The following is a 57,671-nucleotide window of genomic DNA, read 5'->3' as shown; positions in this document are numbered from 1 at the left end:
ACTTGAAAATTATGAAAAAGCAATCTATTACTTAAATGAAAGTATAGCAATTGATAGTTCAATAGTTGAAACAATAAACGAAATGGGTATAAACTATGCTTCTTTAGAAGACTTTGAAAATGCTATAAAGTATTTTAGAAAAGCCTTTGAAGCAACTAGAGATATAGAGATCTGCACTAATTTAATAATGTGTTATTTAAATTCAGGAGATTTAAAACAAGCAAGATTACATTTAGAAATTGCAGAAAAAATAAACAAAGATGACGAGATTGTAAAAGAAATTAAAGAATACATAAAAAGATTTAATTAAAGGTTACAAGTAGATTACTTTCCTTTTTATAGCTAATCTTTTATGGTAATATTTAAATATCAAGTGAAACTTGATTCAGGTGGGGTATTATCCCCATTTGAATCTTAGTTGAACTTATCTAGGATCGTGCCACTGTTATCTCCCACCTAATAGGGGCTGGGAGTGTTACAGTGGCTAGATATCAGATCAAAGTTAAGGATGGAGAGTATGTTTATAAATATATTAGGTTTTAAAATCTACAAAAATACAAAAATGGAATTAATTGAGTTGTTAAACAGCTATCCTAAAGTCAACATAATATCAGGGAATCCAGAGGTTTTATTTAACGGATTAAATAATAAAACATTGGGAGATAATTTTAGAAAAGATAGTTCAATTATAATACCTGATGGTGTTGGAACGGTTTTAGCTTCAAAAATACAAGGTACGCCTGTTAAAGAAAAAATTCCAGGAATAGAAGTTATGGGTGAAATCATAAAAAAATCTGAAAGAGAAGGAAAAGGAATTTATCTTTTAGGTGCTAAGGAAGAGGTGCTGCTTAAATGTAGCGAAAATCTTTTGATGAAATATCCAGAGCTAAACATCGTTGGAATGAAAAATGGTTATTTCAAAAAAGAAGATTCTGACTTAATTGCTGAAGATATCAAATCAAAAAATCCCTACGCTATTTTTATAGCAATGGGGTCTCCTAGACAAGAAGAATTTATATCTAAATACATGGATGAGCTTCCTTGTAAAATCTTTATGGGAGTTGGAGGTAGCTTTGATGTTTTTGCAGGCAATGTAAATAGAGCACCTAAGTGGATGATAAGTTTAGGACTTGAGTGGCTTTACAGAGTTAGTAAGGAACCTTGGAGAATAAAAAGATTAGGGGCTATACCTAAGTTTTTGTGGTTAGTCTTAATTAATAGATTTAAGGGGAAATCATGAGTAAAAGTAATTTAATAAAGTCAACTGCAGTTGTAATGATTGTATCTCTTCTAAGCAGGTGTCTTGGGTTAATAAGAGATTTATTAATAGGTAATAATTTTGGTGCAAGCATGTATACAGATGCCTATAATGTAGCTGTTACTATTCCCGAAACTATATTTATGGTTATTGGGTTAGCAATATCAACCTCATTTTTACCTATATTAAGCGAGGAACTTGCTAAAAAAGGCAAAAAAGATATGTATGCTTATGCTAATAAGTTTATAACTATGCTTTCTATTGTATCAATTATTATATTTATTTTCTCATTAATTTTTACAAGAGAGATAGTATCCTTTATTGCAAATGGATTTGATAATGAAGCACTTGAATTAGCTATTAAGTTAACTAGAATAACTATAATCAATCTGTTGTTTTTATCATTTAACGCTTGTTTTACATCGCTTTTACAAGTAAATGAGGATTTTATAATTCCTTCAATATTAGGATTGTTTTTTAATGCTCCAATGATAGCATATTTATTAGTTTTCAAAAATTATACTATTGAAGGGTTAACTATAGCAAATGTAATAGGAAACTTTTTTAGAGTTTTAGTGCAAATACCATCACTTATAAAACATGGTTATATATACAAGATTAGTATTGATATGAAAGATGAGCGTATAAGGAAGGCTTTGTTACTGATTGCGCCAGTAATAATTGGAGCTGGAGCTAATTCGTTAAATATGGTTGTAGATAAGAAAGTTGCTGCAACATTAAGCGAAGGGAGTATATCAGCATTAGATTATGCACAAAAGTTAATAGTACTTATAAATACTATAATAACTTCATCTATAATAACTGTAACATATCCATTAATGGCCAATAAAAAAAATTCTGGGGACAATAAAGGCTTTATAGAGTATATACTTAAAACAATAACATATAGTGCTATTTTTTTAATTCCAATAACAGTAGGTGCCTTAGTATTAAATGAAGAAATAATTAAGATAGTATATATGAGAGGAGCTTTTGGAATTGAGGCGGTTAGCTTAACTAAAATGGCATTGATAGGATATGCTATAGGTATTTTCTTTACTGCACTTAGGGATATATTAAACTCAACTCTTTTTTCTATGGGAAAAACAAAAGAAACTACAATAAATGGAATTATAGGTGTTGTTATAAATATAATTTTAAGTGTAACCTTATCAAAAATCTTTGGTGTTATAGGTATAGCTATTGCAACATCTAGTGCAATGATGGTTACAAGCTGTATGTTAATATTAACCCTGAAAAAAATAATCAAAGATTTCAAAGTTAAAAGTACTATGATTAAGTTAGCTAAAGTTTTTTTTGCATCTATAATAATGGGGGTTACATTAACTATATTAAACTTAAACAACAGTGGTGATATGGGCAAACTGACCATGATTATAATGACAGTAGCAGGTGCTTTTATATATTATATTATGTGCATGCTATTAAAAATAGATGAAATTAAAGAATTGAATTCTATTATTAGAAAGAAGATTGGGAGGAAATAATGAAAATACTTTTTATTGCTTGTTATTCTCCGTTAATAAATAATTCAGCAGCCATAGAAACATTACAGTATTTAAACAAGCTAGACAACATTAAAGGAAATGAAATTCATCTATTAACGGTAGATTTCCCTAAGGACTCTATATATTATGACAGTAAACTTTTTTCAATGATGAATAGTTCAATAAAATTACATGCTATAAATGGTGGAAAATTATTTAATAAAATTATGCCAAAGAAAAAAACTATGAATTTTGATAGGAAATTAGAAGGAAGTTCTAAAAAAACATCATTAGCTAGAATGATAAAAAATTCTTTGGCAATACCTGATATGTATTTATATTGGGCTTTTAAAGCTTCTAAATATGGGAAAAAACTAGTGAGTAAAGAAAAATTTGATGTCATATTTTCTATGCATGAGCCACCATCATCCCATATATGTGCATACCTTATAAAAAGAAAGTTTAAAGACTTAAAATGGATTACTTATTGGAGTGACCCGTGGACCAAAGATTCTACTCGAGAAAAAAATATGGGCATAAGAAAACTAATTGAAAAAAAATTAGAGAATCTTGTGGTAAAGAATAGTGATAAATTAATATTCGTTACTGATGAAAATAGAAATGACTATGTGAATACATATAACATACCAATTGATAATACGTTTATTTTAAATAGGGGTTATGATAAGCAGATATATGACAAGATTAAAGGCAGAGAAAAGCCTGCGCTTATTAAAGAAGATAAAGTTAATATTATATATGCAGGAGAGATATTTTCAAAATTGAGAGATGTTAATCCATTTATTGAGGCAATTAAAAAAATTAAGCTTGAAGATAAGTACATTTATAATAAATTAAATATACTGTTTTTTGGAAATATAGATAATGATGAAATAAGATATAAGCTTTCAAATGAAGAAGCTATTACAATTTCTCCGAGAATTGCTTTTGATGAGGCATTAAACTATATGATTAATGGAGAAATATTACTATTATTTGGAAATAAAAAATCAAAACAGATACCAGGAAAGATATATGATTATTTTGGAACTGATTCTTGGATATTAAACATATATGGAGATCCAAATGACCCTATAAAGAAATTAGTTCAGAATCATTATAAATGTTATAGTTGTGATAATAATTCAGAAGATATTAAAGCTAGTATACTAAAATTAATTGACAAGGTTGAAAAGGGGATATATCCAAAAGCAGATGAAAATTATGAGTGGGATAAAGTAGCTTTGAGATTAAATGACATATTGAGAGGATAGTGATTTTATGCATGTAATGCTTATTCCGTCTTGGTATTCTTCAGAAAGAAAAAAAGTTCATGGAAGCTTTTTTTTAGAGCAATTTAAAGAACTACACAAATCGGGAGTTAAAGTGACCGTAGCATATAATGAAATATGGCCTATTACTTATCTAGGAAAAATAAAAGATAAAAGAGGTATATCTGTAAATTCAGAATCAGATTTAGAAACCTATAGATATAAAGATTTTAATTACTTACCTAAAAATCCATTGATGTTTAAAAGTTTCAATAGAAGAATGGATAAATTATATAAAAAAATAGTAAAAGATAGAGGCAAGATAGATATTATACATGCCCATTCGTGTTTTTGGGGGGGAATAGCTGGGCATTACTTAAGCCAAAAATATGATATTCCATTAGTTGTAACTGAGCACACGTCATTAGAAAATAGTCAGTATGTGCGAGAGTCATATAAGAAATATATATTTGAAGTTTATAATAATTGTACAAGGTTGATAGCTGTTGGAAATGGATTAAAAAAGGAACTTGAAAGCTATACAAATAATCAAATCAGAGTTATACACAATCTTGTTGACTTATCTTTATTTGACATTAGAAAAGATGAACATTATGATAGGTTTACTTTTTTTACATGTGCATATTTGGAATCTGGAAAAGGAATAGAAACACTTATAGAAGCCTTTGCAAAAAGCTTTAAGGGGAACAAAAATGTTCAATTAATAATAGGCGGAGATGGAAGTTTAAAAAAATACCTTGAAGATCTTTCAGCACAAGTAGGTATAGATAAACAAACTATTTTTTTAGGTGCCTTAACAAGAAAAGAAGTTGCAAGAGAGATGAATAGATGCAATTGTTTTGTTTTGCCATCAGAATATGAAACATTTGGAGTTGTTTATATTGAAGCCATAGCTAGTGGAAAACCAATTATAGGAACTAAAAATGGTGGAGCAGAAGACATAATAACTGATACAAATGGGGTTATTATTGATAAAAAAAATATAGATAAATTAGCTGAAGCACTAGTCTATATGAAAAATAATGAGTTGAAATTTGACCCATATAAGATTAGAGAAGAAGCTATTTATAAATATTCAGGAGATGTGATTATAAATAAATTAAAAGGAGTTTATAAAGAATTACTATGATTGATTTATTAAAAAGGGGATTTAATTATATTACGGATGGATTTTATTTTAAGTTAGCTTACTTAATTGTAAGTATTTGCACTATAACTATTTTTTCCAATATACCTAAATTAAATTTAATAACTAAACTATTAATAGTATGGGGTGTTATTTTAGTTATAAATAATTTTGTCAGATTATTAAGTGAAAAAATTACTCTTCATAATATATTTCTTTGTATATTTATAGTAAGTTCTGTTTTGTTAGTTTTTTTAAGATATAGAAATGGGGAAAATATTAAGATTATAATTATAAATCTAATTCTATTTTTTGGGATGTTCTATGTAGATGATTTAAAAAGTAAGAAAGAACTTATAAAAGAAGTTAAAATTATTTCTTTAGTATATTTTATTTTTTCATCATTATTGTCAATAGGATCTCTAATTATAATTTTTAAAAAAATAAATATAGTGATTAATGGGCAAAACTATGGATTTGATATTCAAAACGGGAATAATACTGGATTATATGTTCATGAAAACTCTTTAGGACTAGCGGCAGCAATCGCTATAATTGTCGGAATTTATTTGCTGGTTGAGTTTAAAAACAATATAATAAGAGCAATAATAGGGATAGTATTATTATTAAATGGAGCAGCTCTTTTTTATTCCAAAGGCAGAAGTGGTTTTATACTAATACTTGCTTTAATAATTATGATAATTTTTGTATACTGGAAAAACATTTCAATGAGAACTGTATTTATAATTTCAATAATAATTTTAATTACAATCTCGATTATTAATATTAAAGTTTCATGGGACGTATTTTTAAGTGGAAGGGCACAGTTATGGATAACGGCTTTTGAATCTATAAAACAAAATTCAATTTTTGGGATAGGCAATTCTAGTATGGTATCTAATTTAATTGAATTATTACCAGAAATGCAGAAATATGGAGTAGTAATTTTATCTGGGATAGAAGCAGGTGGACTTCATAATATATTTATACAGATTGCTGTAGTATATGGACTACCTTCACTAATAATATTTGTATTAATTTTAACTTCAGTATTTGTTTATATTGTATATAAACTCGATATGTTGAAAGGATATTACAAAACTAAAATTACTATATTAGTTTCTCTATGCTTTGGAATTGTAGGCGTGAATTTTTTTGAAAGTAATTTGATCTTTATAATTAGTTTTATCTCACTTATTTTTTGGACGTATATGGGTTATGCAGTGAGATTAGTTGAGAAAAAATAGTATTTAGAGAGGTGAAGATATGTTTAAAAATTTAGATTTAGAAGCATTTATCGAAGATTTATCGTCAGAAAAACCAACACCAGGAGGTGGAAGTGTTGCTGCTTTAGTTGGAGCTTTAGCCTCAGGATTAAATAACATGGTTTATAGTTTAACTGTTAACAAAAAAGCTTTTAACAATTTAACTGATGAAGAGAAAAGTTTGGTATTGGTTTCTATAGAAAGAACTAAAAACTTAAAAAATGAGTTTTTTAAGGCAATGGAAGAAGATAAAAGCGCTTTTGAAGGTTTAATGAATTCATATAAACTTCCCAAAGGTACTGAGGAAGAAGTAGGATTTAGAAATAAAGAAATAGAAATAAACACAATAAAGGCTTTAGAAGCTCCTCTAAATTTAGCGAGAAAAGCTTTAGAGTTATATAAGGAAATAGAGATTGGGGTTAAGTATGGGAATAAGGGAGCTATTTCTGATGCTGGAGTTTCAGCAATTCTTACTCATTCTACAATTGAAAGTGCAATTATGAATGTTAAGATTAATTTAGCTTATTTAACTAATGAAGAATTTAAAGCTTCGGTCAATAATGAAATAGATAATATACTTAAAGAGTCAATTGAGAAAAAAGAAATGTTTGTAGGTAAGGTTTATAGTATTATTGAAGGTTAAAAACTGAATTAATTATAAAAATTAGGTCTTTAGATTTTTTAATATCTAAAGACCTAATTTATTTAATATTTATAATTCGGCTAAAGATTTAAAGGTATATCCTTGATTTTTAGCTTCTTTAATAATAGTTTTAAGAACTTCAGTATTTGTTTTAGAGACTGAATGAAGTAGCATTATTTCACCAGGATGAAAACCTTCAGTTATCTTTTTTATTGCAAAATCTTCACTAGGTTGTTTTTCTTGAATCCAATCTCTATAAGCAAAACTCCAAAAGATTGTTTTGTAACCTAGTTTTTCAGTTCTAGCTAATGAAAGTTCAGAATATTTTCCCATAGGTGGTCTAAAGTATTTAGGCATCTCTTTTCCTGTTATCTCAGAAAAAAGTTCTTCCACATCTTTAAATTCCTTTTCAAACTTTTTTTCATCTCTTATTGATGCCATTGAAGGATGATGAGAACTATGATTGCCAACGATATGACCTTCTTCAACCATTCTTTTAACTATATCAGGGTAATCTTTTAAATAAGGACGAACAACAAAAAAAGCTGCAGGTACTTGTTCTTCCTTTAATATATCTAGAATTTTAAGGGTATTTCCATTTTCGTATCCTTGGTCAAAAGTAATATATATAACTTTTTCTTGTGTATTACCTAAATAATAGGTAGAATATTTAGAATTAAACTTAGCGGTTTCTTTGGGCGAAGAGGGCGTTTGACCTTTAACATCTGAGTGAAAGTACCAATCATATTCTTTGCTATCAAAATCTTCTGCATTTGTATTAAATGCAAAAATGTTTAAACTAATAAAAATTAAACTTAAAACCTTACTTATATTTTTCATTTTATCACCTCAAAAATAGTTTTTGTATTTCTAAAATATTTAGTAGAGTACTTTATTCCAATATTGGTTTTCTTTTATTGAAATAAAAAACTTAATAAAGTATAATTTTAAAGGATAGACAAATGAAAGAAGGGAATGTACATAAATGAAACTTGGAATTGTTGGATTACCTAATGTTGGAAAGAGCACTCTTTTCAATGCTATTACTAAAGCTGGAGCAGAATCAGCTAATTATCCATTCTGTACAATAGAACCGAATGTTGGTGTTGTTGCTGTTCCTGATAAAAGATTAGATGTATTAGAGAAGATATATAATTCAAAAAAGAAGGTTTATACTTCAGTAGAATTTTATGATATAGCTGGTTTAGTTAAAGGAGCTTCAAAAGGAGAAGGATTAGGAAACAAATTCTTATCTCATATAAGAGAAGTTGCAGCTATCTGTCATGTAGTTAGATGTTTTGATGATGAAAATGTTGTTCATGTTGAAGGATCAGTTGACCCAATAAGAGATATAGAAACAATTAATCTAGAATTAATATTTTCTGATTTAGAAGTTTTAGAGAGAAGAATGGAAAAAAGCGTGAAGTTAGCTAGATCTGGAGATAAAACAGCTAAAGCAGAATATTCTTTAATGGAAAGAATTAAAGCTCACTTAGAAGATAATAAACCAGTGAGAACTTTAGAAGTTACAGAAGAAGAGGATGAAATTGTAAAATCTTTATTTTTAATAACTTCAAAACCTGTGTTATATGTATGTAATATATCTGAAGATGATATGATGAGTGGAAATCTTGAAAATGACTTGGTTAAAAAAGTTCAAGAACATGCTAAAAGTGAAAACTCTGAAACTGTTATTGTAGCTGCTAGATTAGAAGAAGAACTATCAGGTTTAGAGGAAGAAGAAAAGGCAGAAATGTTAGAAGAGTATGGACTTACTGAATCTGGCTTAGATAAACTAATTAGAACTAGCTACAAACTTTTAGGACTAATGAGTTACTTAACTGCTGGAGTTCAAGAAGTAAGAGCTTGGACGATAGTAAATGGGACTAAAGCACCTCAAGCAGCTGGAAAAATTCACTCAGATATAGAAAGAGGTTTTATAAGAGCTGAAATAGTGTCTTTTGATGCTTTAGCAGAATTAGGATCAGAAGCTGCTGCAAAAGAAAAAGGATTATATAGATTAGAGGGAAAAGAATATGTAATGAAAGATGGAGATGTAGTTAATTTTAGATTTAACGTATAATATATCTCTGGAGTTAAAAGGTTGTTATGCCTATATTTGGGTGTAGCAATCTTTTTTTGTTTGGAAATCTAGTAAGAAATCAATACATATTTGCATAATTATTAAAGAACTATACTAATTTGTATAATAATAACTTTGACTAATTTAAAAAAATATTAAAAAAACCTTCTAAAATATTGAAGGTTTTTCTAATTTACTATAGAATATATATATCAAGTGGTTAAAAGTGGTGAAAAGTGGTGTAGAATAAATAGAAAGTAGTTTTTGAGGTGTGAAATGTTTATAGGAGAGTATAATCATGGACTAGATGCCAAAAATAGAATGATTATTCCCTCAAAGTTAAGAGAAGAATTAGGCAATAAATTCATCTTAACTAAAGGGCTTGATGGTTGCCTATATGCATACCCTTTAAACGAATGGAAAATACTTGAAGAAAAATTAAAGTCATTGCCACTTACAAATAAGGATGCTAGAGCCTTTGTTAGATTTTTCTTTTCTGGAGCCACTGAGATAGAGTTAGACAAGCAAGGAAGAGGGTTAATACCACAAAATCTTTTAGAATATGCGAAGATAGAAAAGGAAATAGTAAGTATTGGAGTACTTACTAGAGTAGAAATCTGGAGCAAAGACAAGTGGAATGAATATAACGATGAGAATATAGATTATGACAGTTTGGCAGAAAAAATGAGCGATTTAGGCATTTAAGGAGTGGTATTAATGGAATTTAAACATGTCTCAGTATTGCTTGAGGAATGTATAGAAGCGTTAAATATTAAAAAGCAAGGTTATTATGTAGATTGTACAATGGGTGGCGCAGGTCATTCATCGCATATAGTAAGTAACTTAAATAATGATGGAAGACTAATAGGAATTGACCAAGACACAGATGCATTAAATGCAGCAAAGGAAAAGTTAAAAGACTACAATAATGTTATATATGTGCATAACAATTTTCATAATATTTATGATATCTTAGAAGAACTTAACATTGAAAAAGTTGATGGAATACTTATGGACTTAGGCGTTTCATCTTATCAGCTAGATGCTGGTGAAAGAGGATTTAGCTATATGCAAGATGCGCCTCTTGATATGAGAATGAATAGAGATAAGGAGTTTAGTGCCTACGATGTAATCAATGATTACTCAGAAGAGGACTTATATAGAATTATAAAAGACTATGGAGAGGAGCGGTTTAGTAAAAGAATTGCTTCATTTATAGTAAAAAGGCGAAATGAAAAACCTATAGAGACAACATTAGAACTAGTAGATATTATTAAAGCTGCTATACCAGCAAAAGCTAGGAGAGATGGTCCTCACCCAGCTAAAAGAACTTTTCAGGCTATAAGGATAGAAGTTAATGGTGAACTTGAAATATTGGATAAAGCTATAGATGATAGTGTGAAAAAACTAAATAGCAATGGAAGATTAGCAATTATAACATTTCATTCCTTAGAAGATAGAATTGTTAAAAATAAGTTTAGAGACTTAGAGAATCCTTGTAAATGTCCAAAAGAGTTTCCAATATGTGCGTGTGGGAAAAAGCCAACGGTAAAAGTTTTATCTAGAAAGGCTATAGCACCAACAGATGAGGAAATAGAAGTTAATCCTAGAAGTAGAAGTGCAAAATTGAGAGTTTTAGAGAAGATTTAGGTATAAAAGAATGGGGATGTGAATAAATTGAAATTAGAGGAATATGATTATATAAAAGGTAATACAGCATTAAGTCCAAAAAGAAAACAGACTGAATTTGATTGGGAAAAATATGAGCAGCTAAAGAAAGCCAAAAAACAAAGAAACATAAGAATAAATGAGAAAAGGAAGAAAATCAGAAGCGGAGTTGGGCAAGTAATTACTCTAGTTTTTGTACTTGGATTTGCGACTATAATGAGAGATTCCCACGTTTATAAAATACAAAACTCCATAGCTGATCTAGATAACAAAATAAATTCAGTAGTAGCAGAAAATGAGGCGTTAAATGTTGAGATATTAAAGGCTTCATCTTTATCTAGCATTAAAAACAATGCTGAAAACGGGTTAGGAATGACAACGCCCAAAAAAGAAAATGTTATAAAGATAGACTTATCTGAAAATAATTTTTCTCTAAATGAAAATAACTTAAATAAAGATATGAAAAACGGCCTATTTGAAAACATAAAGGATGCACTTTGGTAGGTGCATCTTAGTTTTTGTATCAGTAATAATATGGGGGTTTAGTTGTGAAAAAAAACTATAGAGATAACGCTACAAGTAAAAAAAGAATGAGACTTGTACTAACAGGATTGTGTATATTCTTCTTTGTTTTGTCCTTAAGGTTATCTTATATAATGATAGGAAAAAGACAAGAGTATTCAGCAAGAGCAATTGAACAATGGACAAGTGAAGTTAAAATTGATGCAAGAAGAGGAAAAATACTAGATAGAAATGGAACAGAACTTGCAGTATCAGCTAATGTGTATAGAGTGGACTTTGATTTAAACGCAATAAGAAAATATTTGGAAAAAGTGAAAAAAGTCAATGACGATATTGCTAAAGATATAGCGGTGGCAGTAGGTATGGAGACTACGGATGTTGTAAAGAAGCTTGAGACAAAACTACCTTCTGGGAATCTAGCAGGATCTGCTACATTAATTAGAAGAATTGAAAAAGCAGAAGCAGATAAGGTAAAAGCATTAGATATAAGTGGAGTAATAGTATCACCAGATACTAAAAGATATTATAGAAATGATAATTTCTTAGCACAAGTACTTGGGGTAACAAATTCTGATGGTCAGGGACTTGGGGGAGTTGAGCTACAATATAATAAACAACTTTCAGGGGTACCTGGAATGAGAATAGCAGAACTTGATAGTAGAAGTGAAGAATTACCATATACTGTTTCAAAATTTACGCCACCTGTAGATGGAAAAGATGTAACATTAACGGTAGATGAAAGTATACAATTTTTTGCAGAAAAAGCTGCTGAACAAGCTCTTAGTGATAATAAGGCTAAAGCTGTAAGTGTGATTGTAATGAATCCTAAAAATGGTGAAGTATTAGCAATGGCAAATAAACCAGACTTTAATCCTAACAAGCCCTATGATGGTGCAGAAAGTTTTGAAGGAAATAATTCAAGTGAAAAATTACAAAAGATGTGGAGAAACAGGAGTGTATCGGACTCTTTTGAACCTGGATCTATATTTAAAGTATTTACTGCACAATCAGCTTTAGAGGACGGCGTAGGAGATGTAGGAGAATCTTATGTATGTAATGGATCTACTGTTGTTGGAGGAAGAACTATAAAATGCTGGAGAACTTCAGGTCATGGAACTGAAACCTTTGCTGACATTATAAAAAATTCATGCAACGTTGGATTTATTGAATTAGGAAAAAGAATAGGAAAAGAAAGTTTAACTAAACATATTGCAGACTTTGGATTCGGAAAGGTAAGTGGAGTAGACTTACCAGGAGAAGCTAAAGGAATAGTAAAGTCTGTAAATGACATTTCAGAAGTTGACCTTGCTACAATAGCATTTGGTCAAACCAATACTGTTAACCCTATACAATACATGGCAGCATTTAATGCAGTGGCTAATGGTGGAACTTGGATACAACCTCACGTTATGAAACAAGTATCACATAAAGATGAAAATGGAACCGAAATAATAGATGAAAAATTTGAACCAACTACTAGAACAGTAGCTACTACAGAAAAAACAAAAGTTTTAAGATCCTATCTTGAAAGAGTTGTAACAGAAGGATCTGCAAAAAAAGCATTTGTAGAAGGATATCATATAGGAGGAAAAACTGGAACAGCTCAAAAAGTTAATCCAGTCACAAAAACATATCAAGGTTATATATCAACATTTGTTGGAATGGCGCCTATTGATGATCCTGAGATAACTGTTATGGTTTCTATTGATGAACCTGGTGGAACTGATTATTATGCAGGTATGATAGCAGCTCCAGTTGCACACACATTATTTAGTGATATATTCAACTATTTAGAAAGTAATGCAGATAATATAGGTGCTGCTAGCTTAGCTAAGGAAGTAGTAATTCCTGAGATCAGAGGACTTAAGGTTCAGGATGCTAAGAAGATGTTAAAAGACTTAAAACTAGATTGTGAGATAGATGGAAGTGGAGAGTATGTAACAAAAGTATCTCCAATACCAGGATATTCAGTTAAAGAAGGAAGTAAATTAAATATTTATGTAGGTTCAAGTCAAGAGTATAATAAGGATATAATAATGCCTAATGTAAAAGGATATAGCAAGGAGCAGTCAACTAAATTATTCACTTCATTAGGATTAAAGTATGAATTTGAAGGTTTTGGATTGATTAGTGAACAAAGTATTGAACCTGGGGATGTTATTTCAAAAGGAACTACTGTAAAATTAAAATTATCTAATGATACTCAAGATGGAGGATTTTAGCATGTGGTTTACCACATGCTCATCTTTTGTTTAAAATAAGGTTATTATGGAAAGAATACTAGCATAGTATTTTAAGGAGTGTATTTATGTTACTGGAAGATTTATTAAAAGGATTAGACTATAAATTAATCAATGGTGATTTAAAAACTAATGTAAAAGAAATTAGATATGATAATAGACAAGTTACATCAGGAGACTTATTTGTCTGTATAAAGGGATTTAAGGTTGATGGGCATGAGTTTGCAAAATCAGCTATTGATAATGGAGCAACAGTTATAATCACAGAGAAGAAATTAGATATTAGTCATGGAATTACTGAAATATTAGTTGAAGATAGCAGAAAGGCTTTAGCTGTAATTAGCTCTAACTATTATGATAATCCTTCATCTAAAATGAAGATAATAGGTGTTACAGGAACTAATGGGAAAACAACAACTGCATTTATGCTTAAATCTATACTTGATAAAGCAGGACATAAAACAGGACTTGTAGGAACTATAGCTAACTATATAGGAAACAAGGTTATAAAAACAGAGAGAACAACTCCTGAGTCATTTGAATTACAAAAGTTATTTAAAGAAATGGTGGATGAAGAAGTTGAATATTGTATTATGGAGGTATCTTCACATTCTTTAGAACTTAACAGAGTTTTTGGAGTAGAATTTTATATAGGTATATTTACTAATTTAACAAGGGATCATTTAGATTTTCATTTAACTTTTGATAATTATTATAAAGCTAAATATAAGCTATTCCAGAATTCTAAATTCAAAGTAGTAAATATGGATGATGAATATGGACAAAGAGTTAAAAGAGATCTTATTTCTGAAGGTTCAGAAGGAAATATAATAACATATTCTATAAATAATTCTGGAGATTTTGATGCAAGTAATATATCTGTAAATGGAATTTTATCCAACTTTAATGTAATATATAAAGAGGACTCTAAAGATATGGTACTGCAGATACCAGGTGATTATAATATTTATAATGCTTTAGGAGCTATAGCATCAGCAAGGATATTAGATATAACTTGGGAAAATATCATAAATGCATTAAAGGAAACTGTAGTAGCTGGAAGATGTGAAAGAGTAGTTGGGGAGTATCCTAATGATTATGAAATAATAATAGACTATGCGCACACACCAGATGGTTTAGAGAATATATTAAAAACCGCAAGGAAATTTACAAACAATAAATTGATTTGTATTTTTGGATGTGGTGGAGATAGAGATAAGCAAAAACGTGGAGAAATGGGACAAATAGCTGTTGAACTTGCTGACTACAGTATAATAACATCTGATAATCCAAGAACAGAAGATCCTTTACTAATAATTAATGATATAGTTAAAGAACTTAAAAAGAACAATTATGAAGTTGAAGAGAATAGACATGCAGCTATTGAAAAAGGAATGAAGATGGCTAAAGATGGTGATGTGCTTATATTAGCAGGAAAAGGACATGAAACCTATCAAGTTTTAAAAGAGAAAACTATAGATTTTGATGAAAGAAAGATAATAAAAGAAATATTAGCTAAAATTTAAGGAGTAAACTATGGAAAAATTAACTTTGGAAGAGATAGTTAAGGCTGTTGATGGAACACTTATAGTTAAAGGAAATATTACTGAATTTGATAAAATCTCAACTGATAGTAGGGAAATTTCTCCTAATAGTATATTTATTGCACTAAATGGCGAGAATTTTAATGGCAATAAATATGCTCCTAATGCTATAACAGGTGGAGCTAAGCTTTGTATAGTAGATGAAGAGATTGAAATTCCAGAGAATAGTGATTGTTCACTCATAAAGGTAAAGAGTGGAAAAGAAGCTCTGTTAAACTTAGCAGAGTATTATAGAAGTAAATTACCTATAAAGATAATTGGGGTAACAGGTTCTACAGGAAAAACTTCTACAAAAGATTTAATTGGCGCAGCATTATCTAAAAGATTTAAGGTTTTTAAGACAAAAGGAAATTTTAATAATGAAATTGGTGTTCCTCTTATGATATTTTCTCTAGATGAATCTTATGAAGTAGCGGTTTTAGAAATGGGTATGAATAATTTTGGAGAAATACATAACCTAGCTAAGGTTGCAAGACCAGATATTGCCGTAATAACAAACATAGGAATATCTCATATAGAGAATTTAGGATCTCAAGAAGGTATACTTAAAGCTAAGATGGAAATAACAGATTATTTTACTAATGAAAATACTTTGATAATAAATGGAGAAGATTCATTTTTAACTTCTATTAAAGATAAAGGCTATAAGATTGTATCTTGTGGATTAAACGAAAAAGCTAATTTAAAAGCTACAGAAGTAAATCTAATGGAAGAATCTATAGAGTTTATACTTAATAAAGATGATGAAAAACATAAATTTAATATTGATGCACCTGGAGAACATAGTGTGTTAAATTCCTTATTAGCAATAGGATGCGGTGTTGAGCTTGGTGTAAGTTATGATGATATAAGTGAGGGATTAAAAAACTTAGCAAGAACACCCATGAGACTTGAGATTATTAGAAATAAAGAGGGTTATGTAGTTATTAACGATTGTTATAACGCATCTCCTCAATCAATGAAATCTGCTTTGGAGGTTCAAAACAATATAAAATGTGATAAAAGGATAGCTGTATTAGGAACCATGTTAGAGCTTGGAGATGAATCCTATTTAGCTCATAAAGAAATTGGCGAATATGCTAAAGCTATAAAGGTTGATGAACTATTAGTAACTGGAGATTTCTCTAAAGCTTATAAAGAAGGTTTTGGAGATGATACTAAAGTGTTTAATACGAAACTAGAGTTAATCGAGTATTTAAAAGATAATGTTAGTATAGGTGATAGTATTTTAGTTAAAGCTTCAAGAAGTATGAAATTCGAAGAAATAGTGGATGCCGTTAAATAATATTTACAAAGGAGGTGTCCCGGGGGTAGGGGGACATGAATAAGATTATGGATTTTATAAGTACAGACATTTTAATATCATTAATTTTATCTTTTTTAGTTGCAACGATAATAGGTTCACCTATTATAAAAGGGTTGTATAATTTGAAATTTGGACAAAATATAAGACAGGATGGACCTCAAAGTCATTTAAAGAAAGCTGGAACACCAACTATAGGTGGAATTATCTTTATTACATCAACAACAATTGTAACATTTATAATGATTAGAGATATAAAAGATGAGGCCTTTGTTGCGTTATTTGCTTTCATTGCTTTTGGGTTTATAGGATTTTTGGATGATATAATTAAAATAGTTAAAAGAAATAATTTAGGATTAAGGGCGTATCAAAAAATGATCCTGCTTTTAATTGTTTCAGGTGTATTATCTTATTATAGTTACGTAGAACTTGGTACTAAGATAAATGTACCTTTTATAAATACTCAATGGGACTTAGGAGTTTTATATATACCTTTTGTTATTTTCTATTTTGCAGCTACTACTAATGCAGTTAATCTAACAGATGGATTGGATGGATTAGCTACGTCAGTTACTATTTTAGTTATGACATTTTTATCAATAGTAAGTTTCAATTTAGGAAATTATACTTTAACTATATTTTCTATAGTTTTAGCAGGGTCACTACTTGGCTTCTTAAGATTTAATGCTTTTCCAGCTAGAGTATTTATGGGAGATACGGGTTCTTTAGCATTAGGGGGAGCGGTTGCGACGGTAGCTCTTTTATTAAAGATTCCATTTATAGTTGTAATAATTGGAGCTATATATGTAATAGAAACCTTGTCAGTTATAATTCAAGTTTCATCTTTTAAGTTAACTGGAAAAAGAGTATTTAAAATGGCTCCAATTCATCATCACTTTGAACATATGGGGTGGAGCGAAACTAAGATAGTGACGATTTTTTCAATTATAACAGTTGTAGTATGCTTTATAGGATTTCTCTCTCTCTAATAATTTATGGAGGTTAATGAATGAAAAAATTTAACTCTAAACTTAAAATGGGTCAAATAGATTATCCGTTATTTTATGTTGTATTTTTTATATTAGCTATCGGAGTAGTAATGGTGTATTCTGCTTCAACATACTATGGAATGTATGTAATACCTGCGCACGATTCAATGTACTTTTTAAAAAGACAGATATTATTTGCTGCCTTAGGGATAATAGCAATGCTTTTTATGATGGCTTTTGATTATCATAAATTAAAAAAGTTAACTCTATTAATATTAATTGTTACGGTTATTTTACTTATAGCAGTATTCTTTTTTGAAGCTAAAAAGGGAGCGCAGAGATGGATTAGCATTGGGCCATTTAGTTTACAGCCCTCAGAAATTGCAAAATATGCAGTAGTGCTATTTTTAGCTTTAAGCTTAGAACAAAAAGGGGAGAAAGTAAAGGGATTAATGTATGGGATGATGCCTTATTTGGGATTTTCAGGTTTTTTTGCAGGAATGGTATTATTACAGAAAAATCTATCTATAGCATCTGTAATAATGATAGTTACATTAATAGTTTTATTTGTATCGGGAGCCAGATTAAAGGATTTTGCGGTTATATTACCAGTTTTATTTGCTGGAGCTGTATTTTTTATTTTCTCAGAAGAGTATAGAAAAGCTAGACTATTAAATTTCATAAATCCATGGAATGATCCAGCTGGAAATGGTTATCAACTTATCCAATCATTTTTAGCATTAGGTTCTGGGGGAATAACTGGGCTTGGATTAGGTCAATCAAGACAAAAGACTTTATATATGCCTGAACCACATAATGACTTTATTTTTTCTATTATTGGAGAAGAATTAGGACTTATAGGTTGTCTTTTTATAATAGCTTTATTTGGAATACTTATATGGAGAGGTATAACAATAGCTATAAAGGCTAAGGATACCTATGGAACGTTATTAGCAGTTGGGATAACATCTGTAATAGCAGTTCAAGCAATAATAAACATCGCAGTTGTAACAGGTTCTATGCCAGTTACAGGAGTGCCACTTCCTTTTATAAGTTATGGAGGTAGTGCCTTAGTTATAAATATGACGGCCATGGGGATACTTTTAAATATATCAAGGCAAACAGAAAAATCAGAGGTCTTTTAACTTTGCGTAAGCAAAGTTTTTTTTTGGAAATAATTTAAAATTAATAAAATTGTAATGAAAAAAATGGGTTAAAGTGTTATTATAAATATAAGATTTTTTGTAAGGAGAGCTTAAGTGGAGGCATTAAAATATATAGAGGAGAAAAAAAGAAAAAAAAAGATAAAAAAAACTATAGCTTTATTAATGGTATTAATAGGGCTTTTAATACTGTTCTTAATCAAGGCACCAATATTTAACATAAATAATGTTAAAATAGTCAGTAATGATAATGAAGTTGCTTTAAAAGACGATATAGAAAATAAGCTTCAAGGGATAAAGGGACGGAATATTTTTTACGTAAAAAGAAGTTACATAGAATCTATATTAAAAGATGATCCATATATAAAAGATGTAAAAGTAACTAAAGCCCTTCCTAATAATTTAACTGTTGAAGTAAAAGAAAATAAAAAGATATTTACAGTTGAACAAAATGGTAATTATTATGCTCTTGATGAAAGTGGAAAGGTTCTTGATAAAAAGCTTGGTGAAGATGATTTAGTTAAATTAGAAGGTATAACCATACAAGATAAAGAAGTTGGTGAAAAAATAACAGAAGATGAAAAGATATTAGAAGTAATTAAAGACTTTGGAGTTCTTATTAATTCTAATACTTCTAGTATTAAGTTTAGTAAGTTAGATATTAGTAACCTATCAAATATAAGCTTGTATAGTAATGAGGTTCTTATAAAAATAGGTGGAAACTTTGATTTAAGTAGAAAATTAAATTATGCAATTAATATTTTAAAGAATGTTGATATAAAAAAAGGGTACATTGATGTTAGTGTGGAAGGTAATCCCGTTATAAAAGAGGAATAGGAGGTATAGCATGAAAAGACTTTATTCTCAGATAGCAGTTGCAATAGTATGTGCACTTTTAGGGTTTTTCTTATCCTACCAATTTAAATTAATAAGCTCTAGAGAAGAAAATAAACAACAAAGTACTTATGCAACTACAGATATATTAAAGGAAGTTGAAAGCTTAAAGGCAGAAAGAGATGATGTAAAAAAGCAAAATGAAGATCTTCAGGCCCAACTAAAGAAGCTAGAAGATGATGCTGCAAAATCTGGAGCTGTTGACATGGACATTAAAAAAGAGTTGGATACTACAAGAATGATTACAGGTACAGTAGATGTAAAAGGGCAAGGGATTATTTTGCGTATAACACCTAAAAGTGATATATTTTCATCTAATAAAGAAAGTGCTGCTTCATTAGATGAGCTTGAGTTAATACATCTTATTAATAGTTTGTGGTTTGCAAGGGCAGAGGCTATATCTATTAATGATTATAGACTAACACCTCAAACAGGTATAAAAAATTCTGGTAGCGTAGTAAATATAGGAAGTGAAGGAAGAGTAGATCCAAGTAAAGAAATTATAATTAAAGCTATAGGTGATAAAAATTCACTTGATGCAGCATTAAAGTTTGCTAATACTTTGAACTTTCAAAATTTAGGAAGTTATAAAAAAGAAATAGAACCATCAGATGAGATTGTAATAAAGAAAAGTGTAAAAGGATTAAATTCTAATTATATAAAACCTGTTAAGTAAAGGAAGTGATTAAATGATAGCATTTATAGGACTTTTAATTGGAGTTATTATAGGATTGACAACGAATATAAATATTCCTGATAAATTTTCGCCATATATGTCTGTAGCAATTTTGGCATGTTTGGATTCGGTTTTTGGCGCGGTTAGGGCTTCTTTATCTAAAAATTTTCAAGCAGATGTATTTATTTCAGGTTTTTTTGGTAATGCAGCTTTAGCAGCAGCATTAGCTTATTTAGGGGATAAACTTGGAATACCTATATATATAGCAGCTGTTATTGTTTTTGGAGGCAGAATTTTTGATAATTTTGCTATTGTTAGAAGATTATTATTAGAAAAAGCGAAATCTCGTTAATGGAGGTTTAAATATGAAATATAACGAAGCAAGTATTTTTGTTTTTATAGCCTCCATAATAATAGGTGTTTTAATTGCGTTAAATATAAATTTATCATCTACTTCTTCTAATATTCAACTTACAGCAAATGAATATAGTAAAGCTGTAGATGAGCGTACTAAATTAAGACAAGAGATAAATGCTTTAGATACTAACAATGATGAGATTATAAATAAACTTAACGATTATACATATTCCGAACAAAAAAATGAAAAAATAATTGAAGACTTAAAATCTCAACTTAGTTTATATAAAATGATAGATGGCTTTGAAGATACTAAAGGATCAGGAATTAAAATAACTATAAGAGATGGTGATTATGAAAGCTTAGGCATAACTGATCCAAAGATGCAGTGGTTATATTTACTTCATGATAATGATATGATAAATGTAGTTAATGATTTAAGAGCCATTGGTGCAGAAGCAATATCAATAAATGGATATCGTATATATCCATTTTCAGGATTAATATGTGATGGTCCGTTTCTTAGAATATATGGAGACATACAGATTCCTCAACCTTTTGAAGTAGAAGTAATAGGAGAGCCAAAAGTCCTTCAAGATTTTATTACTAGTGATAATTCATATATAACCGGATTAAAAGCAAGAGGTGTAGATGTTAAAGTTAAGGAAGTAAAAGAGATTATAATGAGGGCTAAAATAAATACAATAAAACCAGAATTTATGGAACAATACACAAATTAATAAATAAACTGCCCCAGCAAAAAGAAATATTTGTTGGGGCAGTTTATTTTAATGAGATTATTAAATTGCTTCAAAAATAATAGAAAATAAAGTCATACTCTTCCAAATAGCTATGTTTTGTATTATAATTAATTATATGAATTTGAAGGAAATATATATATTTTGGAGAATATATAGAAATAGGAGATGAAGTTTTGAGCATAAAGGAAAATATACAAAAAATTAAAGAAACTTTAGAAGATGACATAACTCTTATAGCTGTATCTAAAACTAAACCTTTAGAAGCTCTAGAAGAAGCCTATAGCTATGGAATACGTGATTTTGGAGAAAATAAAGTTCAAGAACTTTTAGAAAAGTACGATAACTTTCATAAAGATGTAAAATGGCATCTTATAGGTCATCTACAGACAAATAAAGTTAAGTATATAGTAGATAAGGTTTTTCTTATTCATTCTCTAGATTCTATTAAGTTATTACAGCAAATAGAGAAAATCTATGGAAGTAATGATAAAATAGCAAATGTATTAATTCAAATAAATATAGGGAAAGAAGAAACTAAAGCAGGTATCTTTGAAGAAGAGCTAGATGCTTTAGTAAATGAAATAGAAAAATGTAAATATGTTAAAGCTTTAGGATTAATGGTTATTATACCTAAAGGAGATGAGCAAGAAAACAGAAAGTATTTTAAGTCTACTAAAAACATATGGGATAAATTAAAAGAACAGAAGTTCAAAAATATAACAATGAAGCACTTGTCCATGGGAATGAGTAGTGATTATATAACTGCCTTAGAAGAAGGAAGTAATATGATTAGAGTTGGGCAAGGCATTTTTGGGAAAAGATAAAATTTAGGAGGAATTGATATGGCAGCTAAAATGGTTGATAAAGTAAAAGAATTATTTGGTTTTGGAGAATATGAAGATGAATTTGAAGAATTCGAAGATAGTGAAGAATTTTCAGAAGTAGCAATGGATGAAGTTGAACCTGTATTATCAAGTAAAAAGAATAATAAAGTAGTAAATATTCATACTGCTTCTTCTGCAAAGGTTACTATAAAAAAACCAACAGTATATGATGATGCTACTGAGATTTGTGAGGCATTAAAATCAAGAAAGATTGTAGTTATTAATACATCTGCACTTGAAACAAGAATAGCACAAAGATTATTAGACTTTGTATCTGGAGCATGTTTTGCTTTAGCAGGGGAACTACAAGAGATAGAAAGAGGTGTATATATTTTATCACCATCAAATGTTGAAGTAACAAATGAATTAAAAAGCGAACTTTCTTCAAAAGGGATGTTTAACTGGAGTAAATAAAGCTCAGGAGGGCAAATAATATATGATATATACTACACTCTCAGTATTTATAAAAGTTATTCAATTTGCAGTATTTGCAGATGTAATACTTTCTTTAATGGAATCTACGGGTTCGCCTGTAAAATATCATTATATAGTTAAAAATTTTACAAAACCAATACTAGAGCCCTTTGAAAAATTGCAAAGTAAACTAAATTTAAATATTCCTGTTGATTTGTCACCTTTTTTAGCTTTAATAGCACTTAATATAATAGAAAAGCTATTAAGATTAATATTTTAATAATGGATAAAAAGGAACTAACTAGAATATTTGAAGGGGAAGAACTCATATTAGCTATAGGATTGTTAGAGAAATACAGTCTTTCTAAGGAATATAATATTCCTATGTTCTCACAAAGTTTTTTGACTCCTAATATATGGATGTATTTTACTGAAAGAATATCTAAAGATATTAGTGTAGAACTAAACGGGGGTTTTGAAGACTGCGAAAGAAAAATGATTACTTTTAATAATCTATATGAGGCTCCTTTCCCTATGAAAATATTAGAGATAACCAACAAATCAAGATTTAGAACCTTGGAACATAAGGATTATTTAGGTGGAATATTATCATTAGGAATAAAACGTGACAAATTAGGAGACTTAATTCTAGACAATGATAAATGTTTTGTAGCTATTTCTGAAGAATTGACTGATTTTTTGATTGATAACTTAGAGTTTATTGGGAAAAATCCCTGTGATGTAAAAATAGTTGAGAGTAACGAAGAGTTACCTAGTGTTAAGTTTACAGAAAGCAATATAAATATAGCTTCATTAAGAATAGATTCTGTTGTAGCATCTTTAGCGAATGTTTCAAGAAGTGAAGCAGTAAAACTAATTAATTCGGGAAAGATTTTAGTTAACTATTCTAATAATATAGATAAGAGTTATGAAGTAAAGTTAAATAGTACTATTACGATTAGAGGAAAAGGCAAATTTATTATTTCAGAAATTACCGGGAAAACGAAAAGTGATAAGTTGAAAATAAGAGTAAAAAAATATACATAATGTAGAGGTGATACAGATGAAAATTACTCCAATGGATATTAGCAATAAGGAGTTTAAAAAAGGATTAAGAGGATATAATCCAGAAGAAGTTGATGAGTTTTTAGATGAAATCGTAGATAATTATGAGGAACTTTACAAAGACAATGCCTTATTAAAAGAAAAAGTATCTGCACTTTCAGAAAAAATTGAACATTATGGAAAAATAGAAAATACTATTCAAAATACTTTACTATTAGCTCAAAATGCAGCTGAGCAAGCGAGAAGTTCAGCTAAAAAAGAAGCTGATATGTTAGTTAAAAATGCTAATGATACTGCTCAAAAGATATTAGATAAAGCTCATGCAGATGTAGTTCAAATAAACGATGAGTTTGATAGAATAAAACAAGAGTTCATTAAGTTTAGAGCGAAATTTAGAAACTTCATGAATACTCAATTAGAAACTTTTGATGATTTGGAAAAGGATTTTATTAAAAATTATAATATAACAAATCCATTAGAAGATATAGAAGAAAAAGAAGTAGCAGTAGATTTAAATCTTAATGATGAAGATGAAGAAGAAATAAGTAATGATTTAGATCAAATAAAAAGTTTCTTTGCTAATAAATAAGTGATAAAAAGGCAAAATCTAATAGATTTTGCTTCTTTTAATTTTAATAGTAATATTGAATGTTATAAAAACACCTGATTTTGAAAACAATAGTAATAGTAAGTTATAAACTATTGGAGAGGTGTTGATTAGATGGATAAAAATAAGTTCAATATATATAAAGAAAAATTATTAAAAGAAAAAGATAAAATTAAATTAATAATAGATAATCTAGAGAAAAATGACTTTGGAAGTATTAATATAGAAATGGCTTCAGAAATATCCCATTATGATAACCATCCAGCAGATGCAGCAGGAGATGTGTATGATATGGAAAGAGGTATGGCTCTAAAAAGAAAAGAAGAGGTTTTGTTAGAACAGGTTGAAAACTCTTTAAAATCTTTAGAGAAAGGAAGTTATGGAACCTGTAAATCCTGTGGTGAAGAGATTTCAGAAGAAAGATTAGAGTTTATACCTTATGCAGAATATTGTATAGATTGTCAGAAGTTAATAAGCTCTATAGGGAATCAAGAAAAAAGACCTGTAGAAGAACAGGTTATTGGAACACCATTTTATTATGAGCATTTAAGTAAAGATTACACAGGTTTTGATCAAAAGGATAGTTATCAAGCTGTGGAGAAATTTAATAGGATAGAAGACTTGGAATATTCCGGTGATGATGATATGATGTATGTTGAACCTATAGAAAAGATAAGTAATGAACAATATAAGGCAGGACTACCTGACTAAGAGTATTGTTTTAGTATGAGGAGTAGTATTTTAATGGAAGAGTTAATATTTAAGATAACTTCTGAAGAAGTTAATAAAAGAATAGACAAATATCTATCAGAAGTTATCGAAAATAAGTCTAGAAGTTTTATTCAAGGATTAATAGATAATGATAATATAAAAGTGAATGATAAGTTAATAAAAAGTAATTACAAATTAAAGCTTAATGATATTATAGAAGTAAACTTACCTGAACCTCTTGAGCTTGAGGTTAAAGCAGAAGATATAAAATTAGATATAGTTTACGAAGATCATGATGTTATTGTAGTAAATAAACCTCAAGGGATGGTAGTGCATCCTGCACCAGGTAATTATACAGGAACATTAGTAAATGCATTGCTTTATCATTGTAAAGATTTATCAGGTATTAATGGAGTCATTAGACCAGGGATAGTTCATAGGATAGATAAAGATACCTCAGGGATATTGGTAGTTGCAAAAAATGATAATAGCCATAATTTTTTAGCTGCTCAACTAAAAGATCATTCTATGAAAAGAGAATATTATGCTTTAGTTGAAGGAAGAGTAAAAAATGATATTGGAACTATAAATGAAAAGTTAGGAAGAGACCCAAAAGATAGAATAAAAATGGCTATAGTTAAAGAAGGTAGAGAGGCTATAACTCATTATGAAGTTTTAGAAAATTATGATTATACTACTCTTGTTAAATGTAATTTAGAAACTGGGAGAACCCACCAAATTAGAGTTCATATGGCCCACATAGGACATCCGTTAGTAGGGGATCCCGTTTATAGTTATAAAAAATCGAAGTTTAAATTAATGGGGCAGATGCTACATGCTAAAACTTTAGGATTTGTTCATCCAACCACAAAAGAATTCCTAGAGTTTTCTACTGAGTTGCCAAGCTATTTTAAAAATATAATAGAAAAGTTAAGAGGTTAGGGAGAGATGGATATGAAGCTAAAAGCTGAACTACTAGATGAAAATGCTATTAGAAGAAGTTTGGTTAGAATTTCTCACGAGATTATAGAGAAAAATAAAGGTGTAGAGGATATAGTTTTAGTAGGAATTAAAAGAAGGGGGTATCCTCTAGCACAAAGAATTTCGGAGCAAATAAAAAAGATAGAAGGAGTCACTGTTCCTGTTGGAATGGTAGATATAACTTTATATAGAGATGATTTAATTGAGAATAGTGAAATGCCTTCAGTTGCTAGTAATGACATAGGTATTAGAATTAAGGGTAAAACTGTAATAATAGTAGATGATGTTTTATTTACCTGTAGAACTGCTAGAGCAGCAATAGACGCTATTATGGATTATGAAAGACCAAGTTCAATACAATTAGCTGTATTAATAGATAGAGGACACAAGGAATTACCTATAAGAGCTGACTATGTAGGAAAAAACATACCTACCTCTAAATCAGAAATAGTTGCCGTTAGAATAAATGAAATAGACGATGAAGAGTCAGTTAAAATATTTGAAAAATAGGAAGGAATTAAATAATGTTTTATGATTTAATAGCTACTACTGCCTTTGGACTGGAATCTGTAACAGCTAAAGAGCTAAAAACTTTAGGATATGAAGACTTAAAACTAGAAAATGGGAAAGTTCATTTTCAAGGAGATGAATTAGATATTTCAATAGCTAACATCCATTTGAGAACTGCTGAAAGAGTTTTGATTAAAATGGGTGAATTTACTGCAACTACTTTTGAAGAGTTATTTCAAGGAACAAAAAATATTGAGTGGGGAGACTTTATACCTGAAGACGGTAAGATGCATGTTATAGGTAAGTCTGTAAAATCCACTTTATTTTCTGTTCCTGATTGTCAATCAATTGTTAAAAGAGCTGTTATTAAAGCTATGGAGCAAAAATACAACAGAGAAGTTTTTAGTGAAGATGGACCAGTTTATAAAATAGAAATATCTCTCCTTAAGGATGTAGCTACATTAACTATTGATACATCTGGAGTTGGATTACATAAGAGAGGTTATAGAGAAAGAGCTGGAGAAGCACCTTTAAAAGAAACTTTAGCGGCATCTATGGTTTTACTGTCTAGATGGAGTGGCATGGAAACCTTGATTGACCCTTTCTGTGGGTCAGGAACGATTTTAATAGAAGCGGCAATGATTGCAAGAGATATAGCACCAGGAATAAAGAGAGAGTTTGTAAGTGAAACTTGGCCTAATATACCAAAAGAACTTTGGACTCAAGTAAGGGATGGAGCTAAAAAATCTATAAAGAATAAAGATATTAAGTTATTAGGATATGATATAGACGGAAGACTTCTTGCTACTGCAAGAGAAAATGCAAAACTAGCTGGAGTTTTAGAAAATATAGATTTCCATAGACAAGACTTTAAAGAATTTTCTTTAAATAGGGACTATTCATTTATAATAACTAATCCTCCTTATGGGGAAAGAATTGGTGAGCTTGAAGAGATAAAGATTCTCTATAAAAAACTAGGAGAGCTAAAGAAAAAGATACCATCTCTAGAAATCGAAGTTTTAACATCTTACGAAGATTTCCAAAGAGAATTTGGAGAAAAAGCCAATAAAAATAGAAAACTTTACAATGGAAGAATAAAGTGTTATTTATATCAATATCATAGGAACTAATTAAGAAGTCATTACAAGTTATTTTGTAATGACTTTTCTATTTCCATAAAAGCAATCTAATGAGACTTAGGAGAAGTCACTACAGAGAAGTAGTGTACCTCTATTCTGTAGGATCGCTTCTCAGCTCCATTAAATTCCTTATCTTGGCTAACGGCATTAAAGTCCTTTAATATTTTTAAAAAGAAAAGTAAAATTTAAAAAAATACTTGTAAATAAATTACGGAAAAGCCAAAATCCCTATTGAAGAATTGCACCAATAATCGGTAGAAGCGCTCCTAAGCTTCAATCTAATCCTCTTTTATATTGGTAATGGAATCTAATGAGGCTTGAGAAGAAGCCTCTACAGGGGTAATAGTTAAAAGAATCTAAAGAGACTTGAGAAGAAGCTCCTACAGGGCAGCGGTGCACATCTACTCGGCGGTAGACACGCACTGCTGATCTGTAGAAGCGCTCCTCAGCTTCATCAAATCCTTTTAACTGCTGATCTGTAGAAGGCGTTCCTCAGCCTTCATTAGATTCCTTTTAGATGCTATCCTGTAGGAGCGTTCCTAAAAGGAATCTAAAGAGACTTAAAAAGAAGTCTCTACAGAGAAGTAATGCACTTCTATTCGGTAGGCATGATTCTCAGCGCCAGTCTAATCCTTTTAAACTTTAAGAAGAAAGTAAACTTTTTGATAAAAAAATTGACAATAAGTCACAGAAAAAATAGACTGCCCCAAGAAAGCAAGAAAGCAAGAAAGCAAGAAAGCAAGAAAGCAAGAAAGCAAGAAAGCAAGAAAGCAAGAAAGCAAGAAAGCAAGAAAGCAAGAAAGCAAGAAAGCAAGAAAGCAAGAAAGCAAGAAAGCAAGAAAGCAAGAAAAGAAGAATTCTTGAATTCTTCTTTTCTTGAATCTCTTAAAAAACCACGTTTACAGGGATGTAGTTAAAAATACTTAAATTTTATTAATCCTAGGCTCAGAAGGACTTATATAAATGGTTTTATTTTGAGAATATATAACCATTCCAGGCTTTGAGCCGTTAGGTTTTTTTATGTACCTAACAGGTGTATAGTCAACCGGGATATTAGAAGATAACTTTCCTTTACTATAAAATGCAGCTAAATTAGCGGCTTCTTTGATTGTTACTTCAGAAGGGTTACTACCTTTAATAATTACATGTGAGCCAGGAATATTTTTTGTGTGAAACCATATATCTTCTTTATTTGCAAATTTTAAGGTTAAATAGTCGTTTTGAATATTATTTTTTCCAACATAAATATGGAATCCGTCACTAGAGATAAAATGCAAGGGTTTAGAAACTTTATTTTTATCCTTTTTTGAACTTTTCTTAAAACGAATATAACCTGTTTCTATTAATTCATTTTTTATTTCTTCAATATCGTCATAGCTTTCTGAATTGTTCAAGTTAGATAAAACTGATGTTAAGTAATTAAACTCTTCTTCATTTTTCTCCAATTGTTCAAAAGCAGATTGTTCTGATTTTTTTAACTTGTTATATTTTTTATAATAGTATTGAATATTTTCTGATGGAGTTTTGTTTTCATCAAGTTCAATATCTATATATTCATCTTCAGATTCACTATAAAAATTTAATAAGCTGACTTTTTTATCACCTTTTTTTATATTATAAATATAGGAACTTAAAATATCTGCTTTAATTTTAAAATCTTGTTTAGTAGAGCAATCTTCTATAGTAGCATTAAGTATCCTAGACTTCTTATTACATCTATCTATATTAGTATTTATTATCTTTTGTATATCGCTAGCTTTACCTTTTAATCTATCTTGTTTATCTTTTTGTTTGTAGAAATTTTCAAGAAGTTCTGATGGATCTTCATAAATTTCCTTATCTAAATCCTTATAAATATTTAAATTTAAGCAATAAAAGTCTTTTAATTCACCATTTTCATTATATAGAGTATAGGAAGTGTGATTTAAAATATCACTAAAAAACTTTTGAGAGTAATTATAAACGTCCTCCATATTCTTATTTAAACTATTAGAATAAAGTTCTTCACTTAAAACTTTACCAACACCAGTAAAAGTCTTACTAAAAAAGCTAGAGTTAAACTTTATATCTTTTGTGGCTAGGAAACTATTAAATTCATCATAAGTAAATGATAGAGGATTAAGTTTATTGCTTTCAGGTGGATAAACGTAGCTTATTCCAGGAAAAAGCACTCTATAGGAATTGATTTCTGAGGTTATATGTTTAATAGATTCCATAACCTTATTATCTCTATCTCTTACTAAAGTTATATTACTATGTCTACCCATTATTTCTATTATAAGTTTATAAACTGAATCAAATCCCAGCTCATCTGTAGACTCAATAAGCATGGTTAAAATACGATCATTTTCATATTGAGCAATTTCTCTTATTTTACCATTTGTTAAATATTTTCTTAAAACCATACAAAACATTGGGGCTTTTAGTGGATTTACCTTAGATTCTTTAGTAAAATGAATACGAGGATAATTACTTGAGGAAGAAATTAATAGTTTTCTATTTTTTCCTCCAGTTCTTAAGGTAAAAATTATCTCATCTTTTTCAGGTTGATTTATTTTATCTATTTTTGCATTCAATAAAATTGGTCTTAAATAATTTATATAATTGTGTAGAAAAACACCATCTAATGCCATTGTAGTCTCCTTTCAAAAAACATATAAATTTAGTATACACGTTTAAAATAATTGTATCAAGGTGGAGGTAAAGAAATGAAGTTTTATAAGATGCATGGAAATGGAAATGATTTTATTGTAATTGATGATAGAAATGAGACTTTTTTAGGGAAAGAAAGTGAGCTAGCTAAAAAGGTATGTCATAGACACTTTGGTATTGGAGCAGATGGAATACTTTTAGTTAGGAATAACAAGGAAGCGGATTCAGAAATGATTATAATTAATTCTGATGGCTCATATGCAGCTATGTGTGGTAATGGCTTAAGATGCTTCATAAAGTACATATATGATTTAGAAATTGTTAAAAAGAGCAACATGAAAATAATGACTGGCGATGGACTTAAGGATGTGGATATAAAGCTTATTGGAGATCAAATCTCTGAAATAAAGGTGTTTATGGGTAAAGCTAGTTATGAACCAAATAAAATACCAGTAAAAATAAAAGAAAAATTAAAAGATTTTGAACTACATGCAAATAATAAAGAATATAATATTACATCTATGTTATTAGGGGTTCCACATACTGTTATATTTGAAGAAGAAGAAACAGATATAACGGAAGGTAGAGCAATTGAAAAACATGAAATTTTTCCTGAAGGAACAAATGTTAATTTTTGTGAGGTACTTGATAGGGATAATATAAAAGTGAGAACTTGGGAAAGAGGAGCAGGGGCAACTTTAGCTTGTGGTACTGGAAATTGTGCTGCGGCCGTTGCGGCTTTTGATAAAGGATATACAAATAAACAGGTTAAGGTACATGTTCCAGGTGGGGTTTTAGAAGTATTAATTGAAACGGAAGGAGTATATATGATTGGAAATGCGGAAGTTATTTGTAATGGAGAGGTATATATATAAACTAACAAAATGAAGAATGCTAGGTTGATATGTGTTTTTATAATAACCTCATGCCTTCTTTTTGTTTCATGTAAAAATACACAAGTTGAAAACAATAAACCTGAGAATGAAATAACCTTTAAAAACTATGAAGGAATTAATAAAGTAAGTGTAATTTATGATAGGAATGGAAAGATATCTTTAATTAGCGATATTTATAAAAATGAAGTTCTTTCAAAAAATGAAGACGGATATGTTTTATCCTATAGAAAAGAAACTAACTCATATTTAAAAGCTTCAGAGATTTCTGAAGAAAAAAAGTTGGTTTTAGGGATAAATAATAAAGAATATATATTAAAAGATTTCACCGATTTATCTAATGCTAAACAGTCTCCAAAAGGGAATAAGATTTTGTATAAGAAATATAATGAAGCTGAGGAAGTTGAGTTTTCTATATTTGATAGCTCTAATGAAAAAGATATTCCCTTGGAAATAAACACTTTAATATCAGGCGAAAATTACTTTTGGAAAGATAATAATACTATTATTTATTATGGAATTAATGATAAGGAAAATAAAAATGGGATATATTCTTATAATATATCCTCAGATGAAGAAACCTTATTGTATGAGCTTAAGCAAGGAATAATAGAATATATGCAATTGACTGATGAATATATTTACTTTATGCTCAATTCTTTAAATGGAAAAAAAGAAGTAAATAGATTTTCCTTAAAGGATAAAAGCTTAGTCAAAATTACAGATAAATTTAAGTATATTAGTTCCGTAGCTGAAGAAGCTGGAAGTATATATATATTAGGGGAAGAAGAAAGTAGTGGTGTCTCTATATATAGTATTATAGATGGTAAACTAAAAAGAGTAATATATGATTTTCCTAGGCAAATAGATCCTGATAGAGGGATGATTAAAGATAAAGATGGGAATATATTGTTTATAGGATATGAAAATATTAAAGAAGATGAAGATGTTTATGTTTATAGTACAGTAGATAAGGGTACAAAAATCATTTCTAAAAAAGTAGGGAAGTATTTCTTTATAGAAACAAACTAAATTTAAGTTTGTTTCTTTTTTTATGTTTATTTTGTGAAAAATAGTCAAGTATTATAGTTAAGAGGTGAATCTTATGAAAAATATTGAATCTATTTCGCTTAATTTAATAGACATAACCCTTCTCAATAAAGTACCCTTTGAAATATGTCAGAAGTATAAGATTTTACCCCTAGGGAGATTCAAGGGGAAGATTTACGTAGGTATGGAGGAAATAAAAAAAGAATATATAAGGTATTTAGAGCAAAATCTTTCTGAAGCCATTGTTCCGGTAAAAATTGATAAAGAAAATATAACCAAGCTCATATATGATGGCTTTGGTGTTAAAATTCATGACAGAAACAAATACATAGAAGAAAATATAATAAGTGATGCTATTGATAAAAATGCTTCAGATATACATTTTGAGCCATTTGAAAAAGAAGTTAATATTAGGTTTCGATTAAATGGGTCTCTTATACTTTGTTATAAGATTACTCGTGAAGAATATGAGGCAGTAGTTTCAAGAATTAAAGTTAAAGGTAATATGGACATAGCTGACAAGCTGAAGGCTCAAGATGGAAAGATGGTATATAATTATAACGAAAATTTTTTGGATTTAAGGATATCATCCTTGCCTACTTATTATGGGGAAAAGATAGTTATAAGAATAATGTACAACAATGAAGATGATAAAAATCTTGAATCCTTGAGCTTTGATAAAAGAGACTTAGAATATATAAATAAATTAATTTCTATGAATAGTGGCATGATTTTAATAAATGGGCCCACTGGGTCTGGAAAATCTACGACGCTTTATTCTATTTTGAAAAAGGAAAATAGTAAGGACCTAAATATTATGACAATAGAGGATCCTGTAGAGGTTCTTATTAATGGAATAAATCAAGTTAATGTTAGCAGAAATGAGAGTGGTGATATTACCTTTCATTCTGGCTTAAGGAGCATTTTAAGACAAGACCCAGACATTATTATGGTTGGCGAGATACGTGATGAAGAAACAGCTAAGATAGCTGTTAGAGCGGCTATTACAGGTCACAAAGTGTATTCAACAATTCATACTAAAAGTTCTTACGAAGTATTTAAAAGATTAAAAGAGATGAAAGTTGAAGAGTATTTAATAGTAGATTCTATAATTGGAGTAATATCCCAAAGACTAATAAAAAGATTGTGCGATAAATGCAAAAAAGAATTTTATGTAGAAGAAGATTTAATAAAAAAATATAAACTTAAAAATAGTAGATACTTTAAGAAAAATGGATGTAAATATTGCAATAATACAGGATATTCAGGCAGAGTTTTGGTTTATGATTTACTTTTGATGAATAGTGAAAACAGAGAAAAGATAAGAAAATATTTATCAGGAAGTTATGATTTTTCAAGTGATTCAGGACATTTGAATAAATGCCTAGAGTATTTGGAACAAGGAGTAATTGATTTTGACGGTTTTAGAGAATTTGTAGATGGTGATATTTATGAAGATTAATAGAAAAGAAATAAACTATGAGAATTTGAGTTATATTTTAATTAATATTTCAGAAATGATAGATAGTGGCATAAATATTTTAGCAGCCATGGACATACTTGAAGATGGAATAGATGGTAGTAGAAATAAATTAATAATAAATAGGATGAAAGAGAATATAAAAAGTGGACACAGCATATCAGAAGCCTTTAAGAGTGAGGATTCAATGCCAAAGTTATGCAATGAATTAGTAGCAATAGCAGAGGAAACAGGAAGTTTAAATAAAGTTTTAATACAATTATCAAGTTATTATAAGAAGCTTTATTCATTTAAGAAGCAAGTAATAAGTTCATTGGCATACCCTATTATATTATTTTTATTGCTTGTTATTATGGTTGTGTTTTTATTTATAATGTTAGTCCCTAGTTTCAGCGAAATGTATGCTTCAATGGAAATCGTTCCATCATGGCTTCTTGGAAAACTATTTAATCTTAGAGAATTTGCAGATAAAAATACTCTTATTTTCTATATATATACAGCTATCTATGGGATAGTGATGCCTTACGTAGTGGTAGTTTATTTTTTTAAGGAATTAGCAATTAGAAATATATTAAAATTAAAGATTGTTTTTCAATATAAAGAGTATATTATGCTTATGATGCTCAACATGATTTTTGAGAGTGGAATAAATCTACAAAGGGCTTTTAGCAAGTTTTCAAAAGAAATTAAAAATCCATTAATTAAAAGTCATATAAAAGAAATAAATGATGGGTTACTTAAAGGAAAGTCTCTAAAGTTTACACTAAAACAAGAAAAAATATTTTCAGAATATACTTTAGCGGTAATTAGTATTGGTGAAGAGATAGGAAAACTTAGTGAGAATATAAATAGAGCAATGATAAAATCAGAGGAAAATTTAGTGCAAAAAACTAAAAAGATATCAGGTGCAATACAACCAACATTTATATTAATAATTAGTTTTCTCATTGTAGGGATAGTATTAACATTTCTTATGCCTTTATATCAAGGAATAAAAATATGAGGAAGAAAGGTTTTACATTAATTGAAGTAATATGTGCTTTAGCTATTTTGAGTGTTTTTGCAGCAACTACTATGACTATAATTAAACCTATGATAAAAATCTCTAAAGAGCAAGAAGCACAGACTGTAGTATATTTAACTGAGGATATACTTTGTTATGGAAAGCTTTATAGTAAATATAATGAAACTTACCTAAATGGAGTTATAGATAAGAAAAAAATCTATATTTATGCTAGTGGCTTTAGTAGAACTTACGACTTACCTAAAGGTTATGAATATTACACAAGTAATTCAAAGAAAACTTTTAAAATAAATAGTAAAGGTGAAATAGATATTTCCACTACGATATATCTAAAGTTTGAAGGAGAAAATGTAGCAGGGATATCTATAACAGTAGGAAGTGAAACATTAAATGTTAAGTAAAAAGAAAGGCAATGTATTAATTGAAATACCTATAGTAATTGCAGTAATAGCAATAGTTATAGTAATATCTTTTGAAGCTATGATTAAAGCTAATAAGATGTATAAGCTTAGAAATGATGTAAGAAAAAATACAGTAATTTTCAAGAGTGTAGTAGGAGAACTTAGATATAACTCTAAATACAATGAAATGAAAGACAAAATAGGGGAAGGTAGTACTTTTTATATAAATGAAGAAAACTTGATTTTAGATAAAATGAAGGAAAGTAATATTAAAGACCTTCTGGATAATAATTTGATAAATGATAAAAAGTTTGTACAAGTGGATGCGCATAAAAATTCAGATGTAATTTCTTTAGAAATTTCATTAAAAGGGGAAAACTCTCATGACGTAGATCTAAAAGAGTTAGTTTATATATCGGAGAACTTGGAGCTATGAAGAAAAAAGGTTTTACATTAATTGAGGTTATTGTGTATATTTCCATAGGAACTGTATTAATTACATTGATGATAGGAGTAATCTTTAACCTGGTAAAATTTCGAAAAGATTATATTAAAAGATCAATAGAAGAAGATATGGTCACTAATGGAATAATATCTATTTCAAGCAGATTAAACAAAGGACAGCTTAAAAATATAGATGTTGAAAATAATAAAACAATAGCAATAAATGAAAATGGAAATAAAACATCTAAAATCACCCTATATAATGGATCAGATTTAGCGGGATGTTATTATGAAGGCAATAGGCTACTAACTGTAAATAAGATAATAACAGGGATAAGCGATTTTGAAGTTGTTAAAAAACAAAAGTTAGTCTATATAAAAATTAGTATTGAGGAAAATGTATATGAAGAAGTTTTTAAAATCTAAAAAGGGCAATGTTTTATTAATTGTTCCCGTGTATTTAGTGGCAATATCGATAATTATAACCTTAATATATAAAATAATGACAATTAATTCTGCTAAAAGCTACATCTATCCATATAAATATAATGCTACAGAGGTTTTTGAAGAGAGTGAATTAACTTTAGTTAATAATTATATAAAAAAGATAGATAAAACCAATATAAGAAATACTGAAGAATTAAAAAGCTATCTTATAAACAATAGGTTAGTAGAAACATTAGGTACAAGTAGAATTTATTATGATAATAGCCAAGATTGTATATACATAGAGAGAAAAATAAAAGAAGGAACAATAAAAAATAGGCTAAATTATCGATTTGAAGATGAAAAGATAATAATAAGTTTAAGTAAATATTATGAAGGAGTGTAAGGACTATGATAGGTTCAAAAGAAATCATTATAGATGACAATTACATTACTTTTTCTAATCAAAAAAGGAAGTTTAAGTTGACTGAGTTTGACAAATACAAAAAGGAATTAAAGGGTAAACTCAAGGTTGTTTTAATTAATACAAGAATGGAAGTAATTAAAGTAATGTTAAATAAAAATGAAACTATTGAAAAGGTAATAGATGAAAATTTTTATAACCCAAAAGACAAATTGTTTCATTATATTAAAAACAAAAAATCCAATGACTTAATATTATACTCCATAGATAAACCTATGATTTTAGATAAGTTAATGGATAGTGGACGAATAATTGCTATAAAACCATATGAGTTTATGCTTTTAAAGAAATATTCACCAAAGAAAAATATATTATTTAAGCCCTATGCATCTAAAGAAAAGAATAATAAAAAAATAATTATACACTCGGATTTTGGGAGATTGTTTTTATTAGCTATAGATGAAGATGAGTTGGTTTATAGTAAAAATATTAATCTTAATGAGTTTAGAGAGCTTAATAATTATATAAAGTTGTCAAAGACAAAAATGTTAAAAGAAAAAGAAGATAAAATAGAATTTAAATTCGGTAATCTTGAAAAAGGTTATTTAGATAAAGTTTTAGCTATGGAAGAGGTGGAAGTTAGAAGTGAGGAAGTTTAAAAATTTTATACCCTTAGATTATGAGGATAAGGAGAAAGTAAAAAGTGAATTTAGGGTTAAGAAAATTATAAAATTATTACTACTTATAAATTTATTACTCATTCCTGTAGCGGTTTCTAATATTAAAACTCAAGTTTTTAATAAAGAAGAAAAAAACTTAACTGTTAATGTAAAAGGTGAATTAATACCAATAGATAAAATAAGAATAGTGATGGATAAAGCTAGTGAATTAAATAGCGAAATTAAGATTAATAATTACAATTTTATTATAAAAACTTCAAAACTAGATAATAATGATAAGATGTTTCAGGAATTATATAAAAATAAGAAGATAAAAATTGAATCTGTAAATCACGGGGAAGATTTTGATGAAATAAAGGGTGTGTTAAATGAATAAAAATGTTTTGGTTAAACTTACTCTTTTAATAATCTTTTCTATAGGAAATATAATGGCTATTAATTATAAAGCCCCCGCTAAAGATATACCTAATAAAGTCAATATTCCTATAAGTTATGAGAATGTCAAAGAGTCTTTAGATAAAATAGATAATCTAATTATAGAAAAAGAAGAGTTTAAAGAAGATATTATTAAAGTATCCACCACATTAACAGGAGAAAAGAAAGAGCTTGAAGAATTAATAAAAGAGATAAACTCAAACAAATTTATTAATGGAGTGGAGAATATATCAATTGAAAAATATCAAGAGAATTGGAAGTGGAATGGAGTAATAGTATTTAATTCTTATGTAGAATACAGAAATCTTCATAAAAATGAATAAATTGCTTAAAAGAATTGCATTCAAACAAGAGTTTTGATAAAATATCATTGTTGTTTAAATATAATAAATAACCCTTATCTAGGTAATTTAATTAGTATGATTTATTTATAAGGGGTTATAATATATAATGAATTAATACATTTTGGAGGGAAACTTAATGATATCAGCTAGTGATTTAAGAAAAGGCGCTACTTTTGAATTTGATGGACAAGTGTTTACTGTTTTAGACTTTTTACATGTTAAACCAGGTAAAGGAGCTGCATTTGTTAGAACAAAATTGAGAAATGTAATTGCAGGCGGAGTTGTAGACAGAACATTTAACCCAACTGAAAAATTCCAAGAAGCTGTTATAGAAAGAAAAGAAATGCAATATTTGTACTCTGATGGAGAATTATATTACTTCATGGATCAAGAAACTTTTGAGCAAATTCCACTTAACTTTGAAAAAGTTGAAGAAGCAATAAAGTACTTAAAAGAAAATATGTTTGCAATTATTAAATTCTATAAGGGAGAGGCTTTCTCTGTTGAAGCACCTAACTTTGTTGAATTATTAGTAACTCAAACTGAGCCAGGAGTAAAAGGTAATACAAGTACAAATGCATTAAAACCAGCAACTGTAGAAACTGGAGCTGTAGTAAATGTACCTATGTTTGTTAATGAAGGTGATGTTATAAGAGTTGACACTAGAACTGGGGACTACATGGAAAGAGTATAATATTAGCGCTAAGTCATAAGACTTAGCCCTTTTATTATAAGTGAGGAAGTGTAATTATGAATTTTAGAGATGAACTTGAAAATTTAGAATTACTACTTAAGGCTATTCCTGAAACTGATAAAAAAATCTTAGATTCATTTTCTAATATATTAAAAGGGTTTAATAATAGATTAGAAGAAATTGAAGTAAATATAGAAACTTTACAAGAGAACGTAGAGTTTTTAAATAGTGATTTATCTGAAATTCAAGATGATTTATTTGAAGAAGTAAGTTTAGAGGATCTAGAAGATTTTGATGAAGGTTTTGAGGAAGTAACTTGTAGTAATTGTAATAAGCCAATATTTATAGAAAAAAGTGCTTTAGTGAATAACGAAATAATTCCTTGTCCATTTTGTGGAGAAAGCATAGAATAAAAAAAGAATGTCACATGACTATATTTAAATAGGAGTGGCATTCTTTTTTTTATGTAATTTTATTTTACATATTTTATTTATGTAGTTATATTTTTGAGAAAACATAAATAGAATTTATTGTAAGTGGAGGTGATGTTATGGATAGATATAATTCAATAATAGAGATATTACCAGAGACTATATTAAATAAAATAAGGCAAATTGATATGAATATTTTGCAGGAGCTTAGAATTAAGGTTGGATTACCTCTAATACTTGAAACCAATGTAGGAGAAAAAGTTATTGATTATATCTGTAGATACGAAGATTTAAAAACAATCACACAGAGAGTATCTAAATATTCTATGTATGCTTTTGAAGAAGACATAAGGCAAGGTTTTATAACTATAAAGGGTGGACATAGAATTGGATTAACAGGTGAATGGGTTATAGAAAAAGAAAAAGTAAAAACCATAAGAAATATTTCATCTTTAAATATCAGAGTTACTAAAGAAATATTGGGAGCAGCAGATTCAGTTATTCCATATATAACAAGTAAAAATACTGTTATTAATACTATAATAATTTCTCCACCTAAGTGTGGGAAGACCACCCTTTTAAGAGACATAACTAGAACCTTATCAAACGGAATAAGTTCTAGAGGATTTAAAGGAAAAAAAATATCTGTTATAGATGAACGAAGTGAAATTGGGGCTTGTTTTAAAGGCATACCTCAAATGGATTTAGGAATTAGAACAGATGTATTTGACAATTGTATAAAAAGTGAAGGAATGTTTATGGCAATAAGGAGTATGTCCCCAGAAGTTATAATCTGTGATGAAATAGGTACAAGTAAGGATGTGGATGCACTTATAAAGGCATTTAGTTCAGGAGTTAATATTATAACATCCATACATGGATATGGAATAAAGGATTTATATAACAGAGAGATATTCAAAGATCTCTTGATAAATAGAGTTATAAAAAGAGTTGTAGTACTTAGTAATAATAAGGGACCTGGAACCATTGAACAGATAAAAGAATTGGGGGAGGGAAGAGTGTGATTAAAGGAATTCTTTTTCTAGGAATATTTATATGCTCAACATATTTAGGATTCAGTCTAGGTGAAAGCTTCATAAAGAGATATACACATTTAAGAACTTTTGAAAAATCATTAGTGTTAATGCAAAATCAAATATTATACGCCTATACTCCTCTGCCAGAAGTATTTGAATTTCTAACAGAAAAAGTTGAGGGGATATGGAAAGAATTTTTTAAGAATATATATGAACTGTTAACTAATAATTTTACTGATGATGTATATGGAGCATTTAAAGACAGCATAAACAAGTACAAGGATAAGCTCTATTTAAAAAATGAAGATCTAGACTTAATAATTGATTTTTCAAAGTCATTAGGTGAGTCTGGGACATATGGGCAGGAACAGATATTCAGCTTAACTTTAAGCAATTTAAAAAATCATATAGAGGAAGCTAGAGAATTAAAAGAGAAAAATTGTAAAATGTACAGATATCTAGGGGCGTGTTTAGGTGCTGTAGTTATAATATTTTTAATTTAGGAGGGTATTATGTTAGACATTAACATGCTATTTAAAATAGCGGCAGCAGGTATTTTAATAATAATAATAGAAAAGGTACTAAAATCATCAGGTAAAGAAGATATTTCAACATTAACTAATATAGCGGGAGTTGTAATCATATTGCTGATGATAATTAATCTAATATCTAAGTTATTTGATTCCATTAAAACCATGTTTATGTTTTAGGGAGGAATTATGGACATAATTAAAATTATAGCTTTTTCTTTAGTTTCTTTGTTTCTTTTTATGTATTTTAAAGAAGAAAAGCCTAGTATAGCAACCCAAATATCCCTTGTAAGTGGAGTATTGCTTCTTTTATTTTTATTAAGCCCAATAGGGGAAGTAATTACATTTTTAAAGGATATGTCATCAAAAGCGGATATAGATAGTTTTTATATTACGTTAGTACTAAAAATAGTTGGGATAACATATATAGCTACATTTGCTACAGAAATATGTAAAGAGGCAGGAGCTCAAGGAATAGCAAGTAGAATAGAATTGGCAGCTAAAATACTAATATTGGTCATAGCTATGCCTATATTAATGGGGGTACTAGATGCAATATTAAAAATAATGTAGAGGTATTATATGAAAAAAATGATAAGATTTTTACTAATCTTTTTTATATTAAGTATATCATTAACACAGTTCACTTTTGCAAGCGAAGTGACAAATAACTCTGATTCTTTGGAGCACAGTAATAATGTTCAACAATTATATGACTATATAACAAAAATGAAAGATGATAACGAGTTAGTAAATGAATTAAATATAAGTGATTATATTAAAAACTATGTATCAAAAGGAGATGGAGGAGTATCAACTTCAGATCTAGCTAAGATAACTTTTTCAGTAATTTTAAAAGAAAGTAAGACGGTATTAAAGCTATTAATTTCAGTAGTTGTTATGGCTATAATCTGTTCACTTTTAAAAAATCTGCAGGATGCATTTGGAGGTTCACATAGTGATATAGCTTTTTATGCTTGTTATGCAATTTTAATAATACTATTGTCTAAAAGTTTTTTAGTATCAATAGACTTAGCTAAAAATACAATTAATGGTTTAACAGATTTTATGATGGCATTACTGCCAGTTCTGGTGTTTTTGATAGGGTCTGTAGGAGGAATAACTCAAGCAGCAACTATGGATCCAATACTTATGGGAGCTGTGACAATAGTTCCTAGGATATACGTAGATTTTATAATTCCTATGATTCTAATGAGTTTTGTACTTAATTTTGTTAATAATATTTCAAATGAGCATAAGATAAATAATATATGCAAATTGTTTAAACAAGTTACTTTATGGGTTCAGGGAATATTAGTAACAACTTTAATAGGGTTACTTACAATAAGAGGAATAACATCAAATGCTATAGATGCAGTGACATTAAAGACAGCTAAATTTGCGGTAGATAACTTTATCCCCATTGTTGGTAAGGCATTTTCAGATGCTATTGCATCAGTAGCAGGTTACGCAGTTTTATTAAAAAATTCTATATCATCTTTAGGGCTACTTATAGTATTTCTTACCATATTAATACCAATTTTAAAATTAGTTTTAATTTCGTTTATGTACAAGTTATCATCTGCACTAGTAGAACCAGTTTGTGATAGCAGAATAACCAATTGTATAGCAGCTGCTGGAGATTATGTAGTTATGATTATTTCATGCATATTATCTATTTCACTTATGTTTTTTATTATGGTATCGGTGATGGCATCTACAGGTAAGTTTATTTTAGGAGGATAGCTATGGAATTAGTAAAAGATTGGGTTATAAAAATAGCTGTAACTTTAGTATTTATGACAGCAGTAGAAATGTTAATAGTCAATAACTCCTTTAAAAAGTATGTTAAATTTGTCCTTGGCCTAATGCTTATAGTTGTTATCATAACCCCATTAATAAACTTAGTTAGCAAATCAGACAATACTTTCATTGATACTTTTAGTAAGTATGAAAAACAATTAGAAGAAACAAGTAATGAGTCAAAAACTGTTGAGGCTAATGTAACAACGAAAAAGAAAATATTAGAAAATCTTCAAAATAACATAAATTCATCATTGAAAACAAAATTTGAAAATATGAATTTTGAAAGTGAAGTACAAGGGGAAGTAGATTTAAATAAATTTGACATAAATATAAAACTTTTAAATATATATGTTTACGATGGAGGAATTGCTCCTGTAAAGAAAATAGAAATAGGTTCTTCTACTAAAAAAGAAGAAAGTAATGTTAAAAATAGTAAGGAAATTAAAGAATATTTAAGTGGTGAGTTGAAAATTGATAAAAGTAAAATAAACATATATTCAGCTAAATAAGGAGGGGTAATATGGATAAAAATGATTTGAAAAATAACATCCTTAAATCATTAAAAGATCCAAAGTTAATGAATATTATAGCTATACTTTTGATTGCTGTTTTTGCCTTTGTAGTACTAAGCTTTTTTAATAAAGATGGACAAAAAACTGTAGCAAAAAATACAACGCAAGAAACAGAAACAGTAGCTAAAACAAATGAAATATCTAATTATGAAGAAGCACAAAAAGAGGAACTAAGAAAAATACTAAGGAGCATAAAGGGCGTAGGGGAAGTGCAAGTAATGATGTACTTTGAGAGTAGTGAATCTAAGGTTCCTGCCATAGATACAAATGAACAAGCTAGTGTAACAGAAGAAACAGATGGTAATTCAGGAAAGAGGGTAACTAACCAAAATAACAATGCTAGTAAGGTAGTAATGGCTAGTGGGGATGATCCACTAATATTAAAAACCTTAAAGCCAAAAGTTACAGGTATAGTAGTAGTAGCCGAAGGTGCTGAGGCATCGAAGATTAAATATGATATTACTAAAGCATGTTCTGGGTTATATGATGTATCCTCAGATAAAATAAATGTATACCCCATGAAATAAGGTAAAGAAATGTATATCTAAAAAATTATGTGAGATAAACATATATATTAAAATAGCAGTGAAATGAACGTATATCTAAAAAATTAAGTAAAAGAAACGTATATCTTAAAATCGCGGTGCATATAATTCAATAGAAATAGATGGGAGGAATTAACAATGACAAGAAAACAATTTGGGATTATTTTTACTCTACTTGCATTAATAGTTTGTGTGGGGGTTTTGGCTGCAAGAGTTAATGGTTCTTTACCAGAATCGCCTGGAGATTTAAATCCAACAATAAAGTTAACAGATGATGAGAGTGATGCTAATGCAGATTATTTCTATGATCAAAGAAATCAACAAAATCAGGTAGACGCATCTACTATGGAATCGCTAAAGAAAATAATGAATGATTCTAATTCTACTGCTGCTGCAAAAGAAGATGCATCAAAACAATACAGTACATTAGTTATGAGTCAAAACTATGCATCAAAAATTGAACTAGAGATAAAAGGCAAAGGCTTTGAAGACGCTCTTTGTTTAATTCAAGGTGATGGTAAAAAAGCTACAGTAGTTGTAAAAAGTAAAGAAGAATTGAATCAAAAGCAAGCTAATGAAATACTACAAACAGTAATGAATGTTTCAAAGATAAAGGATGTAAAAATAGAAAGTAAGCAATAACATTGAATTTAAAAAGATATTTTGATATAATTAGCCTATGATAAAGTGCTTTAGAGCAAACAGGAGGTTATTTTAAATGGATGAACTTGTTAGAGATGAAAGTCTTGGAATAATCAAAATATCTGATGAAGTAGTAAGTGTAATTGCTGGTATAGCAGCTTCTGAAATAAGTGGGGTATATGAATTTAATTCGGGTGTTACCTCAACTATATTTCCAATAGGGAAAAAAAGTGCTGGTAAAAGCGTTAAGGTAAATGTTGATGGTAATGATGCAGTTATTGATATATCTATACTTGTAGCATATGGAGTAAGAATTCCAGATGTGGTTAATCAAGTACAAGAAAACGTTAAAAAAACTGTTGAAGTTATGACTGGACTTAAGGTTTCTAGTGTCAATATAAATGTCAACAACATAGTAATTCCTAAGGAAGAAAAGGTTTCTAAAGAAAAATAATTAAAATTTTTACCCTCTGACTTTCAGAGGGTATTTCATTGTGTTAAAATAATATAATATGTTTAATATAAATAAACAAGACAATAATAAGAATAGAAGATAGTGGAGGTACTTATGAATAGAAAAAAATCAAGAAGAGTGGCTATGGAGTTATGTTACAGTATGGAGATATCTAAGGATGAACCTAGCCTTGTACTGGAAAACTTTTTAGAAAACTACGAAGAGGATAAAACAGTATTAGATAAAGAGTACATAATTACAATATTAAATGCGGTGAATGAAAACAAAACTAGCATAGATTCTAAGATTGAAGAGTTTTTAAAAGGATGGAAGTTATCTAGAATATCAAAAGTTAATCTTTCAATATTAAGACTTGCTATAAGTGAAATGTTATATATAGATGATGTTCCTAAAAAGGTTGCTATAAATGAAGCTCTAGATGTTGCAAAAGAGTATTCAGATGAAAAATCAGTAGCATTTATAAATGGTATATTAGACAATATATATAAGGAAGAAAACTAATTTTCAGGGGGAAGTAACATGGGGCAAATAATTGATGGAAAAAAGATCGCGCAAGAAGTTAAAAATGAAATTATAGAGTTTATATCAGAAAGAAAATCTAAAGGACTAATAGCTCCTGGAATAGCATCTATTCTAGTTGGGAATGATGGTGGTTCCATCTATTATCAAAATGCTCAAGAAAAAGTTGCAAATTCACTTGGAATTAATTTTAATAAGATTTTGTTAGAGGAAAATATTACTGAAGAAGAAATCGTTAATAAGATAAATAAACTAAATACAGATGAAAATATTCAAGGTATAATTATACAACTTCCACTACCAAAACATTTAAATGAAAAATACATAACCTCTTGTATAAGTGTAGATAAAGATGTTGATTGTTTGACTGATGAGTCTATGGGGAGGTTCTATAAAGGTGAAAAATCCTTTATACCATGTACACCTAATAGTGTAATAACTTTATTAAAAAGTTTAGATATAGAATTAAGTGGTAAAAAAGCTGTAGTTATTGGAAGAAGTAATATAGTTGGCAAGCCAGCCTTTCAACTTCTTATAAATGAAAATATGACAGTAACTATGTGCCATTCAAAAACAAAGGACATCAAGAGTATAACAAAAGAAGCAGATATATTAGTTGTAGCTATAGGAAAACCTAAGTTTATAAATAAAGAATATGTAAAAAAAGGTGCTATAATAATAGATGTAGGAACATCTTCATTAAATGGCAAAATAACCGGTGACGTAGACTTCGAAGATGTATTTGAAGTGTGTGATTATATAACACCAGTTCCTGGAGGAGTAGGAGCACTTACCACTACTCTTCTTATAAAAAATGCATGCGAGGCATTGAAATAAATGAAAATGAAGGTTCTAAAAGTAACAGAGGTTAATAGCTACATAAAAAGAATATTTGATAATGACTTTATTTTAAGCAATCTTTCTGTAGAAGGGGAGATTTCAAACTTAAAATATCATAGTTCAGGACATATATATTTTTCTTTAAAGGACGAAAATTCAAAAATAAACTGTGTTATGTTTAAAAGTGATGCTATGAGCGTAGATTTTAAACTGGCAGATGGAATAAAGATAATAGTAAAGTGTAGATTATCAAACTATGTTAAAGATGGAAGCTACCAGCTTTATATTAAGGAAATATCTGAAAGTGGGCTTGGAAGCTTACATATTCAATTTGAAAACCTTAAAAAGAAATTAAATGAAGAAGGATTATTTTCAGAAGATCATAAAAAAGCAATTCCTAAATTTATAAGGACATTAGGTGTAATTACCTCTCCAACAGGCGCAGCTATAAAAGATATAATAAATGTTACAAAGAGAAGAAATGATAATGTAGACATAATAATTTATCCAGCTTTAGTTCAAGGAGCAGAAGCCTATAAGACCTTAATTTCAGGAATACAATATTTTAATAAAACTAAAAATGTAGATGCTATTATTATTGGAAGAGGTGGAGGTTCTCTTGAAGAACTTTGGGCATTTAACGATGAATCCTTAGCAAGGGAGATTTATAAGTCCAAGATACCTGTAATATCAGCTGTAGGACATGAAGTTGATTTTACAATATGTGATTTTGTAGCAGACATTAGAGCTGCTACTCCATCTTCAGCAGCTGAAATAGCTATAGTTACAAAGGAAAGTTTGAGAGAAGAGTTATTTAACATAAAAAGTATGTTAAGTAAAAGCATTAATAAAAAGTTAGACAAAGAAAAAAACAATCTTAATAACATCAAAAGATTTTTGCATATAAATTCTCCACAGAACATTATTATAAATTCTTATAATACAATAGATGGGCTTAAGTGGAGATTAAATAAAACACTAAAAACAAAAATTGATATAGAAAAAGAAATTATTTTTAGATACAATAAATTACTCCAAGCAAATAATCCTATAAGTATATTAGATAAAGGGTTCAGTGTAATTAAAGATTCTAAAGGAAACACTATAAAATCTAAGGAAGATTTGAAAGATGGAGTGTATGAAATAATATTAAAAGATGGTATTGAAAAAAGAAAAATAAATACATTAGATTAGTTAGGGTGAGTTTATGGTTAAAAAAAATGAGACATATGAAAATATGCTTGAAAAATTAAAAGACATAGTAGATAAGTTAGAAAGCAATGAATTGAATATAGATGATTCCATGAAGATGTATGAAGAGGGAACCAAGCTTGTAAATAAGTTATATAAAACCCTTGATACGTTAGAGGGGAAGATAAAGGTTATAAGTGAAGAAGGAGAATTAGAAATAAAGGAGTAGTAAATGGTTATAGATAGTATTAAAGATTATTTTAATCATGAATTAGATAATTATTTTAAAGGTAAAGATGGGTTTAATAAAATAATATATGAAGCTCAAGACTATAGTTTAAGAATAGGTGGAAAAAGGGTTAGACCTACACTATGTTTTTTAACATATTCTCTATATGATGAAGATTACAAAAAAGTTCTACCTCTAAGCTTAGCACTTGAGATGATACATACCTATTCGTTAATACACGATGATCTTCCAGCCATGGACAATGATGATTTAAGAAGAGGAAAACCTACAAATCACAAAGTTTTTGGTGAAGCAATAGCTATATTAGCAGGAGATTCCTTATTAAATGAAGCATTTAATATATTAATAGACTTTTCTATAAAAAACGGAGAAAAAGCATTATTAGCAACTAAAGAAATAACTAATGCTTCAGGCGCCGAAGGAATGATAGGCGGTCAAATAGTTGATATAATAAACGAAGGTAAAGAAATACAAGAAGAAGAATTATTATATATGCACAGTAAAAAAACTGGGGAATTAATTAAAGCTTCAATCCTATCTGGTGCCATATACGGAGGAGCTTCAAATGAAGAATTATCCAAATTAAAAAGATTTGGAGAAAATTTAGGGTTAGCCTTTCAAATCAAAGATGATATACTTGATGTAGTAGGAAATACTAATAAACTTGGGAAAAATGTAAAAAGCGATGAAAACAATAATAAAACTAATTTTATTACTATGTATGGATTGGAATATTGTAATAAGAAGTGTATAGAGCTTACAGATGAATGTTTAGAAATACTAAATTCATTAAATAAAGATGTAAAATCATTAAAAGCTCTAACATTAGAACTTTTAAATAGAGAAAATTAATTTGAAGGATGATAATATGGGTAAATTTTTAGATGAAATAAATGAACCTAAGGATGTAAAAGTATTAAATGAATCTCAGTTAGAAGTATTATCTAGTGAAATAAGAGAATTTTTAATAGATAAGGTGTCAAAAACAGGAGGACATTTAGCCTCAAATCTAGGTGTAGTTGAGCTTACATTAAGTTTATTTAAAAATTTTGATTTTGAAGAAGATAAGCTTATTTGGGATGTAGGACATCAATCTTACGTACATAAAATTTTAACTGGTAGAAAAGAAAAATTTGATAAGTTAAGAACTTTTGATGGACTTAGTGGTTTTCCTAAAAGAGGAGAAAGTATATATGATTCTTTTGATACAGGACATTCTTCTACTTCAATTTCAGCAGCATTAGGAATGGCAAGAGCTAGGGATGTTTTAGGTAAAAAGAATAAAGTTGTAGCAGTAATTGGTGATGGTGCTCTTACTGGTGGAATGGCATTAGAAGCATTAAATGATGCTGGAGATAACAAAACAGATATAATTGTAATCATTAATGATAATGGTATGAGTATAGATAAAAATGTAGGTGGCTTATCATCGTATTTAAGTAAGCTACGTTTGGAGCCAAGTTATAACAAATTAAAAAATGAGATAAATGATACTCTTAAGAGTTTTGAAATTGGTAAAAACATAGCTGTATCTTTAAGTAAAATCAAAGATAGTGTAAAACAATTGGTTGTACCATCAATGCTTTTTGAAGATATGGGATGGAAGTATCTAGGCCCTATAGATGGACATGATTTGAAAGGATTAAATTCTGTTATATCTAAGGCTAAAGAATTAAATACTCCAGTAATTATACATACAATAACTAAAAAAGGTAAAGGATATGAGTTTGCCGAAAAAAATCCCAATAAATATCATGGTGTTTCTCCTTTTAACTCAACAAATGGGGAAATAAATGGTTCAAATGAAATTACATATTCTAAAGCGTTTTCAAATGCTATGGTAAGGCTTTCAGAAGAGAGAGAAGATATTGTAGCAATAACAGCAGCCATGCCTGATGGTACAGGATTAAAAGAATACTCTAGATTATTTCCAAAGAGATTTTTTGATGTTGGAATAGCTGAACAACATGCAGTTACATTAGCTGCTGGAATGGCAGCTGAAGGATTAAAGCCGGTTTTTGCCGTATACTCAACTTTTTTACAAAGAGCATATGACCAAGTTTTGCATGATGTTTGCATTCAAAATTTACCTGTTATATTTGCTATTGATAGAGCAGGTTTAGTTGGTGAAGACGGAGAAACACATCAAGGCATATTTGATATATCATATCTATCTCACATCCCTAACATGACCATAATGGCTCCTAAGTGTACTGGTGAGTTATATAATATGTTAAAATGGTCAATAAATCAAAATACACCTATAGCTATTAGATACCCTAGAGGTGGGGATGAAAGCAATAACTTAAAACCACTAAAGGAAATTGTTTTAGGTAAATGGGAGATAATTGATAATGGAGAAAAAGTAGCTATAATCTCAACAGGTAAAATGGTAACTAATTCATTAAATGCTAAAAGGTTATTATTAGAGGATAATATAAACCCTATGATAATAAATGCAACATTTATTAAGCCTTTAGACTATGAACTTATAGATTACCTTATTAAAAATAATTATAAAATAATTACTATTGAAGATAATATTTTAAAGGGCGGGTTAGGTGATTCTGTTCTTTATTATTTAAATAAATGTAACTATAAAAAAAGCATTATTCAACTAGGATATGAAGATGAATTTGTAGAACATGGAGATGTAAAGACTCTATATAAAATTAATAAACTAGACGGAAAAGGAATTAGAGATAAAGTTATAGAAATTATAGATTAATTAAAGGAGTTAACTATGGCGGAAGCTAAAGAAAGATTAGATGTTTTATTGGTAGAACAAGGTTTTTTTGAATCAAGAGAAAAAGCTAAAGCTCAAATAATGTCAGGGAACATATTTGTAGATGGTCAAAGAGTAGATAAGTGTGGAGAAAAAATAAAGATAACTTCATCTATTGAATTTAAAGGGCAAAAAATTCCATATGTAAGTAGAGGTGGATTTAAACTAGAAAAAGCCATAAAAGAGTTTAAAATTGAATTAGAAGATAAAGTATGCTTAGATATAGGAGCTTCTACAGGTGGATTTACAGACTGTATGCTTCAAAATGGCGCTAATAAGGTATTCTCAATTGATGTTGGGTACGGTCAATTTGCGTGGAAGTTAAGAACTGATCCTAGAGTAGTATGTATGGAGAGAACCAATATAAGATACGTTACTGAAGAACAATTGGGTGAGCAGGCTGATTTTGCGTCTATAGATGTTTCATTTATATCAATCAATAAAATAATGCCAGCTGTATTATCATTAATAAAAGAATCAGGGGAAGTTGTATCTCTAATAAAACCACAGTTTGAAGCTGGAAGAGAAAAAGTTGGTAAAAAAGGTGTGGTGAGAGAAAAAAGCACTCATATTGAAGTAATAAATAAAATAGTTGAAAATTTAATAAAAGAAAATATAAATATATTAGATTTAAGTTTTTCTCCAATTAAGGGGCCGGAAGGCAATATGGAATTTTTGATATATTTTACAAAAGATTTAAGTAGAGAAACTAATTTTAAAATGCAAATGATAGATGAAGTAGTTAATAAAGCACATGAAAGTCTATAATAATTTTAAGATTGGAGAATATATGGATAAGATATCAGTATTAATTAATCCGTCAAAAGACAAAGGTGGAGAGATCTTAAGAGTTGTTTTAGGGAAGTTAGAAGATGCATTTTCTGATTGTGAAATATCTGTAGTTTATAATTGCGAAGATATAGCAGAGTCTATAGAAAAAGACATTGATTTATTAATAGTCTTAGGTGGAGATGGAACATTAATTGGAGCCTCTAGAAGATTAAACGGACATATTAATTGTCCTATATTTGGTATAAATATAGGGAATTTAGGATTTTTAACGTCGGCAGATATAGAAGATTTGGATAAGGTGATTTTAGATCTAAAAAAGGGAGATTACTTTATACAAGAAAGAATGATGTTAGAAGGAACTGTAATAAATGAAGGTGTTAAAAAGAAAAATGTTGCATTAAATGATTTTGTAATAGCTAGAGGAACCTTATCACGTATGAGTAAGTTTACTATATATGTTGATGATAAGGAATTTACATCTATTAAAGGCGATGGAATAATAATATCCTCACCTACTGGCTCCTCAGCATACTCTTTTTCAGCTGGAGGTCCTTTAATTTATCCAACTTTAGATGTTATTCTCTTAACGCCTATTTGTCCTCACACTAAAAATATGCAGACAATGGTTTTAGAAGGTAAATCAAATATAAAAATAATAAGTGAAAGTTATGAGGAAGAGGTATACTTATCTATAGATGGTCAAAAAGCAGTAAAATTAGATAAAAAAGATGTAGTAGAAATAAGTAAAGCACAAAATAGCTGCAAAATTTTATTACTTAATGACTATGATTACTTTAAAGTAATTAGGACAAAACTTTTTAACTCTAATATTGATTGTGAAGGTGATTATGATGAAATCTAAAAGACATGATGAGATATTACAAATAATTAAGGATAAAGATATTGAAACTCAGGAAGAGCTTGCAGAAGAATTAAAAAGCTCTGGATTTGATGTTACGCAAGCAACAGTATCTAGAGATATAAAATTATTAAAATTAATAAAGGCTCAAGGAAAGTCGGGTAAATATAAGTACACTCTTCCAGCAGCAGATAAATATAATATTTCCGATAAGCTAACATCAATACTAAAAAATTCAATATTACATGTTGAGAATGTAGATAAATTTGTAGTTGTAAAAACTATTTCTGGATCTGCAGCAGCTGCAGCTGAGGCTTTAGATACTTTGGACTTAGATGATATAGCTGGAACTATAGCAGGAGACAATACCTTTTTTATATTAGTTAGAAGAATAGAAAAAGCAGAAGAAATTGTAAGTAAACTTAGGAAGATGATAAATGAATAGAGTGTATAAGGTGGGTTAAAATGTTATTACAATTAAATATAAAAAATTTCGCATTAATAGAAGAGATGACTGTGGATTTTTATGAAGGATTCAACATCTTATCTGGAGAAACTGGTGCTGGAAAATCTATTTTAATTGAAGCAATTAACTATGTTTTAGGTGGGAAAGTTGGAAGAGATATAATAAGAACCGGAACTTTTAAAGCCTATGTTGAGGCTGTATTTTCGGTTAATAGTAAAAATATAAATGACATATTGAGAAATTTAGATATAGATGTTGAGGATGTTATTATAATCTCTAGAGAAACTTTTTTAAATGGTAGAAGTAATATAAAAATAAATGGGAAAAGTATTACTATTACTATTTTAAGAAAAATTACTGAAAGACTTGTAGATATACATGGTCAACATGAAAATCAAAATTTATTAGATAAAAGTAAACATATAAATTATTTAGATAGTTTTGGAGAAAAAAAATTAAGAGATTTATTAGAAGAATATAGATTGGTAAGAGAAAATCTATTATCTGTACGAAATAAAATTAAGGAACTAAATGGTTCAGAAGATAAAGAAAAGTTTGTAGATTATCTTAAATTTCAAATAAAAGATATAGAAGATGGGAACTTAAAGCTAGGAGAAGAAGAACAGCTTAGAGAAAGATTCGAATTATTATCTAATTCAGAAAAGATAATTAGCGCTTTAAATAAATCTTATGTTTTATTAAAAGATTCAAATACTGAAGGAACTATAATAGACAATCTTTCTAATGTTGTTGCATACCTAGAATCAATTGAGAATACTGTTTCAGAGATTAAAGAATTAAATAGTAGTCTTAATGAAACATTTTATATTTTAGAAGAGGCTGCTAGAGAAATAAATAGATTATTAAATTCAATTAATTACGATGAGTTTGAATTAGCTGAAATAAACGAAAGATTATATAAAATTTCTAACTATAAAAAGAAGTATTCATCTAATAATCAGAGTGTAGAAGAAGTTTTGGAGTATTATGAGAAGATTAAGTCTCAGTATGATGAAATAATTAATTCAGAAGAAATTATAAACAAGTTAAAAAATGAGGAAGACAAGATAATTATCTCTCTTAATAATATTTGTAGAAAAATTAGAGAAGAAAGAATAAAAGTAAGTACATATCTTCAAGATAAGATAATGAATGAATTAAGATATTTAGGATTAGAGAAGTGTACTTTTAAAATTTCTATAGATGAAGATTCAGATTTTAATAACAATGGAAAAGATAAGGTTTTATTTGTAGTATCCACGAATATAGGAGAACCTTTAAGAGCTTTGGATAATATAGTTTCTGGAGGAGAATTATCAAGAATAATGTTAGCTTTAAAAACAGTATTTGTAGATAAAGATAATATAGAAACTGTTATATTCGATGAAATTGATACAGGAATAAGTGGAAGAGTAGCTCAATCTGTTGGAGAAAAAATCTTTGAAATATCAACTAAACATCAAGTTATATGTATAACTCATTTACCACAAATCGCATGCTTATCAGACACTCATTATTTTGTTTCTAAAGAAGAAAGAGAAGGTAAAACTCTTTCTAAAATAAAAATATTAAGCGAAGAGGAAAAAGCTAAAGAAATTGCATTAATGGTAGGTGGAGCTAGGATAACAGATGTTACATTAGAAAATTCTAAAGAAATGATAAAATTAGCAAACGTAATTAAAGAAAATATAAAAATATTAGAGAATAAAAATAGAAAAAATAGCCAAAATAAAATCGATAAGTAAAATCGGTTTTATTTTTTTGTTTTAAAGAAAAATAAAGGTATATTATTAAAATTATTGTCTATAATAACAAAGTTATTACAGGATATTGTAAAGTATACACGGGCAATTTAAAGATAGAGGCGAAAGGAGGAGAAAAAATGAAAAATAGAAAAATAAAAATTACTGCTTTAATTTTAACTCCCCTAATACTTCTATTTTTATTAGGAATAACTGTACCAAATAAAACTCCAAAGTATATATATACATCTACAGGAGAAATAGGTGATTATAAATTAACCAGTTCACCTATATACTCTAAGAAGATTGAATCAAACAAGTTAAATATAAATCTTTTTGGTTTGATTACAGTAAAAAGTGTAGATATTAAAAATGTTAAAGATTTGGAGGTATATCCTGGAGGAACGCCAGTTGGCATAAAATTATCATCTAAAGGAGTTTTGGTAGTAGGATATTCAGACATACAGATAGAAGATAAAAAGATTTCATCTCCAGCAAAAGAAATAGGTATAGAAATAGGTGATTTAATACTAAAAATCAATAATGAGGATGTGGAAGATTCTCAGGATTTAGTTAGAAAAGTAAGTAGTAGTAAAAGCGATGAAATTAAGATTGAAGTATCAAAAAATGGTAAAAGTGAAATTAAAACGCTTAATAGAATTAAAGCTACTACAGACGGTAAATACAAGATAGGATTATGGGTGAGAGACTCTACAGCAGGAGTAGGAACATTAACTTTTTCGCATAAAGAAACAGGATATTATGGAGCATTAGGGCATGCGATAATTGATGGAGATACTAATTCATTAATTACAGTAAAAAAAGGAGACTTAGTGAAGTCTTCAATAATAAATGTTAGAAAAAGCGAAAAAGGATCTCCAGGAGAACTAAGAGGAATTTTCTTAGATGAAGAATCTCCATTAGGCTTAATATCACAAAACACGTATTGTGGTATTTTTGGAAAACTAAATGAGAATTATCAGCCAAGAAGTAATCCCATAAAAGTTGGTTTTAGGGATGAAATAAAAGAAGGAAAAGCACAAATATTAACCACTGTTGATGAAAATGGACCACAATATTATGACATTAAAATAACCAAATTACTTGCACAGGATGAAGCTGGACCAAAAAGTATGGTTATTGAAGTAACAGACCCAAAACTATTAGATAAAACAGGTGGTATAGTTCAAGGTATGAGTGGTTCCCCAATAATACAAAATGGAAAAATAGTAGGTGCAGTAACGCATGTTTTGATAAATAACCCTAAGGTTGGATACGGTATATATATAGAGTGGATGTTAAAAGATGCGCAGATCATTAAATAATTCAAAAACCTCTCAATTATTTGAGAGGTTTTTGTAATATTTTTATAAAAAATATTAAAATTTTACTCTTATGTGTTATAATCTATTTATAAATAAAAGAGATAAAAGATTTTTTTTATTTTTTATACCAAATTAGAAGGAATTGGTGTGGATTTGTCGAATAGAAATAATGTAAAATTATGGTACAAAGTGAAGGGGAGAAGATTATGCAAAATTCAAAAATATCAGTTTTAATAGCAGATGACAACAAAGAATTCTGTAACATTCTTAATGATTATCTTTTAAATCAAAGGGATATAATAGTTACGGGTATAGCGAAAGATGGAATTGAAGCATTAAAATTGATTGAAGAAAAACAGCCCGATTTAGTTGTTTTAGATATAATAATGCCTCATTTAGATGGTCTTGGAGTTTTAGAAAGATTAGGTTCTATGAATCTTGATCCTATGCCAAGAATTATAGTATTAAGTGCAGTAGGACAAGATAAAATTACTCAAAGAGCTATAAGTTTAGGTGCAGATTATTATGTAGTAAAACCATTTGACATGGATGTATTTACTAAGAGAATAAGACAAATGTTCAATAATACTATTTCTGCAGAAGGAGTAAAAAAATCAATTCCGTTAATTGAAACACCAGAAATTAAGGTAGAAAATAAAAGAGAACCTATTGATTTAGAAACTGAAATAACCAATATCATACACGAAATAGGAGTTCCAGCACATATTAAAGGCTATATGTATTTAAGAGAAGCTATAACAATGGTTGTTAATGATATGGAACTATTATCAGCTGTAACTAAAGAATTATATCCATCTATAGCTAAGAAGTTCAATACAACTGCATCAAGAGTTGAAAGAGCAATTAGACATGCTATAGAAGTAGCTTGGGGAAGAGGTCAAGTAGAAGCAATCAATAAGTTATTTGGGTATACTATACACAATGATAAAGGCAAGCCAACAAACTCAGAATTTATAGCAATGGTAGCTGATAAATTAAGGCTTAAAAATAAAGTCAGTTGAAAGAGATAACACTAGGCTAAAAGCGTTTTAAGTTTAGTGAAAAAATCAATAAATATTTTAATATAATAAAGCCAACAAATACATGAGTGTAGATTTCACTAATCTATACTCTTTTTTTGTTGGATGAATATAATCAAGTGTTTTATATATGCATTAGTATTAAAATACTAAAATAATGAATTTAAAGCAAATTAACGTATTTAATAGGTTTTAAGTATATGGAAAATGAAACTTAAACTTATTGTTTTGTAATCCACAGTAACTTATAATTAAATAAATAATTACAAATTATTATGTATTATAAAGGTATGGAGGATTTATATGTTTGAATTTAATACTAAAGAGGCAAGATGGTTTTATAAGCCTCAAAGTTATGTGATTGAAAAAGATAGAATTGAAATTACAACTGATCCTAATACTGATTTTTGGCAAAGAACTTATTATGGATTCAGAAATGATAATGCTCATGTGTTTTATGTTACAACAGATGAAAAATACTTTACTTTTACGGTAAAGGTTGATTTTAATAGTACAGCATTATTTGACCAGAGTGGAGTTGCAATTTATCAGGATAGTGATAATTGGGTAAAAGCAGGGATAGAATTTCACGACAATAATACTGCATGGCTCGGAAGCGTAGTAACTAATCATGGATATTCTGATTGGGCAACCACCGACATTAGTTCATCAATAAAGTGCGTATGGTATAGAATAAGTCGACGAGAAAGTGATTATTGTATTGAGCATTCATTTGATGGTATAAACTTTAAACAAATGAGAATTTTTCACTTGTTCGAAGGTGGAGATGAAATTAATATTGGTTTACTTGCATGTTCTCCAAATAATAATTCTTTTAAATCTATATTTACTGAAATGAAAATAACAGAGTGTTTATGGGAAAAATATAATCCAATTACAAAGTAAGAGTCTAAAGTTATAGGCTCTTTTTTTATAGGAATTCTAGTATTAAGGCATAGAGGTAAAAAGAATTAATAACAGATAAATTAAACTTTTTGATAAAAAGATTGACAATAAATCATTGAATAGCACCAAATTGAAGAATTGAAGAAGTGCACATCTACTCGGTAGAAGCGCTCCTCAGCTTCAATCTAATCCTTTTTTTATATTGGTAAAAATGAATCTAATGGAGCTTGGGAAGAAGCTCCTACAGGGCAGTAGTTAAAAGAATCTAATGAGGCTTGAGAAGAAGCCTCTAGAGGTTAATAGTGCAC

The 57,671-nt window shown here is 28.7% G+C and carries 67 protein-coding genes (1 of these 67 running past the window's edge); 65 read left to right on the top strand and 2 right to left on the bottom strand.

From position 1 onward, the window contains the following. The 7 genes from BUA92_RS11910 to BUA92_RS11880 form a co-directional block, all read left to right on the top strand. A protein-coding gene (locus tag BUA92_RS11910) for a tetratricopeptide repeat protein (protein WP_083553502.1) crosses the window boundary here: on the top strand, positions 1 to 310 show its end. The gene continues 782 nt to the left of window position 1, outside the view; only the last 310 of its 1,092 coding nucleotides appear in the window; the start codon falls outside the window, past its left edge; the stop codon is at positions 308 to 310. A gap of 207 nt (positions 311 to 517) precedes the next feature. Continuing rightward, complete coding sequence (locus BUA92_RS11905; protein WP_073019821.1) at positions 518 to 1,240, top strand: WecB/TagA/CpsF family glycosyltransferase; 723 nt, start codon at positions 518 to 520, stop codon at positions 1,238 to 1,240. Next, positions 1,237 to 2,766, top strand: coding sequence for a murein biosynthesis integral membrane protein MurJ (gene murJ / locus BUA92_RS11900; RefSeq protein ID WP_073019819.1), 1,530 nt, complete (start codon positions 1,237 to 1,239; stop codon positions 2,764 to 2,766). The genes BUA92_RS11905 and murJ overlap by 4 nt, the downstream gene beginning before the upstream one ends. Continuing rightward, the gene (locus tag BUA92_RS11895) at positions 2,766 to 4,040 is read left to right on the top strand and encodes a glycosyltransferase family protein (protein ID WP_073019817.1); all 1,275 of its coding nucleotides are present in this window, start codon (positions 2,766 to 2,768) and stop codon (positions 4,038 to 4,040) included. Before murJ ends, BUA92_RS11895 begins: the two co-directional genes overlap by 1 nt. Before the next feature lie 7 nt (positions 4,041 to 4,047). Then, positions 4,048 to 5,187, top strand: a complete 1,140-nt coding sequence (locus BUA92_RS11890) for a glycosyltransferase (RefSeq protein WP_073019815.1) — start codon at positions 4,048 to 4,050, stop codon at positions 5,185 to 5,187. Beyond that, complete coding sequence (locus BUA92_RS11885; protein WP_073019813.1) at positions 5,184 to 6,431, top strand: O-antigen ligase family protein; 1,248 nt, start codon at positions 5,184 to 5,186, stop codon at positions 6,429 to 6,431. Before BUA92_RS11890 ends, BUA92_RS11885 begins: the two co-directional genes overlap by 4 nt. A 19-nt stretch (positions 6,432 to 6,450) precedes the next feature. Then, a complete protein-coding gene (locus BUA92_RS11880) occupies positions 6,451 to 7,092 on the top strand; it encodes a cyclodeaminase/cyclohydrolase family protein (RefSeq protein ID WP_073019811.1) in 642 nt (213 codons plus the stop codon). Positions 7,093 to 7,161: 69 nt separating this feature from the next. Here BUA92_RS11880 and pdaA read toward each other — a convergent pair whose 3' ends face one another. Beyond that, complete coding sequence (gene pdaA / locus BUA92_RS11875) at positions 7,162 to 7,932, bottom strand: delta-lactam-biosynthetic de-N-acetylase (protein WP_073019809.1); 771 nt, start codon at positions 7,930 to 7,932, stop codon at positions 7,162 to 7,164. Between the two features lie 145 nt (positions 7,933 to 8,077). Here pdaA and ychF point away from each other — a divergent pair, with 145 nt between their 5' ends. The 23 genes from ychF to BUA92_RS23305 all read left to right on the top strand — a co-directional run bounded on the left by ychF (position 8,078) and on the right by BUA92_RS23305 (position 28,580). Further along, positions 8,078 to 9,175, top strand: coding sequence for a redox-regulated ATPase YchF (gene ychF / locus BUA92_RS11870; RefSeq protein WP_073019806.1), 1,098 nt, complete (start codon positions 8,078 to 8,080; stop codon positions 9,173 to 9,175). A 276-nt stretch (positions 9,176 to 9,451) separates the two neighbouring features. Beyond that, entirely contained in the window at positions 9,452 to 9,880 is a 429-nt protein-coding gene (gene mraZ, locus BUA92_RS11865) for a division/cell wall cluster transcriptional repressor MraZ (protein WP_021801413.1), read from the top strand. 12 nt (positions 9,881 to 9,892) lie between these two features. Next, the gene (gene rsmH, locus BUA92_RS11860) at positions 9,893 to 10,825 is read left to right on the top strand and encodes a 16S rRNA (cytosine(1402)-N(4))-methyltransferase RsmH (RefSeq protein WP_073019804.1); all 933 of its coding nucleotides are present in this window, start codon (positions 9,893 to 9,895) and stop codon (positions 10,823 to 10,825) included. A gap of 18 nt (positions 10,826 to 10,843) precedes the next feature. Continuing rightward, positions 10,844 to 11,347 (top strand): cell division protein FtsL, encoded by a 504-nt coding sequence (locus BUA92_RS11855; RefSeq protein WP_139259337.1) that lies wholly within the window; start codon positions 10,844 to 10,846, stop codon positions 11,345 to 11,347. 86 nt (positions 11,348 to 11,433) lie between these two features. Then, complete coding sequence (locus BUA92_RS11850) at positions 11,434 to 13,587, top strand: stage V sporulation protein D (RefSeq protein WP_073020061.1); 2,154 nt, start codon at positions 11,434 to 11,436, stop codon at positions 13,585 to 13,587. A gap of 86 nt (positions 13,588 to 13,673) precedes the next feature. Then, entirely contained in the window at positions 13,674 to 15,131 is a 1,458-nt protein-coding gene (locus BUA92_RS11845; RefSeq protein WP_073019800.1) for a UDP-N-acetylmuramoyl-L-alanyl-D-glutamate--2,6-diaminopimelate ligase, read from the top strand. Between the two features lie 10 nt (positions 15,132 to 15,141). Continuing rightward, positions 15,142 to 16,494 carry a UDP-N-acetylmuramoyl-tripeptide--D-alanyl-D-alanine ligase gene (locus BUA92_RS11840; protein ID WP_073019798.1) on the top strand — a complete coding sequence of 451 codons (1,353 nt, stop codon included), beginning with the start codon at positions 15,142 to 15,144 and terminating at the stop codon, positions 16,492 to 16,494. 35 nt (positions 16,495 to 16,529) lie between these two features. Beyond that, entirely contained in the window at positions 16,530 to 17,501 is a 972-nt protein-coding gene (gene mraY / locus BUA92_RS11835; RefSeq protein WP_073019795.1) for a phospho-N-acetylmuramoyl-pentapeptide-transferase, read from the top strand. 20 nt (positions 17,502 to 17,521) lie between these two features. Beyond that, positions 17,522 to 18,646: a stage V sporulation protein E gene (gene spoVE, locus BUA92_RS11830; RefSeq protein WP_073019792.1), complete on the top strand. Its 1,125-nt coding sequence runs from the start codon at positions 17,522 to 17,524 to the stop codon at positions 18,644 to 18,646. A 114-nt stretch (positions 18,647 to 18,760) separates the two neighbouring features. Next, complete coding sequence (locus BUA92_RS11825; protein ID WP_073019790.1) at positions 18,761 to 19,501, top strand: cell division protein FtsQ/DivIB; 741 nt, start codon at positions 18,761 to 18,763, stop codon at positions 19,499 to 19,501. 10 nt (positions 19,502 to 19,511) lie between these two features. Then, positions 19,512 to 20,234 (top strand): DUF881 domain-containing protein, encoded by a 723-nt coding sequence (locus BUA92_RS11820; protein ID WP_021801422.1) that lies wholly within the window; start codon positions 19,512 to 19,514, stop codon positions 20,232 to 20,234. A gap of 13 nt (positions 20,235 to 20,247) precedes the next feature. Then, positions 20,248 to 20,586, top strand: a complete 339-nt coding sequence (locus tag BUA92_RS11815; RefSeq protein ID WP_021801423.1) for a small basic family protein — start codon at positions 20,248 to 20,250, stop codon at positions 20,584 to 20,586. A 13-nt stretch (positions 20,587 to 20,599) separates the two neighbouring features. After that, positions 20,600 to 21,331, top strand: coding sequence for a DUF881 domain-containing protein (locus BUA92_RS11810; RefSeq protein ID WP_073019788.1), 732 nt, complete (start codon positions 20,600 to 20,602; stop codon positions 21,329 to 21,331). Between the two features lie 194 nt (positions 21,332 to 21,525). Beyond that, positions 21,526 to 22,176, top strand: a complete 651-nt coding sequence (locus BUA92_RS11805; protein ID WP_073019786.1) for a YggS family pyridoxal phosphate-dependent enzyme — start codon at positions 21,526 to 21,528, stop codon at positions 22,174 to 22,176. Positions 22,177 to 22,194: 18 nt separating this feature from the next. Continuing rightward, on the top strand, positions 22,195 to 22,650 hold the full coding sequence (locus BUA92_RS11800) for a cell division protein SepF (protein WP_021801426.1): 456 nt from the start codon (positions 22,195 to 22,197) through the stop codon (positions 22,648 to 22,650). Positions 22,651 to 22,672: 22 nt separating this feature from the next. Next, positions 22,673 to 22,930 carry a YggT family protein gene (locus BUA92_RS11795; RefSeq protein WP_073019784.1) on the top strand — a complete coding sequence of 86 codons (258 nt, stop codon included), beginning with the start codon at positions 22,673 to 22,675 and terminating at the stop codon, positions 22,928 to 22,930. Positions 22,931 to 22,932: 2 nt separating this feature from the next. After that, positions 22,933 to 23,697 (top strand): YlmH family RNA-binding protein, encoded by a 765-nt coding sequence (locus BUA92_RS11790; RefSeq protein WP_073019781.1) that lies wholly within the window; start codon positions 22,933 to 22,935, stop codon positions 23,695 to 23,697. Between the two features lie 16 nt (positions 23,698 to 23,713). Then, entirely contained in the window at positions 23,714 to 24,304 is a 591-nt protein-coding gene (locus BUA92_RS11785; protein WP_073019779.1) for a DivIVA domain-containing protein, read from the top strand. Between the two features lie 132 nt (positions 24,305 to 24,436). After that, on the top strand, positions 24,437 to 25,033 hold the full coding sequence (locus tag BUA92_RS11780; RefSeq protein ID WP_073019776.1) for a TraR/DksA C4-type zinc finger protein: 597 nt from the start codon (positions 24,437 to 24,439) through the stop codon (positions 25,031 to 25,033). A 33-nt stretch (positions 25,034 to 25,066) separates the two neighbouring features. Then, positions 25,067 to 25,975 carry an RluA family pseudouridine synthase gene (locus tag BUA92_RS11775; RefSeq protein ID WP_073019774.1) on the top strand — a complete coding sequence of 303 codons (909 nt, stop codon included), beginning with the start codon at positions 25,067 to 25,069 and terminating at the stop codon, positions 25,973 to 25,975. A 12-nt stretch (positions 25,976 to 25,987) separates the two neighbouring features. Next, the gene (pyrR, locus tag BUA92_RS11770) at positions 25,988 to 26,524 is read left to right on the top strand and encodes a bifunctional pyr operon transcriptional regulator/uracil phosphoribosyltransferase PyrR (protein ID WP_073020060.1); all 537 of its coding nucleotides are present in this window, start codon (positions 25,988 to 25,990) and stop codon (positions 26,522 to 26,524) included. A 14-nt stretch (positions 26,525 to 26,538) separates the two neighbouring features. After that, positions 26,539 to 27,654, top strand: coding sequence for a THUMP domain-containing class I SAM-dependent RNA methyltransferase (locus tag BUA92_RS11765; RefSeq protein ID WP_073019772.1), 1,116 nt, complete (start codon positions 26,539 to 26,541; stop codon positions 27,652 to 27,654). A gap of 671 nt (positions 27,655 to 28,325) precedes the next feature. After that, positions 28,326 to 28,580: a hypothetical protein gene (locus tag BUA92_RS23305; RefSeq protein ID WP_175550900.1), complete on the top strand. Its 255-nt coding sequence runs from the start codon at positions 28,326 to 28,328 to the stop codon at positions 28,578 to 28,580. Positions 28,581 to 28,586: 6 nt separating this feature from the next. Here the strand turns inward: BUA92_RS23305 and BUA92_RS11755 are convergent, their stop codons facing one another. Next, positions 28,587 to 30,296: an Rqc2 family fibronectin-binding protein gene (locus BUA92_RS11755; RefSeq protein ID WP_073019767.1), complete on the bottom strand. Its 1,710-nt coding sequence runs from the start codon at positions 30,294 to 30,296 to the stop codon at positions 28,587 to 28,589. Between the two features lie 75 nt (positions 30,297 to 30,371). On the opposite strand from BUA92_RS11755, the gene dapF reads away from it, so the two are divergent. The 35 genes from dapF to BUA92_RS11580 all read left to right on the top strand — a co-directional run bounded on the left by dapF (position 30,372) and on the right by BUA92_RS11580 (position 57,363). Continuing rightward, positions 30,372 to 31,190: a diaminopimelate epimerase gene (dapF, locus tag BUA92_RS11750; RefSeq protein ID WP_073019764.1), complete on the top strand. Its 819-nt coding sequence runs from the start codon at positions 30,372 to 30,374 to the stop codon at positions 31,188 to 31,190. Between the two features lie 9 nt (positions 31,191 to 31,199). Then, complete coding sequence (locus BUA92_RS11745) at positions 31,200 to 32,240, top strand: hypothetical protein (protein ID WP_073019762.1); 1,041 nt, start codon at positions 31,200 to 31,202, stop codon at positions 32,238 to 32,240. Between the two features lie 73 nt (positions 32,241 to 32,313). Then, the gene (locus tag BUA92_RS11740; RefSeq protein ID WP_083553501.1) at positions 32,314 to 33,720 is read left to right on the top strand and encodes a GspE/PulE family protein; all 1,407 of its coding nucleotides are present in this window, start codon (positions 32,314 to 32,316) and stop codon (positions 33,718 to 33,720) included. Next, positions 33,710 to 34,741 (top strand): type II secretion system F family protein, encoded by a 1,032-nt coding sequence (locus tag BUA92_RS11735; RefSeq protein WP_175550899.1) that lies wholly within the window; start codon positions 33,710 to 33,712, stop codon positions 34,739 to 34,741. Before BUA92_RS11740 ends, BUA92_RS11735 begins: the two co-directional genes overlap by 11 nt. Next, positions 34,738 to 35,163: a type II secretion system protein gene (locus tag BUA92_RS11730; RefSeq protein ID WP_073019757.1), complete on the top strand. Its 426-nt coding sequence runs from the start codon at positions 34,738 to 34,740 to the stop codon at positions 35,161 to 35,163. The genes BUA92_RS11735 and BUA92_RS11730 overlap by 4 nt, the downstream gene beginning before the upstream one ends. Then, positions 35,153 to 35,599, top strand: a complete 447-nt coding sequence (locus tag BUA92_RS11725) for a hypothetical protein (RefSeq protein ID WP_073019754.1) — start codon at positions 35,153 to 35,155, stop codon at positions 35,597 to 35,599. The genes BUA92_RS11730 and BUA92_RS11725 overlap by 11 nt, the downstream gene beginning before the upstream one ends. After that, entirely contained in the window at positions 35,596 to 36,033 is a 438-nt protein-coding gene (locus tag BUA92_RS11720) for a type II secretion system protein (protein WP_073019752.1), read from the top strand. Before BUA92_RS11725 ends, BUA92_RS11720 begins: the two co-directional genes overlap by 4 nt. After that, positions 36,011 to 36,439 carry a hypothetical protein gene (locus BUA92_RS11715; RefSeq protein WP_073019750.1) on the top strand — a complete coding sequence of 143 codons (429 nt, stop codon included), beginning with the start codon at positions 36,011 to 36,013 and terminating at the stop codon, positions 36,437 to 36,439. The genes BUA92_RS11720 and BUA92_RS11715 overlap by 23 nt, the downstream gene beginning before the upstream one ends. A gap of 5 nt (positions 36,440 to 36,444) precedes the next feature. Continuing rightward, positions 36,445 to 37,116: a hypothetical protein gene (locus tag BUA92_RS11710; protein ID WP_073019748.1), complete on the top strand. Its 672-nt coding sequence runs from the start codon at positions 36,445 to 36,447 to the stop codon at positions 37,114 to 37,116. Continuing rightward, a complete protein-coding gene (locus tag BUA92_RS11705; RefSeq protein WP_073019746.1) occupies positions 37,103 to 37,513 on the top strand; it encodes a hypothetical protein in 411 nt (136 codons plus the stop codon). The genes BUA92_RS11710 and BUA92_RS11705 overlap by 14 nt, the downstream gene beginning before the upstream one ends. Further along, positions 37,506 to 37,895, top strand: coding sequence for a hypothetical protein (locus tag BUA92_RS11700; RefSeq protein WP_073019743.1), 390 nt, complete (start codon positions 37,506 to 37,508; stop codon positions 37,893 to 37,895). Before BUA92_RS11705 ends, BUA92_RS11700 begins: the two co-directional genes overlap by 8 nt. Before the next feature lie 157 nt (positions 37,896 to 38,052). Next, on the top strand, positions 38,053 to 38,610 hold the full coding sequence (gene efp / locus BUA92_RS11695) for an elongation factor P (RefSeq protein ID WP_021801442.1): 558 nt from the start codon (positions 38,053 to 38,055) through the stop codon (positions 38,608 to 38,610). Between the two features lie 56 nt (positions 38,611 to 38,666). Next, positions 38,667 to 39,023 (top strand): CD1247 N-terminal domain-containing protein, encoded by a 357-nt coding sequence (locus BUA92_RS11690; protein WP_073019740.1) that lies wholly within the window; start codon positions 38,667 to 38,669, stop codon positions 39,021 to 39,023. Positions 39,024 to 39,160: 137 nt separating this feature from the next. Beyond that, positions 39,161 to 40,066 (top strand): stage III sporulation protein AA, encoded by a 906-nt coding sequence (gene spoIIIAA, locus BUA92_RS11685; protein ID WP_073019738.1) that lies wholly within the window; start codon positions 39,161 to 39,163, stop codon positions 40,064 to 40,066. Continuing rightward, on the top strand, positions 40,063 to 40,581 hold the full coding sequence (gene spoIIIAB / locus BUA92_RS11680) for a stage III sporulation protein SpoIIIAB (RefSeq protein WP_073019736.1): 519 nt from the start codon (positions 40,063 to 40,065) through the stop codon (positions 40,579 to 40,581). The genes spoIIIAA and spoIIIAB overlap by 4 nt, the downstream gene beginning before the upstream one ends. Positions 40,582 to 40,590: 9 nt before the next feature. Continuing rightward, entirely contained in the window at positions 40,591 to 40,788 is a 198-nt protein-coding gene (spoIIIAC, locus tag BUA92_RS11675; protein WP_021801445.1) for a stage III sporulation protein AC, read from the top strand. Between the two features lie 9 nt (positions 40,789 to 40,797). Continuing rightward, positions 40,798 to 41,181, top strand: coding sequence for a stage III sporulation protein AD (gene spoIIIAD / locus BUA92_RS11670; RefSeq protein WP_073019734.1), 384 nt, complete (start codon positions 40,798 to 40,800; stop codon positions 41,179 to 41,181). Between the two features lie 9 nt (positions 41,182 to 41,190). After that, a complete protein-coding gene (gene spoIIIAE, locus BUA92_RS11665) occupies positions 41,191 to 42,354 on the top strand; it encodes a stage III sporulation protein AE (protein ID WP_073019732.1) in 1,164 nt (387 codons plus the stop codon). A 2-nt stretch (positions 42,355 to 42,356) separates the two neighbouring features. Beyond that, a complete protein-coding gene (spoIIIAF, locus tag BUA92_RS11660; RefSeq protein ID WP_073019730.1) occupies positions 42,357 to 42,923 on the top strand; it encodes a stage III sporulation protein AF in 567 nt (188 codons plus the stop codon). A gap of 11 nt (positions 42,924 to 42,934) precedes the next feature. Continuing rightward, positions 42,935 to 43,513: a stage III sporulation protein AG gene (gene spoIIIAG / locus BUA92_RS11655; RefSeq protein WP_021801449.1), complete on the top strand. Its 579-nt coding sequence runs from the start codon at positions 42,935 to 42,937 to the stop codon at positions 43,511 to 43,513. A 156-nt stretch (positions 43,514 to 43,669) separates the two neighbouring features. Further along, on the top strand, positions 43,670 to 44,173 hold the full coding sequence (locus BUA92_RS11650; RefSeq protein ID WP_073019728.1) for a SpoIIIAH-like family protein: 504 nt from the start codon (positions 43,670 to 43,672) through the stop codon (positions 44,171 to 44,173). 76 nt (positions 44,174 to 44,249) lie between these two features. Further along, entirely contained in the window at positions 44,250 to 44,627 is a 378-nt protein-coding gene (locus BUA92_RS11645) for an Asp23/Gls24 family envelope stress response protein (protein ID WP_021801451.1), read from the top strand. 114 nt (positions 44,628 to 44,741) lie between these two features. Continuing rightward, positions 44,742 to 45,149, top strand: a complete 408-nt coding sequence (nusB, locus tag BUA92_RS11640; RefSeq protein WP_073019726.1) for a transcription antitermination factor NusB — start codon at positions 44,742 to 44,744, stop codon at positions 45,147 to 45,149. Positions 45,150 to 45,167: 18 nt separating this feature from the next. Continuing rightward, positions 45,168 to 46,004 carry a tetrahydrofolate dehydrogenase/cyclohydrolase catalytic domain-containing protein gene (locus BUA92_RS11635; protein ID WP_073019723.1) on the top strand — a complete coding sequence of 279 codons (837 nt, stop codon included), beginning with the start codon at positions 45,168 to 45,170 and terminating at the stop codon, positions 46,002 to 46,004. Then, positions 46,005 to 47,201, top strand: a complete 1,197-nt coding sequence (gene xseA, locus BUA92_RS11630; RefSeq protein WP_073019721.1) for an exodeoxyribonuclease VII large subunit — start codon at positions 46,005 to 46,007, stop codon at positions 47,199 to 47,201. A 13-nt stretch (positions 47,202 to 47,214) separates the two neighbouring features. After that, a complete protein-coding gene (gene xseB / locus BUA92_RS23300; RefSeq protein ID WP_073019719.1) occupies positions 47,215 to 47,427 on the top strand; it encodes an exodeoxyribonuclease VII small subunit in 213 nt (70 codons plus the stop codon). A gap of 3 nt (positions 47,428 to 47,430) precedes the next feature. Continuing rightward, positions 47,431 to 48,300: a polyprenyl synthetase family protein gene (locus BUA92_RS11620; protein WP_073019717.1), complete on the top strand. Its 870-nt coding sequence runs from the start codon at positions 47,431 to 47,433 to the stop codon at positions 48,298 to 48,300. A 16-nt stretch (positions 48,301 to 48,316) separates the two neighbouring features. After that, positions 48,317 to 50,176 (top strand): 1-deoxy-D-xylulose-5-phosphate synthase, encoded by a 1,860-nt coding sequence (dxs, locus tag BUA92_RS11615; RefSeq protein WP_073019714.1) that lies wholly within the window; start codon positions 48,317 to 48,319, stop codon positions 50,174 to 50,176. 15 nt (positions 50,177 to 50,191) lie between these two features. Further along, positions 50,192 to 51,001, top strand: a complete 810-nt coding sequence (locus tag BUA92_RS11610) for a TlyA family RNA methyltransferase (RefSeq protein WP_073019712.1) — start codon at positions 50,192 to 50,194, stop codon at positions 50,999 to 51,001. A gap of 22 nt (positions 51,002 to 51,023) precedes the next feature. Beyond that, positions 51,024 to 51,887, top strand: a complete 864-nt coding sequence (locus tag BUA92_RS11605) for an NAD(+)/NADH kinase (protein ID WP_073019709.1) — start codon at positions 51,024 to 51,026, stop codon at positions 51,885 to 51,887. Then, a complete protein-coding gene (locus BUA92_RS11600) occupies positions 51,877 to 52,329 on the top strand; it encodes an arginine repressor (RefSeq protein ID WP_021801460.1) in 453 nt (150 codons plus the stop codon). Before BUA92_RS11605 ends, BUA92_RS11600 begins: the two co-directional genes overlap by 11 nt. Before the next feature lie 20 nt (positions 52,330 to 52,349). After that, positions 52,350 to 54,095, top strand: coding sequence for a DNA repair protein RecN (recN, locus tag BUA92_RS11595; RefSeq protein ID WP_073019707.1), 1,746 nt, complete (start codon positions 52,350 to 52,352; stop codon positions 54,093 to 54,095). 137 nt (positions 54,096 to 54,232) lie between these two features. Further along, positions 54,233 to 55,417: a SpoIVB peptidase gene (gene spoIVB / locus BUA92_RS11590; protein ID WP_073019705.1), complete on the top strand. Its 1,185-nt coding sequence runs from the start codon at positions 54,233 to 54,235 to the stop codon at positions 55,415 to 55,417. Between the two features lie 206 nt (positions 55,418 to 55,623). Next, positions 55,624 to 56,439, top strand: a complete 816-nt coding sequence (gene spo0A / locus BUA92_RS11585) for a sporulation transcription factor Spo0A (protein WP_021801463.1) — start codon at positions 55,624 to 55,626, stop codon at positions 56,437 to 56,439. Between the two features lie 321 nt (positions 56,440 to 56,760). Next, positions 56,761 to 57,363, top strand: a complete 603-nt coding sequence (locus tag BUA92_RS11580) for a DUF1349 domain-containing protein (protein WP_073019703.1) — start codon at positions 56,761 to 56,763, stop codon at positions 57,361 to 57,363. Positions 57,364 to 57,671: the final 308 nt, after the last annotated feature.

The organism is Clostridium intestinale DSM 6191, assembly GCF_900130055.1.
GTDB classification, from domain to species: domain Bacteria; phylum Bacillota; class Clostridia; order Clostridiales; family Clostridiaceae; genus Clostridium_T; species Clostridium_T intestinale.
Note: the sequence above shows the minus strand (reverse complement) of the source record. Positions and strands in the feature narration are given on the sequence as shown.

Excerpts from the sequence above, each read along its gene's own strand:
- BUA92_RS11810 (WP_073019788.1), top strand. The coding sequence starts at position 20,600 with ATGAAATATAACGAAGCAAGTATTTTTGTTTTTATAGCCTCCATAATA.
- BUA92_RS11820 (WP_021801422.1), top strand. The coding sequence starts at position 19,512 with ATGAAAAGACTTTATTCTCAGATAGCAGTTGCAATAGTATGTGCACTT.
- BUA92_RS11720 (WP_073019752.1), top strand. The coding sequence starts at position 35,596 with ATGAAGAAAAAAGGTTTTACATTAATTGAGGTTATTGTGTATATTTCC.
- BUA92_RS11890 (WP_073019815.1), top strand. The coding sequence starts at position 4,048 with ATGCATGTAATGCTTATTCCGTCTTGGTATTCTTCAGAAAGAAAAAAA.
- BUA92_RS11650 (WP_073019728.1), top strand. The coding sequence starts at position 43,670 with ATGACAAGAAAACAATTTGGGATTATTTTTACTCTACTTGCATTAATA.
- spoIIIAG (WP_021801449.1), top strand. The coding sequence starts at position 42,935 with ATGGATAAAAATGATTTGAAAAATAACATCCTTAAATCATTAAAAGAT.
- spoIVB (WP_073019705.1), top strand. The coding sequence starts at position 54,233 with ATGAAAAATAGAAAAATAAAAATTACTGCTTTAATTTTAACTCCCCTA.
- BUA92_RS11790 (WP_073019781.1), top strand. The coding sequence starts at position 22,933 with ATGGATAAAAAGGAACTAACTAGAATATTTGAAGGGGAAGAACTCATA.
- BUA92_RS11620 (WP_073019717.1), top strand. The coding sequence starts at position 47,431 with ATGGTTATAGATAGTATTAAAGATTATTTTAATCATGAATTAGATAAT.
- BUA92_RS11690 (WP_073019740.1), top strand. The coding sequence starts at position 38,667 with ATGAATTTTAGAGATGAACTTGAAAATTTAGAATTACTACTTAAGGCT.
- BUA92_RS11600 (WP_021801460.1), top strand. The coding sequence starts at position 51,877 with ATGAAATCTAAAAGACATGATGAGATATTACAAATAATTAAGGATAAA.
- ychF (WP_073019806.1), top strand. The coding sequence starts at position 8,078 with ATGAAACTTGGAATTGTTGGATTACCTAATGTTGGAAAGAGCACTCTT.
- BUA92_RS11730 (WP_073019757.1), top strand. The coding sequence starts at position 34,738 with ATGAGGAAGAAAGGTTTTACATTAATTGAAGTAATATGTGCTTTAGCT.
- BUA92_RS11580 (WP_073019703.1), top strand. The coding sequence starts at position 56,761 with ATGTTTGAATTTAATACTAAAGAGGCAAGATGGTTTTATAAGCCTCAA.
- BUA92_RS11700 (WP_073019743.1), top strand. The coding sequence starts at position 37,506 with ATGAATAAAAATGTTTTGGTTAAACTTACTCTTTTAATAATCTTTTCT.
- BUA92_RS11880 (WP_073019811.1), top strand. The coding sequence starts at position 6,451 with ATGTTTAAAAATTTAGATTTAGAAGCATTTATCGAAGATTTATCGTCA.
- BUA92_RS11635 (WP_073019723.1), top strand. The coding sequence starts at position 45,168 with ATGGGGCAAATAATTGATGGAAAAAAGATCGCGCAAGAAGTTAAAAAT.
- mraY (WP_073019795.1), top strand. The coding sequence starts at position 16,530 with ATGAATAAGATTATGGATTTTATAAGTACAGACATTTTAATATCATTA.
- BUA92_RS11795 (WP_073019784.1), top strand. The coding sequence starts at position 22,673 with ATGATATATACTACACTCTCAGTATTTATAAAAGTTATTCAATTTGCA.
- BUA92_RS11765 (WP_073019772.1), top strand. The coding sequence starts at position 26,539 with ATGTTTTATGATTTAATAGCTACTACTGCCTTTGGACTGGAATCTGTA.
- BUA92_RS11775 (WP_073019774.1), top strand. The coding sequence starts at position 25,067 with ATGGAAGAGTTAATATTTAAGATAACTTCTGAAGAAGTTAATAAAAGA.
- rsmH (WP_073019804.1), top strand. The coding sequence starts at position 9,893 with ATGGAATTTAAACATGTCTCAGTATTGCTTGAGGAATGTATAGAAGCG.
- BUA92_RS11710 (WP_073019748.1), top strand. The coding sequence starts at position 36,445 with ATGATAGGTTCAAAAGAAATCATTATAGATGACAATTACATTACTTTT.
- nusB (WP_073019726.1), top strand. The coding sequence starts at position 44,742 with ATGAATAGAAAAAAATCAAGAAGAGTGGCTATGGAGTTATGTTACAGT.
- spoIIIAD (WP_073019734.1), top strand. The coding sequence starts at position 40,798 with ATGGACATAATTAAAATTATAGCTTTTTCTTTAGTTTCTTTGTTTCTT.
- BUA92_RS11885 (WP_073019813.1), top strand. The coding sequence starts at position 5,184 with ATGATTGATTTATTAAAAAGGGGATTTAATTATATTACGGATGGATTT.
- dxs (WP_073019714.1), top strand. The coding sequence starts at position 48,317 with ATGGGTAAATTTTTAGATGAAATAAATGAACCTAAGGATGTAAAAGTA.
- BUA92_RS11850 (WP_073020061.1), top strand. The coding sequence starts at position 11,434 with ATGAGACTTGTACTAACAGGATTGTGTATATTCTTCTTTGTTTTGTCC.
- spoVE (WP_073019792.1), top strand. The coding sequence starts at position 17,522 with ATGAAAAAATTTAACTCTAAACTTAAAATGGGTCAAATAGATTATCCG.
- spoIIIAF (WP_073019730.1), top strand. The coding sequence starts at position 42,357 with ATGGAATTAGTAAAAGATTGGGTTATAAAAATAGCTGTAACTTTAGTA.
- BUA92_RS11715 (WP_073019750.1), top strand. The coding sequence starts at position 36,011 with ATGAAGAAGTTTTTAAAATCTAAAAAGGGCAATGTTTTATTAATTGTT.
- BUA92_RS11895 (WP_073019817.1), top strand. The coding sequence starts at position 2,766 with ATGAAAATACTTTTTATTGCTTGTTATTCTCCGTTAATAAATAATTCA.
- spoIIIAA (WP_073019738.1), top strand. The coding sequence starts at position 39,161 with ATGGATAGATATAATTCAATAATAGAGATATTACCAGAGACTATATTA.
- BUA92_RS11740 (WP_083553501.1), top strand. The coding sequence starts at position 32,314 with ATGAAAAATATTGAATCTATTTCGCTTAATTTAATAGACATAACCCTT.
- recN (WP_073019707.1), top strand. The coding sequence starts at position 52,350 with ATGTTATTACAATTAAATATAAAAAATTTCGCATTAATAGAAGAGATG.
- BUA92_RS11755 (WP_073019767.1), bottom strand. The coding sequence starts at position 30,296 with ATGGCATTAGATGGTGTTTTTCTACACAATTATATAAATTATTTAAGA.
- xseB (WP_073019719.1), top strand. The coding sequence starts at position 47,215 with ATGGTTAAAAAAAATGAGACATATGAAAATATGCTTGAAAAATTAAAA.
- BUA92_RS11780 (WP_073019776.1), top strand. The coding sequence starts at position 24,437 with ATGGATAAAAATAAGTTCAATATATATAAAGAAAAATTATTAAAAGAA.
- BUA92_RS11745 (WP_073019762.1), top strand. The coding sequence starts at position 31,200 with ATGAAGAATGCTAGGTTGATATGTGTTTTTATAATAACCTCATGCCTT.
- spoIIIAE (WP_073019732.1), top strand. The coding sequence starts at position 41,191 with ATGAAAAAAATGATAAGATTTTTACTAATCTTTTTTATATTAAGTATA.
- spo0A (WP_021801463.1), top strand. The coding sequence starts at position 55,624 with ATGCAAAATTCAAAAATATCAGTTTTAATAGCAGATGACAACAAAGAA.
- BUA92_RS11605 (WP_073019709.1), top strand. The coding sequence starts at position 51,024 with ATGGATAAGATATCAGTATTAATTAATCCGTCAAAAGACAAAGGTGGA.
- dapF (WP_073019764.1), top strand. The coding sequence starts at position 30,372 with ATGAAGTTTTATAAGATGCATGGAAATGGAAATGATTTTATTGTAATT.
- BUA92_RS11725 (WP_073019754.1), top strand. The coding sequence starts at position 35,153 with ATGTTAAGTAAAAAGAAAGGCAATGTATTAATTGAAATACCTATAGTA.
- pyrR (WP_073020060.1), top strand. The coding sequence starts at position 25,988 with ATGAAGCTAAAAGCTGAACTACTAGATGAAAATGCTATTAGAAGAAGT.
- mraZ (WP_021801413.1), top strand. The coding sequence starts at position 9,452 with ATGTTTATAGGAGAGTATAATCATGGACTAGATGCCAAAAATAGAATG.
- BUA92_RS11840 (WP_073019798.1), top strand. The coding sequence starts at position 15,142 with ATGGAAAAATTAACTTTGGAAGAGATAGTTAAGGCTGTTGATGGAACA.
- murJ (WP_073019819.1), top strand. The coding sequence starts at position 1,237 with ATGAGTAAAAGTAATTTAATAAAGTCAACTGCAGTTGTAATGATTGTA.
- BUA92_RS11815 (WP_021801423.1), top strand. The coding sequence starts at position 20,248 with ATGATAGCATTTATAGGACTTTTAATTGGAGTTATTATAGGATTGACA.
- BUA92_RS11800 (WP_021801426.1), top strand. The coding sequence starts at position 22,195 with ATGGCAGCTAAAATGGTTGATAAAGTAAAAGAATTATTTGGTTTTGGA.
- pdaA (WP_073019809.1), bottom strand. The coding sequence starts at position 7,932 with ATGAAAAATATAAGTAAGGTTTTAAGTTTAATTTTTATTAGTTTAAAC.
- spoIIIAC (WP_021801445.1), top strand. The coding sequence starts at position 40,591 with ATGTTAGACATTAACATGCTATTTAAAATAGCGGCAGCAGGTATTTTA.
- BUA92_RS11845 (WP_073019800.1), top strand. The coding sequence starts at position 13,674 with ATGTTACTGGAAGATTTATTAAAAGGATTAGACTATAAATTAATCAAT.
- xseA (WP_073019721.1), top strand. The coding sequence starts at position 46,005 with ATGAAAATGAAGGTTCTAAAAGTAACAGAGGTTAATAGCTACATAAAA.
- BUA92_RS11905 (WP_073019821.1), top strand. The coding sequence starts at position 518 with ATGTTTATAAATATATTAGGTTTTAAAATCTACAAAAATACAAAAATG.
- BUA92_RS11735 (WP_175550899.1), top strand. The coding sequence starts at position 33,710 with ATGAAGATTAATAGAAAAGAAATAAACTATGAGAATTTGAGTTATATT.
- BUA92_RS11645 (WP_021801451.1), top strand. The coding sequence starts at position 44,250 with ATGGATGAACTTGTTAGAGATGAAAGTCTTGGAATAATCAAAATATCT.
- efp (WP_021801442.1), top strand. The coding sequence starts at position 38,053 with ATGATATCAGCTAGTGATTTAAGAAAAGGCGCTACTTTTGAATTTGAT.
- BUA92_RS11610 (WP_073019712.1), top strand. The coding sequence starts at position 50,192 with ATGGCGGAAGCTAAAGAAAGATTAGATGTTTTATTGGTAGAACAAGGT.
- BUA92_RS11785 (WP_073019779.1), top strand. The coding sequence starts at position 23,714 with ATGAAAATTACTCCAATGGATATTAGCAATAAGGAGTTTAAAAAAGGA.